This window comes from Psychromicrobium silvestre (assembly GCF_013408295.1).
GTDB classification, from domain to species: Bacteria; Actinomycetota; Actinomycetes; order Actinomycetales; family Micrococcaceae; genus Renibacterium; species Renibacterium silvestre.
Genome location: NZ_JACBYQ010000001.1, coordinates 1 through 57,671, shown reverse-complemented (window position 1 = coordinate 57,671; position 57,671 = coordinate 1). Strand labels below are relative to the sequence as shown.

The window sequence follows — 57,671 nt, the reverse complement described above, 5'->3', positions numbered from 1 at the left end:
CACCGGGGCGTAAAGCAAGTACGCCAGGGCGAAGCCCGGAACCACCAGCAAGACCTGCAGTTGCTTGGTTAGGAAGCCAAATCCCACCAGTAGCCCCACCATGATCGTCCACCGCCAGGCACCCGATTGCACGGCTCTGAGGGTGGCGTAGGCCGCCAATGTCATGAGCAGCACCAAAAGCGCATCCGGGTTGTTGTAGCGGAACATCAAAGCCGCTACCGGGGTCAGGGCTAGCGCTAAACCAGCCAGTAACCCGGCCTTCGTAGCACCGGTGGATCCGGCCGGGAAGGCTCGTTTCACCGCGAGGTAGAGCACCCCAACACTGGCCACACCCATCAGTACCTCCGGCACCAGGATGCTCCAAGAGCTCAAACCGAAGAGCTTGACGGCGAGCGCCATGAACCAGAGCGAGGCCGGTGGTTTGTCCACCGTGATGGCATTGGCAGCATCCGAGGAACCGTAGAGGAAGGCCTCCCAGTTCGCGGAGCCAGCCTGGGCAGCGGCGGAGTAAAAGGCATTTGCCCAGCCGGAGGCGCTGAGGTTCCACAGGTACAGACCCGCGGTGCCGATCAGCAAAACCCAAATACCGAGGCGGTCTAATAGAGATCTTCGTAATGTCGAAGCCATGTTTTTCCCTCTCCAGGTTTTCCGGGCCTAGCCCACGAGCTTGTAGACGGTGCTATTGCCCACCGTGGTTGCCGTGAAGTTCTGCTCCACCCAGGAGGTGATGACCGAACTCGTTCCCGTGCCGCCGCCAGCGCCGCCGCCTTGTCCGCCGGAGATGTAATAGCTGATCTCCCCTGCGGCCACCATGGCTTTGAACTGATCGAGGGTGGGGTAAGGATCTCCGCCGTTCCAACCGCCCAAGGCAATCACCGAGGTGCCGGAGGACAGCTCTAGGTCTGCGGCCGAAGAAGCACCGCTGGTAATCGCGGACCATTTGGTTGTGGTTTTGCTCAGCAGTTCGGAGAGTGCGCTGGAGCTACTACCCTCAGCTCCGCCGGCTCCGCCCATTCCGCCGCCCATGGCCGACGCCGTCGGACCGGAAGTGGGGATCGAACCGGTATGGGCTTGACTAACCGTGGCCAGGGTCCACGCCGTGCTGCCAAGACCCACGGAGAGTACGGAGGCCAGGATGAGCGCCGCGGCACCAGCCTTCAGACCGGATACTCGCCAACGATCGACGCCGAGCACCATTCCGATCGCGGAAAGCACCCCGAGCGCCAGGATGAGGTACTTCAGCCAGGGCAACCAGCTGGCGTCGCGGCTGAGCAGCACCGCAGACCATACCGCCGAGCCGCCGATCATCAGTGCCAACACGATGCGCACCGAAAGCTGCGCCCGTCCGCGCCACAATTCAACCGAGCCGATGCCTAATAAGGCTGCTACCGCGGGAGCCAGTGCCACCACGTAGTAAGGGTGAATGGTGCCGCTCATAAAGCTGAAAGTAAGTGCGGTAACCAGTAGCCAGCCGCCCCAGAGCACGAGTGAAGCGCGCACCGCGTCCGTCCGCTTTGCCCTCCGGGTAAACCATAGACCAGCTACTAGGGCAAGCAGAGCAGCAGGGAGGAACCAGGAGACTTCTCCACCAAATGACGCTCCGAACATCCGGAGTAGCCCGGTCGCACCGCCGAAGCCGGTGTTCTGTCCACCGGTCATACCGCCGCCTCCGCCGCCGTTACCACTGCCGCCGAAGATCCGGCCCAGGCCGTTGTAACCCAGGGTGAGTTCCCAGAAGCTGTTGTCCTCGGAACCTGCCATATAGGGCCGAATAGAGGTCGGGGTGAGCTGGAAAATAAGTAGGTACGTTCCAGTCACCGCAATAATGCCGCCGATGGCTGCGAAGAGGTGCGCTATCCGCCGTCCCAAACCAGTATTTGCCGCCCAAAGATAGGCCAGCCCCAAGGCCGGTACGGTGAGGAAACCTTGCAGCATCTTGGTCAGAAAGGCCAATCCGATTAAGGCTCCGGCAAAGGCCATCCACTGCCAGCGCGGTTTCCCGATGGAACGCACCACAGCATAAGCGGCCGCTACCAGGCACAGCGTGAGCATGGCATCCGGGTTGTTGAACCGGAACATCAGGGCCGCTACCGGAGTGGCCGCGAGCGCGCCACCGGCAATCAGCCCGGCCGCCGGTCCGGACACCCGTTTCACTGCGGCGTAGAGCAGGGCGACGGCGGCCACCCCCATCAGCGCTTGCGGCAGCAAGACGGTGAAGGACGAGAATCCGAAGACCCGGCCCAGCAGTGCAGGCAGCCAGAGCGAGGCGGGTGGTTTGTCCACGGTAATGGCGTTACCTGCGTCGAGCGAGCCGAAAAGCAGAGCGGTCCAGCTCTTCGTTCCCGCTTGCACGGCGGCAGCATAGAAACTATTGCCGTAACCCGAAATGGTCAGGTTCCAGAGGTATAAAACAGCGGTGGCCAGTAGCAGGGCGATGGCCGAAGGCCGGACCCAACGGGCTTGTTTGATTTTCTTCTCGCTTCGCAGCCGGTCCTTACGCATCGGGCTGCTCGGCAGCTCGGATTCTTCGGGGCGTTCGGTTCTTTGGACGATCTCGGTAAGTGCGGTGGTAGACATATTAGGCTTCTTCCTGGATGTGCTTGATGCCTTTTTTGAGCAATTTCTCGGTGCCAATTGACGTGGTTTCTTGATCGGGAGCCGCCCTGAAAACCCACAGTCTGAAGAGCAGGAACTTCACTAAGGTGGCAATCAGATTGGCGAGCACCACCGCGATGATCTCGACCATCCGGCTGGGGCTACCCAACTGGTGTACGCCCCAGAGGGCACCAGCGCTGAGCGCCCAGCCCAACCCAAAGACCAGCAGGCCGTGGAACTGGTGCCGGACCGCGCCGGTAGTGCCCCGGTGGCCGAAGGTGAAGGTGCGGTTGACCGCGGTGTTGGCGATCGCGGAAAGCAGCAGCGCGGCTGCATTGGCTAATTGCGCGTCCGCCACCCAGCGGAACATGACGAAGAGCAGTAGGTAGAGCACGGTGGAGGCAACGCCGACCACGCCGAAGCGGATCAGCTGCCCGAGCAGCCCTTGCTTAGCGGTGGAACCTGGCTCTTCGGCTTCGGAAACGAGCGACGGCCTAGCCAGCGCGGAACGCAGTTGCTGAACCGGGATCCGGCCGTTCACCAGTTCCTTGCTGACTCGAGCCATGCCGCGCAGATCGGCCACCGCGGTAGCCACCACATCCACCTTGGAGTTCGGGTCGTCGGTCCAGTCCACCGGGACCTCGTGAACTCGCAAGCCACAACGTTCGGCCAGCACCAGCAACTCGGTGTCGAAAAACCAGGCCGGATCCGAGGTGTGTGGCAGCAGCAGTTGAGCAACATCGGATCGAATCGCTTTGAAGCCACACTGCGCGTCGGAGAAGTTCGCTTGCAGCAGGCCGCGGAGCAGCAGGTTGTAACAACGCGAGATGATTTCCCGCTTCGGGCCACGAACCACCTGGGAGCCGCGCGAGAGCCGGGTACCGATGGCCAGGTCCGAGTGGCCGGAGACCAGCGGGGCCACCAACGGCTCCAGGGCTTTCAAATCGGTGGACAGGTCCACATCCATATAGGCCAGAATCGGCGACTTGGAAGCTTCCCAGACGCTGCGCAGGGCATTCCCTCGACCCTTCTCGGCGAGATGCATCACGGAAACCTCTTCGAACTCCCGGCTCAACCCTTCCGCTATCTCCAAGGTGCCATCGGTGCTGGCATTATCCGCGACGGTGATTGCGAAACTGTAGGGAAAATGCTGAGTCAGATGGAGGTGCAGCCTGCGCACGCATTCGGCGAGGTCCAATTCTTCGTTATAGACAGGGATGGTGACGTCGAGGACCGCAATACCCGGTTCGGCGTGGATCGGCTGGTGTAGTGCCGGAGAAGTGGCTGCATGCTCCACTTGCGCTCTCTGGGGTGAAGTTGTGATGGTCATACTTCACTGTCGGACGAACTTGTTAACCCAGCTTAGATCGAGCCTTTGTGGTAGCTGTGGGAGTCAGCCAAGGGCTATTTTTCTGATTTCAGCTCCGGAAGGCGGACCAGGAACTCGGTCCTACCGGGCACCGAAGTCACCCGAACCTTGCCTCCGTGCGCCTCCACAATTGCCTTGACGATCGGCAGACCAAGCCCAGTAGTGCCGTCGACGCCGGAGCGCGCCACATCGGCGCGGGCAAAGCGGGAGAAGATTTCCGGCAGAAAGTCAGGGGCAATGCCCGCTCCGTTATCGGTCACCGTAATCACGGCGCTGCCGTCTGCGGAACGCTGCAAGCCGGCTACTACCTCGGTGCCCGGGTCGGTGTGTTTACGAGCGTTGGACAGCAGATTCATCAGTACTCGGTGAAGTTGACTCTCGTCACCACGAACCAACAGCGGCTCTTCCGGCACCTTAATCTCCCAGCGATGCGGCTGGGGGTTTGCCTCACCGGTTGCCGAGTTGGGCCTGCTCAAGTCTGAGATCCGCATATCGCTGACAGTTTCGATCAGCAGCTGAGTCAGGTCAACCTCGGCTAGCGCCAGTTCGCGAGACTCGTCATAGCGAGCCAGTAGCAGCAGGTCGTCAACCAGACCGGACATCCGGCCGGCTTGGGACCGGACTCGTTCGAGCGATTCCCTGCCTTGCTCGGAGAGCTTTTCGGTCCGGACCACCAGCTCGGAGTACCCCTGAATAGAGGTCAAAGGAGTGCGCAGCTCGTGGCTGGCATCTGCCACGAACTGCCGGACTTTCAGTTCGCTCTGGTGCCTAGCAGCCAGCGCGCCCTCAACATTGTCGAGCATCCGGTTGAGCGCATAGCCCACCCGGCCCACTTCGGTCTCGTTATCGCTCGGATCAACGCGTTCTACCAACGCCACCTGACCGGCGTCGAGTGGCATCCCGGCCACTCTATTGGCCACCTCTGAAACGTGTTCCAGCGGTCGTAGGCTGCGCCTGATCAGCAAGGTTCCAAGCACGCCGCTGAGCAACAGCGCGAGCAAAGCCACCAGGATGAGAGTGTTGCGTAATGAGGAGAGGGTGTTGTTCTTGGCGCTCAGTGGCAGCCCGGTGATCACGGTGCTGCCGTCGGAGGCCACCACTGCCTCAATCCGGTACTCCCCCATTGAGAGCGTGTAATTTTTCGGTCCGCTGCCGGGCTGAATTGCGGTAAGCACCGGGATGTCCGAACTGGCGAAACTATGCTGAGTGCGTTGCGGATCGACATCCACCCAGCCGCCGTCGGCGGTATCTAGTACCCCACCGGTGACGTGCGCGCTCAGGATGCCCTCCCCCTGGCCAGGTGCGTCCAAGGGGTTGGGGCGGGTGGTGGATTTCGTATCGGTACCGGAAGGCGGAGGATTCTTATTCACGAATTGGGCCGCTGCATGCGCCGATCGGTCTAGCTGATCGTCGAGTTGAGCGGTCAGATAGGAATCCATCGAGAAATAACTGGCCACGCCCATTCCGCTACCAAGCAGCGCAAGTAGCACCAACGAGACCAGGATGAGCTTGCTGCGCAGTCTCCATCTGGAGAACGGTTTACGCTTCTTCGAGGTAAAGACGGCACCCGAAAGAGAACTCACGTGGCCACTTTGAGCACGTAGCCCGCGCCCCGCACGGTGTGGATGAGGGGCGGTTGGTCCGCGTCTACTTTCTTCCGCAGATAGGAGATATAAAGCTCGACAATATTTGCATGCCCACCGAAATCTGACTTCCAGACCTGATCCAAGATCTGGTTCTTGCTGACCACCGTCCGGGCGTTCTCCATCAGATAGCGGAGCAGTTCAAATTGAGTGGTGGTGAGCGTGATGTCACGGCCACCACGGTGCACCTCGCGGGTGTCCTCGTTGAGCACCAAGTCTCCCACCACCAGCTCTGCCCCACCGACGTCGGCGATACCGGAGCGCTGGATCAGTCGGTAGAGCCGCAACACCAGTTCTTCCATGCTGAACGGCTTGGTGACATAGTCATCGCCCCCCTCGGCCAGCCCCTCCACCCGGTCGGCAACCGAGTCCTTGGCGGTGAGGAAGACGGCGAGTACCCCAGGTTGGAAGGCTCGGACCCTTTTAAGTACTTCGAGGCCGTCAAAAATAGGCATCATGATGTCCAGCACCATAATGTCCGGACGGAATTCCCTAGCGGCGGCGACCGCACTTGGACCGTCAACTGCGGTGCGCACGGTCCAGCCAGCCATCCTTAGCCCGATATTGATCAGATCGAGCAGATTCGGCTCATCGTCTACCACCAGCGCACGGATCGGAGAACCGTCGGGGTGAGATAAATTGCGGAAACGTTCCAGGAAAGCGTCGTTATCTGTTTCTGATCTCATGCTAAAAGTCTCCCTTGCCCCATTACATCCATCTTAATCCCCAGCTGTGCGCAGGCTGTGCACGCACAGCTTCAAGGGGCGACATTTTCTCAATCACAGAATAGCGAGAAATTCAGCACAGCCTAGGCAAATGAGTTCTGCGGAAGCTAAAGGTACAAGATCATCAACTACCGACCGTCAAGGAGAGAATCATGACGAACACACCTGAAAACACGTACCGGCCAGAGGACGAACCGTTTAACGAGGACCTGCGCAGCGATGCCACCCATCCCACCCAGGTACTACCCTCGGCCGCCAGTAACACCGCAGCTCCGGGCGCCCCGCAGCCGGGTTCACCGGTTCCCGGGACAGACCCAAGCAATATCCAGGCAGCCTGGGGTGCTCCCAGCACGCAGAAGGGTAAGGGCTGGACGGTAAAGCGTGGACTAGTGGCTGCCGGAATCGCAGTGGTCATCGCCGGTGGCGGCGGGGCAGCGGTTTACGCTGCCACGAACTCCTCCTCCAGCAGCACAACGCAGGGGCCCGGCGGAACCCAAGGTGGACAGGGTATGGGTGGGCCGATGAGCGGCACCGGCATGTCCGCTGGTCTGGGAAGCGCTGTGCGCGGTGAGTACGTCGTTGAGGAGAACGGCAGTTACGTCACCAAGCTCATGCAGACAGGCGAAATCACCGCGCTCAGCTCTACCTCGGTCACGATTAAGAGCGCCGACGGCGTTAGCCAGACCTATGTGGTCAGTTCCAGCACCACGGTAAGCACCAGCAGCCAGGCAGCCGGTGCTCCGGGTGGAGCTCCCGGTTCCGGAACTGGTACTGGTACTGGAACCAATTCAGGTACCGGAACTGGAACCAATTCAGGTACCGGAACGAACTCCGGCACCAGCACCGGATCCATTTCGGATCTGGCTACCGGCAAGACCGTGCGGATTGTCGCAAGTAAGAGTTCCTCGGGGAACGCTGCGGAGAGCATCTCTCTAGTCACCAGCTAACCGAAAGTCCTCAGCAATGTGGTGGGTTTGGGTGGTTGTCCAGGCCTGCCACATTGGTTTGGTGGTTTGGTTGTTGGTTTGTTTGTTGTTTGTTAAAGGAAGAGAGCCTCTACGTCTTCGTAGAGGCTCTCTTTACTGGTTGTCCGGCGGTGTCCTACTCTCCCACACCCTTCCGAGTGCAGTACCATGGGCGCTGTGGGTCTTAGCTTCCGGGTTCGGTATGGGTCCGGGCGTTTCTCCCACGCTATGGCCGCCGTAACTCTAACCCCGACCCGTGACCCCCTTTGGTGGGGTGTGGGTGGGAAAATTGTTGGAGTTGTGGTGCTTAGTATCGTGTTATGTAGTTATACGGTTGTTTCCCTTGAACGAACTAACCCTTTGGTGGGTTTGTTGTTTGGGGACCGTAGAGTGGACGCGTGCAAGCAGGTTTTCTTCTCATGCATGGTGTGAATATTCTTTTGAAGGATTATATTCACGCATAAAGAAAGTGTGTTGTAGGTTATCGGCCTATTAGTACCGGTCAGCTTCACGAGTCGTTAGTCCTCGCTTCCACATCCGGCCTATCAACCCAGTGGTCTAGCTGGGGGCCTCTCACACATAAAGTGTATGGAAATCTCATCTCGAAGTGGGCTTCCCGCTTAGATGCTTTCAGCGGTTATCCCTTCCGAACGTAGCTAACCAGCCATGCACCTGGCGGTACAACTGGCATACCAGAGGTTCGTCCGTCCCGGTCCTCTCGTACTAAGGACAGCTCTTCTCAAATTTCCTGCGCGCGCAGCGGATAGGGACCGAACTGTCTCACGACGTTCTAAACCCAGCTCGCGTACCGCTTTAATGGGCGAACAGCCCAACCCTTGGGACCTACTCCAGCCCCAGGATGCGACGAGCCGACATCGAGGTGCCAAACCATGCCGTCGATATGGACTCTTGGGCAAGATCAGCCTGTTATCCCCGAGGTACCTTTTATCCGTTGAGCGACGGCCATTCCACAATGTGCCGCCGGATCACTAGTCCCGACTTTCGTCCCTGCTCGAGATGTCTCTCTCACAGTCAAGCTCCCTTGTGCACTTACACTCGAAACCTGATTGCCAACCAGGCTGAGGGAACCTTTGGGCGCCTCCGTTACTTTTTAGGAGGCAACCGCCCCAGTTAAACTACCCATCAGGCACTGTCCCTGACCCGGATTACGGGCCGAAGTTAGGAATCCCAAGTGATCAGAGTGGTATTTCAACGATGACTCCACCATAACTGGCGTCATGGCTTCAAAGTCTCCCACCTATCCTACACAAACCACTTAGAACACCAATACCAAACTATAGTAAAGGTCTCGGGGTCTTTCCGTCCTGCTGCGCGTAACGAGCATCTTTACTCGTACTGCAATTTCGCCGAGTTTATGGTTGAGACAGCGGGGAAGTCGTTACTCCATTCGTGCAGGTCGGAACTTACCCGACAAGGAATTTCGCTACCTTAGGATGGTTATAGTTACCACCGCCGTTTACTGGGGCTTAAATTCTCAGCTTCGCAATAAATTGCTAACCGGTCCTCTTAACCTTCCAGCACCGGGCAGGAGTCAGTCCGTATACATCGTCTTGCGACTTCGCACGGACCTGTGTTTTTAGTAAACAGTCGCTTCCCCCTGGTCTCTGCGGCCCTTGCCCGCTCCGAGAAGTAAATTCTCATCACAGTCCGGGCCCCCCTTCTCCCGAAGTTACGGGGGCATTTTGCCGAGTTCCTTAACCATAATTCTCTCGATCGCCTTAGTATTCTCTACCTGATCACCTGTGTCGGTTTGGGGTACGGGCGGCTAAAACCTCACGTCGATGCTTTTCTTGGCAGCATAGGATCACCGAATTCCCCCCTACGGGGGTCCCATCACGTCTCAGCCTTCATGTTTCCCGGATTTGCCTAGGAAACGGCCTACCTGCTTAGACCGGGACAACCATCGCCCGGCTCGGCTACCTTCCTGCGTCACACCTGTTAATACGCTAACCGCACCAGATCAAAGAACAACACGCTCCCCCGAAACCAAACACCCCGAAGGGTGTAACAGGCCCGGGCTCGGGCATCGAACATCACTGGATTAGCTTGGGCGGTTTTTCGCCGGTACGGGAATATCAACCCGTTGTCCATCGACTACGCCTGTCGGCCTCGCCTTAGGTCCCGACTTACCCAGGGCAGATTAGCTTGACCCTGGAACCCTTGATCATTCGGCGGACGGGTTTCTCACCCGTCATTCGCTACTCATGCCTGCATTCTCACTCGTGTAGGCTCCACCGCTGGTTTACACCGCGACTTCACTGCCCACACGACGCTCCCCTACCACTCCAGACGACTGAACCACGAAGGCTTGTCACTATCTGAAATCCACAACTTCGGCGGTGTACTTGAGCCCCGCTACATTGTCGGCGCGGAATCACTTGACCAGTGAGCTATTACGCACTCTTTCAAGGGTGGCTGCTTCTAAGCCAACCTCCTGGTTGTCTAAGCAATCCCACATCCTTTCCCACTTAGCACACGCTTAGGGGCCTTAGTTGGTGGTCTGGGCTGTTTCCCTCTCGACTATGAAGCTTATCCCCCACAGTCTCACTGCTACGCTCTCACTTACCGGCATTCGGAGTTTGGCTGACGTCAGTAACCTTGTAGGGCCCATTAGCCATCCAGTAGCTCTACCTCCAGTAAGAAACACGTAACGCTGCACCTAAATGCATTTCGGGGAGAACCAGCTATCACGGAGTTTGATTGGCCTTTCACCCCTACCCACAGCTCATCCCCTCCATTTTCAACTGAAGTGGGTTCGGTCCTCCACGACGTCTTACCGTCGCTTCAACCTGGCCATGGGTAGATCACTCCGCTTCGGGTCTAGACCCAGCGACTCATACGCCCTATTCAGACTCGCTTTCGCTACGGCTGCCCCACACGGGTTAACCTCGCCACTGAGCACTAACTCGCAGGCTCATTCTTCAAAAGGCACGCCATCACTAGAACAAGCTAGCTCTGACGGTTTGTAAGCACATGGTTTCAGGTACTATTTCACTCCCCTCCCGGGGTACTTTTCACCTTTCCCTCACGGTACTAGTCCGCTATCGGTCATTAGGAAGTATTTAGGCTTATCAGGTGGTCCTGACAGATTCACACGGGATTTCTCGGGCCCCGTGTTACTTGGGAAACACATATAGAGCGGCACAAAATATTTCAGTTACGGGGCTCCCACCCTCTATGGCCGGCCATTCAAAACCGTTCACCTATACTCGTGCACTCACCCCCCTAGTCCGGTAGAACCAGGACAATGCGTCCCACAACCCCGTACCTGCAACCCCTACCGGGTATCACACAGACACGGTTTAGCCTGATCCGCGTTCGCTCGCCACTACTGACGGAATCACTATTGTTTTCTCTTCCTGTGGGTACTGAGATGTTTCACTTCCCCACGTTCCCTCCACACAGCCTATGTGTTCAGCTGCGGGTCACTACCCATAACAGGCAGCGGGGTTTCCCCATTCGGACATCCTCGGATCAAAGTTCGGTTATCAACTCCCCGAGGCTTATCGCAGATTCCTACGTCCTTCTTCGGCTCCTAATGCCAAGGCATCCACCATGCGCCCTTAAAAACTTACAACAACAAAAACCAGAAGACACACCCAAACACTCCAACAACCAACCAACCCTCAAAAGGGAAAGCCAGCCATCATCAACGTGCGGCGAAGGGCATGCTTCTATAAGATGCTCGCGTCCACTATACAGTTCTCAAACAACAACCCCACCCCTCACAACACACCAACAACAACCCCCTAAAGAGTCATCACCAGCGATCAGTGAAAGAGAGGAAACCAAAACAACAAACCCCCCAAACCCACACCCCCTCCCCCTAAAGGAAAAGGACACAAATCCGAAGGTCCTGTTGCTTCAGAACCCCAATAGTGTGTTTCATCCAACCCCATCCAGCAACCACCAAGCCCCTTTTCCACACCCACCAAACCCTCACCCGAAAGCAAGAACCCGATCAGTAGTACTAAGAAACCCAGCCATCACCACAACGACAAGATTCACTTCAATTGTTTACACAAAAACGTGTTGTTGATATTCCACCCATGAGCACCCACCAGAACACGAACGGTCCTGCTATGGGCTAACTCCTCACACCCACACCACAAAACATGCGTTCTGCAGCTAGATGTTCGGTGCTCCTTAGAAAGGAGGTGATCCAGCCGCACCTTCCGGTACGGCTACCTTGTTACGACTTAGTCCCAATCGCCAATCCCACCTTCGACAGCTCCCTCCCACAAGGGGTTAGGCCACCGGCTTCGGGTGTTACCAACTTTCGTGACTTGACGGGCGGTGTGTACAAGGCCCGGGAACGTATTCACCGCAGCGTTGCTGATCTGCGATTACTAGCGACTCCAACTTCATGGGGTCGAGTTGCAGACCCCAATCCGAACTGAGACCGGCTTTTTGGGATTAGCTCCACCTCACAGTATCGCAACCCTTTGTACCGGCCATTGTAGCATGCGTGAAGCCCAAGACATAAGGGGCATGATGATTTGACGTCATCCCCACCTTCCTCCGAGTTGACCCCGGCAGTCTCCTATGAGTCCCCACCATTACGTGCTGGCAACATAGAACGAGGGTTGCGCTCGTTGCGGGACTTAACCCAACATCTCACGACACGAGCTGACGACAACCATGCACCACCTGTCAACCAGCCACAAGTGGGGGACCTATCTCTAGGTCTTACTAGTTGATGTCAAGCCTTGGTAAGGTTCTTCGCGTTGCATCGAATTAATCCGCATGCTCCGCCGCTTGTGCGGGCCCCCGTCAATTCCTTTGAGTTTTAGCCTTGCGGCCGTACTCCCCAGGCGGGGCACTTAATGCGTTAGCTACGGCGCGGAGAACGTGGAATGTCCCCCACACCTAGTGCCCAACGTTTACGGCATGGACTACCAGGGTATCTAATCCTGTTCGCTCCCCATGCTTTCGCTCCTCAGCGTCAGTTAATGCCCAGAGACCTGCCTTCGCCATCGGTGTTCCTCCTGATATCTGCGCATTCCACCGCTACACCAGGAATTCCAGTCTCCCCTACATCACTCTAGTCTGCCCGTACCCACCGCAGATCCGGAGTTGAGCCCCGGACTTTCACGACAGACGCGACAAACCGCCTACGAGCTCTTTACGCCCAATAATTCCGGATAACGCTTGCACCCTACGTATTACCGCGGCTGCTGGCACGTAGTTAGCCGGTGCTTCTTCTGCAAGTACCCTCAACCACCCAAAAAGATGGCCTTGTTCCCTACTGAAAGAGGTTTACAACCCGAAGGCCGTCATCCCTCACGCGGCGTCGCTGCATCAGGCTTTCGCCCATTGTGCAATATTCCCCACTGCTGCCTCCCGTAGGAGTCTGGGCCGTGTCTCAGTCCCAGTGTGGCCGGTCACCCTCTCAGGCCGGCTACCCGTCGTCGCCTCGGTAGGCCATTACCCCACCGACTAGCTGATAGGCCGCGAGTCCATCCAAAACCAAAAAATCTTTCCACCACCAGAAGATGCCTTCGATGGTCGTATCCGGTATTAGACCCAGTTTCCCAGGCTTATCCCGAAGTTAAGGGCAGGTTACTCACGTGTTACTCACCCGTTCGCCACTAATCCCCCCAGCAAGCTGGAGATCATCGTTCGACTTGCATGTGTTAAGCACGCCGCCAGCGTTCATCCTGAGCCAGGATCAAACTCTCCGTAAAATTCATTACAAAAAATGATTCCCAGCATCAACCCACCAACACCACACAGGGGCGCAGCATCAGCAGGCAAATACCAAAAACAAAAAACATTGGTATCAACAAAAAACAAAACACACTATTGAGTTCTCAAACAACAGGCGCATCCAAGTAATTCTCTAAATACATTTGAAAGTAATTTAATTACTTTCTTTTCTTTAGTTTTCCTTGCTGCGTTGTTACTAGCTTATTTCATTCATTTCTTTCTTGTCAAATCCGCGTTTTTCGCGAATTCATAAGAAATTCATGAATGATCCCACAGAAAATTGAAGCTTTTCTGCTTTTGGCCGTAATGGCACACACAGAATCGCAACTCTAATTAGTAGGGGTTTGGCCCCCGCTCCGACACTTTACCCGGCCATGTTCCAGACCGTCGTAATCGTGCCCCTCAGCGGGCGACTCAGAAAACATTACACGGCACTTCGCGCTCGTGCAAATCGCCCCGCTTAGCCCTTGATTCCCCCGCAAAAACCAGACCGCGGCCGCCCACAACTCATGGTGGACGGCCGCGGTCTGGGCCTAAACTTCAGGGCAATCAGCCTGTGAGAGCGATCAGCTCGTGGCTACCTCAACCATGGCCATGGTGCGCTTTCCACGGCGCAACAACAGGTAACGCCCATGCAATAGCTCGGTGGCGTCAATCACACTTTCAAGGTCCTGCACTTTTCTGTTGTTCACGTAGGCGCCGCCTTCCGTTACGGTGCGACGCGCAGCGGAGTTGCTTTCCGAAAGACCTGCGGCAACCAAGAGCTCTACAATGCCAAGCGCCGCTACATCCACGGTCGCGTGTGGCAATTCGGCAGTTGCGGCTCCCAGCGTTGCCTCATCGAGTTCGGCTAGTTCCCCGTTCCCAAAAATCGCAGCGGAGGCCGCGATTACTTTCTCGGTTGCTTCTACGCCATGCACCAACGAATTCACTTCCCAAGCCAGCGCCTTCTGGGCCGCCCGCTCATGGGGCCGCTCCGCCGTCGCACGCTCCAGTTCCTCAATTTCCTCCCGGGATCTGAAGGTGAAGATCCTGAGCCGTTCCGCAACATCGGCATCGGCAGTATTGAGCCAGAACTGGTAGAACTCGTAAGGACTGGTCATTGCAGGGTTGAGCCAGATGGCATTCCCCTCGCTCTTGCCAAATTTGGTGCCGTCCGAGTTAGTGATCAGCGGAGTGCCGATGGCGTGCACCGATCCCCCTTCAGCCTTACGAATCAATTCGGTGCCACTGGTGAGATTGCCCCATTGATCGGAGCCGCCGGACTGCAGGGTGCAGCCGTATTGCCGGTAAAGCTCAAGGAAATCCAGGCCCTGCAGAATCTGGTAGCTGAATTCGGCGTAGGAAATACCCTCGTCCGAATTTAACCGAGAAGCCACAATGTCCTTTTTGATCATGGTGCCCACCCGGTAGTGCTTACCAATATCGCGCAGGAAATCGATAGCGCTTAGCGGCGCGGTCCAATCCAGATTATTGACCATCCGTGCAGCGTTCTCTCCCTCAAAGGAAAGGAAGGGCTGCACCTGGGCTTGAATATCCGCCACCCACTCGGCAACTTGTTGCTTGGTCTGCATCGAACGTTCGGTGGTGGGCCGCGGGTCACCGATCAGGCCGGTGGAACCGCCAACCAGGGCCAGCGGCTTATGCCCTGCCAATTGCAGGCGCCGCATTAAGAGCAGCTGCACCAGATGTCCCAAGTGAAGACTTGCCGCAGTGGGATCGAAGCCGCAGTAATAGGTCACCGTCTCGGTGCTCAACGCCTTTTCCAGCTCCGCAGCATCGGTGGAGACCTGGACTAGGCCACGCCAGATCAGCTCTTGCCAGATCGTGGCGAAAGTTTCGTCATTCTTTTGAGTCAAAAAATCCATTGCATCAGGCACAGCACAACGGTAGCAGTTTCAGAGCTCCGAACCGGTCCTCAGCTCAAGCTTCGATACCTTCAGGAAGCTCCGTGCTACTGATCAGCCGCAACCGTTGAGTCGGCCTGGTCATCGAGACATAGAGATCCCCCACTCGGCCCGAACCGAGCAACTCCGTGGGTTCAACGATCACCACGCCATCGAATTCGAGGCCTTTGGCGTCCCTGGGGTCCAGCACCACAATGTCCTGCTCCAGTGAACCCGCGCCATGGCCCACCCGGCGACCATACATCTTGCGCAGCGCACTGCTTAGCTCCCCGAGTCGGTGAGGAGCGGCAATCACAGCCAACAAACCGCCGTCGAGCGCCGCCAATTCCTCGGGTATCGCCTTCACTAAGGCGGTTTGCGGCTGCACTCCCCCGATCCGATCGATAATCGGCGCCCAGCGACCATCGCGGACCGCTTTGGGTGCCGAAACAACCTGACCGGCTGCATTAGCCATCCGTACCGCGGCCTCGGCGATCTGCGCCGGGGTGCGATAGTTCACGGTGAGCTCTTCCAGCTGCCAACGGTCGCCAAAATGTGGAGCGAGTGCTTGCTGCCAGGAACTCGCGCCGGCTGCCGCCGAAGTCTGTGCAATATCACCCACGATGGTGAAGGATTTGAGCGGACAGCGACGCAGTAACAGTCGCCACTGCATGGCCGAGAGCTCCTGCGCCTCATCCACCACGACGTGCCCAAAGGCCCAGCTGCGATCCAGGAGGGCGCGCTCCGCGGTAGTGGCGTAGTCATCCTGCACGGCATTGTGATCGGCCAGGTCATCGGCGCTAAGCACACCATCCACGCCGGAATCCGCGAGCGACTGATGCATGTTTTCCAAAGCCCGCTCGGCATTGGCAAGGTCACGACGGCGGTCAGCTTCTCGGGCTGCCCCGTCCCGCCCCCCGCTAGCATCCAGGTCGCCGAGCAACTCCGCCGCCTCGTCCAGTAAAGGTACATCGGCTTCGGTCCACGGCGACTCCGGGTCACGAGCTAGCAGCGCGCGTTCTGCCTCGCGTAGTCCAGGGGCGGCGGCCTCCAGCAGCGCGGGCTTAGCGAACAGTTCCCGGACGAGCTTCTCCGGGGTCATCGGCATCCAGGCTAGGTTGAGTGCCACCCGAACGTCCCGAGAGGAACGAACGTCCTCGGCCAGGTAGCTGCGATCAGCGGTGTTGCCGAGCGAGCCCGATTCGACCTGTTCGGTGAGCTGTTCGGTCAGTTCGCGGAGCAGGATCTTCACGAAGGTCAAACGCGCCTCGTTATGTGGTTTCCCGGTGGCCCGAGCCTTATCCCGGGCCCGCCGGACCTGCTTCGGGCTCAAGGTCAGCTTCTGGCCCTCAATATCCAGCACCCGATCTTGGGCTGGTACCCGTTGCCGGTTAGCCACGGCCCTGCCGATCACCTCGGCCATTGACAAACGGCCCTTAAGCTCGGCGACCCGGGGATCCTGCTCCGGAATCGCATTGATCCCCGGCATCAAACGGCCCACGCTCGCCATTACGACGCCGGTCTCCCCCAAAGAGGGCAACACGCGTTCAATATAGGTCATAAAGGAGGAAGAGGGACCCACCAGCAAAACCCCGGCCGAACGCAAGCGATCCCGATGGGTGTAGAGCAAATAGGCGGCGCGATGCAGCGCAACGGCGGTTTTCCCGGTGCCTGGCCCGCCCTGCACCACCAAGGCTCCAGCCAGCGGGGAGCGAATAATCCGGTCCTGCTCCGCCTGGATGGTGCCGACGATATCGCTCATCCGCCCGGTGCGCTTCGAGTTCAACGCGGCCAGCAAGGCACCCTCACCTTGAAGAGCCTCGCCTTCGGTGAGCATGCTGGGGTCCAGTACATCGTCCTCGATGGCCTTCACCTCGCGACGCTGCAAAATCAGATGCCGACGGCGTCGCACCCCTTGGCGTTCAAAAGCGGTAGCTTGATAAAAGGTGCCTGCCTCGGGAGCCCGCCAGTCAACCATGAGCTGGCGAAGGTCATCCGTGGATAAGCCGATCCTGCCGATATAGCGCTGCTCGCCGTCGTCCAGATCCAGCCGGCCGAAAGCAAGTCGATCGTCCACGGCATTGAGCTGGGCCAGCCGGTCCTCATAAAGGGTGGCAAAGGCGTCTCGCTCCGAGCGGTTCTGATGGGATCCGGCTGAGGCGGTGCGCCGGACCTCGGCGAGCTGGCGAACCTTGTCCTCGCGCAGTTCATCTAACCGGGCATAAAGTCCGGCGACATATTCGCGCTCGTGCTCGAGCTCTTCGTGGCTTGTTCCTGGGTGGTGATGTGTTGATTCGGCCTCAAGCATTGGGCCATCCTTTCAGCCAGCAGACCGTCCATTCTACCTCTTCAAAGACACGCCACCGTGCGATATGACCCTCATTCAGCCTTTGTTCAGCCTCAGTTCAACCTGAGCAGAGAGCGCACTCGATGTCCGGGCAAGGCAGAACGACCGTGCAATTCACTCAACTCCAAGACGACTCCATAGCCGACGATGTGTACCTGGGCCTGAGCGAATAGCCTAGAGGCCGCAGCCAGCGTGCCGCCGGTGGCCAACACATCATCCAGGACGAGCACCCGGGAACCAGCCTGCAGATCATCCTGGTGAAGTTCGAGCGCAGACTCGCCGTATTCCAACTCGTATTTCTCGGTGAAAACTGGGCGCGGCAATTTACCCGCTTTACGAACTGTGACGACCCCGGTTCCGGTGGCATAAGCCGCAGCGGCCGCGAGCAGGAAGCCTCTGGCCTCGATTCCGGCGACCGCATCGAACTGGCCGGCAAAGGGTTCCACCAGGGCATTCACGATGGCTCTCAGTGCCGGGCCGTCCGCGAAAACAGGAGTTAGATCGCGGAACACAATTCCTGGTTTGGGGTAGTCGGGCACGGTGGCGCACAGCCTGAGGATGAGCTCCTCGATGGATTCGCGATCACTCACCGTTACCCCAGCCAATAGCGCAGATAGCCGTACAAAGCGAAGAGCGCACCGAGTAGGCCGAAGATCGAGATCGTAAAAGCTGCAGAGGCTAGAGCTGAGCCAGATCTCCCGGCTGTCGGGTGAGCGGTCATCGGCCGGATCGCCAGGATTATCGAGGCGGCAAAGAATAAGAACTGAAGCACTGAGAACACGATGCTCAATGCCGACAGTCCCATCACCAAGTGGCGAATCAGCAGATTGCTCAGGATTTGTGCGAGCAACTCCAGCAGTATCCCGAGGGCGCCGAGCACTAAAGCTATGACGGCCGGGCGTTGCAACGATGTGTCCTGAGCGGGTTGTGCGTCTTGAGCGGGTTGAGCGGGTTGCGCGGGAACGGGCTGGTAGAAATTCTGGTTGGGATCCTGCGTCATTAGTTCGCCCCCGCCACAAAGAACAGCTGAATGAGCAGGTTCACCAGATATCCCAGCAGGAGCGCCGTGCCCAGGCCAAGCCCGGCAGCCCCGGCGCGTTTGGCATATCCTCGACGTACCAGAGCGACCGCACCGAGCACGATGGCGATAGCCGCTAGCACCGCCTCGAAGCCCGAGGCGAGGTTAAAGAACAGCGTTACCGAACTGAGGCTAAGATGCCAGCTATACACCAGGCTGGGAAGAAAATAACTGACCAGCCCAACCGCCAGTTTAAGGACTGCGGCAAAAGCGGCAACTACCAGGGACAGCGCCCCCAGTACATTCCTTTGTCCCGCTCTTGGCGGTGCTGGTGGGAGCGGATATGGCATTGCGCTCAATTCTCCGACCTTTCATTAGCGCTTCAACTGGAGCTTCCGCTGAGGCTTTCCAGAACAGCGTAGCAAAACCCCTGTCTGGTCAGATGTCGAACCCTACGCTACGGTAATGACGAGCCGGAATGCACGGTGATCCGGTGCTACATAAGTGGAATTATTAGGGGAATACTCATGAAATCTTTGAAAAAGGCTGCTTCTCTGGGCGCTGGGATAACCTTGCTAGGGTTAGCCATGTTCGCCACCACCCCAGCACAGGCGGCCGTTGTCTGTGGCTCCGAGCCGCTTTCCAGCGGAGTAACTATGAGCGCCGAAGCCACTCCAATGTGTGGGGCTACCAGCCCGATGCCCACCTACTGGGTCTGCCCTCCGCGCGATCCTTCGGTAAAGGTCTGGGTCAGCACCCCCTGGTGCCCCTAACCCCTTGAACCATGTTGTCGGAAGCCGTCTGATCAAATTGTTCAGACGGCTCTGACTACGGGGTTTAGTGCGGTACGTCTGTCCTTTTGCTCCGGGTCGCCTTAGCCCGAGGCACCGCCGCTTTATATCGGGAAACCGTTGGGTCAGCGTCGATCCAAAATCGCCAAGGATAGCTCTCCGTACCGCCTGGGCCGGAGACCCCCACTCGGGGACCACTGGCAATCAATGCCGTGCCCAGGGCTGGAGCCAAGCTCAGCTGAACGGCCCCTCCATTCAATAGGTCCTGCCCATTGGCGCTTCGGTCCCAGCCCAGCACGCTGGCAAGTTTCGCCGGCCCATTAGCTAACTCATGATCCTTAGCAGCCTTGATCGGAGCCACATTTTTTCGTGCCGCCGACCTCCGATTTCGAGCCAGCTCCAGGCCTTCCACAACCTCCCCCGCGCGTAGCAATACTGCGGAAGATGTGCCCTCGGGCGAACACACCACATTGCCGCAGAAGTGCATGCCATAGGTGAAATAAACGTAGAGATGCCCTGGTGGCCCGAACATGACCTCATTGCGTGGTGTCCGGCCGCGGTAAGAATGCGATCCCGGATCGGGAGCAGCCGAGGTTTCCGGTCCCAGATAAGCCTCGACCTCGGTCAGGCGCACGGTGACCCGGCCGCCGTCGTACTCACTGCTCACGGTGGCGCCCAAAAGCAAGGGTGCGATGGTGAGCGCATCCTGACTCAGGAGCTCAAATAGTTCAGCGCTCATTGACCGTCGAACGCTGCAACCGCCTCGCTCACCGGGGTATCGCCGGCGATAAGTTCCAACACGCGTCCGGAGGCAGCTCCGGTTTGCAATAGTTCGGCGACGACGGCGGCAACATCCGCTCGCGGCACGGAACCTCTGCCGGTGGTATCGGCGAGCAGCACTCGGCCACTCGGCGCTTCGTCGGTCAACCGCCCCGGACGCACAATGGTCCAGTCCAGAGCATCCCTGCTGCGCAGATCGTCTTCGGCGGCAAGCTTAGCGATCAAATAGGCATGGAATTCGGTGTCCATTCCCTCCGGATGAGCACCGCCACGTACAGATTCTGCGCCCATCGAGGAAATTTGCACGAACCGCGGAACTCCGGCGGCCACCGCCGCATCCGCGAGCAGAACAGAACCTGCCCGGTCCACTGCGTCCTTGCGGGCGATGCCGCTGTTCGGCCCGGCACCGGCGGCGAAAACCACAGCGTCGGCACCGCTGAGCGCGGTTGCCAGCTCTGCTGAATCGATCCGTTCCAAATCCAACAACACCGGCTCAATACCGCGTTCGTTCAGCTCGGAGCCTTGCTCAGCCTTGCGGATCAGGCCTTGCGGCTGATGACCCGCAGCGGCAAGCTGCTCTCCGAGGAAAAGCGCAATCTGGCCATGCCCTCCGGCAATCACAATCTTCATAGCCACCATCCTGCCACGTCCCAAACCCCACCCCAGCGAACCTCACGCCACCCCTCCCCCACACCCCCTCACCCCGACCAGTTGTCCCACTCGGTGTTACTGCTGTGGCGAAAGTTATCGATTTCATGCAACATCTGTCACTCCCGCCACAGTCGATGGGACAGATGGGTAGAGATTCGGGGGGGGGATTCTGCTGTTGGATTGGTCCGGGGACTGGTGATGTCCGATTTCCGCTAGTGCTAGGTCCAAAATGCTGCCACGATAGTTGCTATGGACTTCGAACAAAGCTATCGGGCGATCGATGCCAAGGACTCCCGCTTCGACGGGCAGTTCTACACTGCGGTCCGCTCTACCGGCATCTACTGCCGACCATCCTGCCCCGCCAGAACCCCGCTCCGGCAGAATGTCAGCTTCTACCCCACCAGCGCAGCCGCCCATGAAGCCGGCTATCGAGCCTGCAAACGATGCCTACCGGAAGCCGCGCCCGGCACCCCGGAGTGGAATCTACGCTCGGACGTCGCCGCCCGAGCCATGCGGTTGATCATCGACGGTGAGCTAAATGCCGATCGCGGCGGAGTCAATCAACTCGCCACCCAGCTGGGTTATTCTTCCCGCCAACTGGGGCGCATCCTGCGCGCGGAACTCGGTGCCGGACCGCTTGCCCTGGCTAGGGCGGCCAGGGCCCAGACAGCCCGGACTTTACTTACCTCCACCGGGATGAAGTTCTCCGAAATCGCGTTCGCCTCCGGCTTCGCTTCGATCCGGCAGTTCAATGAGACGGTGCAGCAAGTCTTTGACTTGAGTCCGAGCCAATTGCGGGCCGCCGCGCTCGATCGACATCCGGATCGGCACTCGGAAAGACACTCGGAAAGACAAGAACACGCCGAGCCAGGCACCGTGGAGGGCACCACCTTGGACCTCCGATTGCCGCTTCGCCCACCCTACGATCCCGGAATTTTCGCTTTCCTGGCAGCCAGGGCGGTGGATGGGGTAGAAATCGGTACCGCGAGCAGCTACGCTCGCAGCCTGGCGTTGCCGCATGGGACAGCCAGCGTACTGGTAACGCTGCCCGAGCTGGCCGAGGGGCTCACGACGGCGGAACGCGCCTGGGCCACCGACCATCTGAGATTGCGGGCAACAGTCCAGAACCTCAAAGATCTGCCAAGCCTGCTCGCCCGAGTCCGCCGAGTCTTCGACCTGGACGCCGATCCGGTGGCCATCGACACCCAGCTGGCCGAGTCCCCTGCACTGCGAGAACGCGTTGAACAACTGCCCGGAATCCGGCTACCTGGCGCCGTCGATGCCGCAGAAATGCTGCTCCGAGCCATGGTTGGACAGCAGATCACCGTGGTTGCCGCTCGGGGCCAATTGCACCGCTTGGCCACCCTGGGTGAGTCCTTTGTCGGCCCCGAGCCGCAATTGAACAGGCTCTTCCCCACACCTCGGCAACTGGCCGAAGGCGGTGCGGAACTGCTGCGTGGCCCTCAGCGGCGCACCGACTCGATCCTGAATGCGATGCGCGAGCTGGACCGAGGGCTACACCTCGGCCTGGATGACGATCCGGACTCGCTACGCGCCAAATTGCTGCCGCTACCCGGCATCGGCCCGTGGACGGTTAACTATCTGGCCATGCGCCTACTTGGTGCCACCGATATCCATCTGGACGGCGATGTCGCAGTCCGCAAGGGCCTCGAAACGGTAGGGCTGAGCGCCCAGGACACCGGGTCGATGAGCCCCTGGCGTTCCTATGCCACCGTGCACTTCTGGCGCAGCGCCGCCGAAACCACCCCTCAGCGCAAGAACTCCCCAGGAAAGAAACAGAGAAAATGAATAATCCGCAGTTAACCGAGGATTCAGTCGGCCGTATTTTCACGCTGAAAACCCCCGACGGCCCCTTCACGGTCATCACCCGGGCATCGGAGCCGGTGGTGCTGGCCTCCGGCTGGACGGATGAGCCCGCCGAGCTAACTCCGCAGATCCATAGCAGCCTAAGACCCGCCGAATTGCGGCAAAGCAGTGCGGAGTCGAATATCAAGGCCGCCGTGGATGCCTTCTACGCCGGAGAGCTGAACGCGATCGACGGCATAGAGGTTGCGCAGAAGTCCGGCCCGTTCCGCACTCATGCTTGGGAGGTGCTGCGTCGAGTTCCGGCCGGCCAGCCGGTCACTTATAGCGAGTACGCCGAGCGCGCCGGTAATCCGCGAGCCATCCGGGCCGCAGCAAGTGCCTGTGCCATGAATGCCGCCGCCCTTTTTGTGCCCTGTCATCGGATTGTCCGGCTCGACGGCGGCCTGGGCGGCTTCCGCTGGGGTCTACAGATCAAGGAGAGCTTACTGCGCCGCGAAGCCGAGAATGCCGGAATGTCACCGGAGCGAATAATTTAATCTAGGCTAAAAACATGAAACTGCTGGGGACCAAGGCTTCTACCGTGCGGCACGCGCTCAACCTCTGGCCGCCCTTCCTAGGGGCTGGAATTCGGGTGGAGGAAATCTCTGCGGATTTCCGCTACGCCAGGGTGTCCATGAAATCGCTGCCCTGGAACCGCAATGTGGTGGGCACCCACTTCGGCGGATCGCTTTTCGCCATGACCGACCCCTTCTGGATGCTCTTGATCATCCGGCATCTGGCCAGTGACCACGTGGTCTGGGACAAAGCGGCCGAAATCGACTTCCGCAGACCCGGCCGAGGCAAGGTGCGCGCTGAATTCCGGCTCAGTCAAGAACAGCTGGTCGAGCTACGCGCTAAGGCAGCGGACGGCGGCAAGGTACTGGAGTGGTTCAGCGCAGATGTAATAGATCAGCAGGGCGAAATCGTGGCCACCATGCGCAAACAGATCTACCTGCGCCGGAAACGGGCTTGAGCCTGCTTCCGGCTATTACTTCTGCGGTACCGGAACTCCGGAGGGCCAAGGTAGGAGTGCAGGAAGTTCGACGGCGTCTGCCGCAGCCCAGGCTTCAAGCTGACCGAGGGGCGCTCGTCCGGCCAGCCAGCTGGCAATATCGGTCAGTTGGCCGGTGATCACATAGCTTTTGCCGGAAGTGTTCCCATTGCTCAGGGTAACCGGCTGCTGGCCGAGAGGTTGCAGGACTAGACGAGTCTTTTCCGGAACCCTGGCTTCCAGGAATTCAAAAAGATGGCGGCAGAAGGCTGGGGACCAGGCTGCACTCGTGAAGCCGATCAGCAGGTCGGTATGGTGAATCACCAACTCACGCCAGAGCGCCTCCAGCGCATCGCTAACATTGCCTTCACGGTAGCTGACCCTGGCACCGAGATCGGCGTCGCTGAGCGCGTCGATGGCTGCGGCCAGGCTCCCGAAGGCTTCCTGCACGGCGGTCAATAATTCAGGTTGCTCAAGCGCGGCGAGTCTGGCGATATCCGCATTTCTACCGTCCATGCCGCCGTCGTAAAGCTCGATCAGTTCTCCCCTGGCCGCGTACTCCAGCTGCCTAGCCATTGCCGCGGAAATGCCGCGCAGGTGAGCGTAAACCTGGGCACGGGTCCATGCAGGCAAGGCCGAAGCTTCGCGGATCTCGTCGTCGCTGTGAGCTTCCAGCCACTGCCGCACTTGGCAGGCGGAGTCGTTCATTTCGCCGATGGCGAGCCGGAGCGGAGCCTCTTCGCTGAGTGTCATCCCCCCAGCCTATCGTCCGAGGGCCCCGAAACGAGCTCGCGAGTTTTGGGAGGACGATAGGCGCTATCCCCACTCCCTCCCACGTCTCGTCCCTCGACGCGGGTCCCTCGGGCGCGTGGCCCCAGTCCGAGGGCCCCGAAACGAGCTCGCGAGTTTTGGGAGGACGATAGGCGCTATCGCGTGGCCCCTTGCGCCTGGGGATAGTCCATTAGCTTCGCGATAGCCCAATGACGCCGCAGTGGGCTATCGCGAAGTCAGAGAGCTATCGCGAAGCGAGGTAGCGAGGAAGGGAGGCTGGCGAAGCGAGGAATTAAACCTAGCGAAGCGTCTAGGAGTGCGGTGTCGAGGACCAGGCAGCATCCGGAGCATCCCGCCGATAAATCAACCGACGATGCTGCCGGTCGTGCCGGGCCTGCCAAAATTCCACTTCAAGGGCTTCCAAGGCGTAGAGCTGCCAATCCGGGTTCTTGGCTCCGTCGGAGCTGGGCCGTTCCTGCCAGTCTTGGGCGCTCGCCTCCGCGCTCAGCAAGCGAACCGGGCCGCAGACTCGCACCTGACGCCCCGGTTCGGCGTGGTAAAAGTTCATCGCGGCCTGCGGATTCTGTGCTAATTCAAGGCCCTTACGCGAGAGCCGTGAGGTGGCGAAGTACCAACGATCCTGCTCTAGATTCTTCAAAATCAGCATCCGTGAAGAGGGTGCGCCGGTTACAGCAGCAGTCGCCAAAGAAAAGGCATGCGGCTGAAGCAAACCTGCCGAAATGGCTTGTTCCAGCCAATCCAGGAAGAGCTCCCCGGGTTGCGCCGGGGAGCTCTTCAAATCCAGTTCTGGCAACTGCTCGGGGAAGACGGGTAGTCCTCGGAGGCGCCGCCGGAGTTCATCGCTCATCCACTCAGACTAAGCCAGTCTTAGGCCGGAGCGACGAAATCCCGGATCGGGGCAAGCTGCGCCTCGAACGCCGCCCGCTGTTCCAATACTGCCGAAGGGGCGGTCCCGCCCTGGGCGTTGCGACTAGCCAGCGATCCCTCGGTGGAGAGCACGCTGCGCACCTCGGGCGTCAAATGTGCCGAGATCGAGGCATATTCCTGATCGCTCAAGTCCCAGAGCTCCACACCTCGCGATTCGGCCAGTTTTACCGCTGCCCCGGAGAGCTCGTGTGCCTCCCGGAAGGGAACCCCCTGCCGCACCAGCCATTCGGCGATATCGGTGGCCAGCGCAAAACCTAGCGGCGCAAGCTCTTGCAGCCGTTCGGTGTTGAAGGTCAGCGTGGCGATCATCCCGGAAACCGCGGGCAAGAGGAGTTCGAGGTTATCGGCGGCATCAAAAACCGGTGCCTTATCCTCCTGAAGATCCCGATTGTAGGCCAGCGGCAAGCCCTTCAAGGTAGCCAACAGCCCGGTCAGATCACCGATCAGTCGGCCAGCCTTACCTCGCGCCAACTCGGCCACATCCGGGTTCTTCTTCTGCGGCATAATCGAGGATCCGGTGGAGTAAGAATCATCGAGGGTGACGAAGGAGAACTCCTTAGTAGCCCAAAGAATGACCTCCTCGCTGATCCGGGAGAGATTCACCCCAATCATGGCCGTAATCCAGGAGAATTCGGCGAAAACATCCCGCGCGGCCGTACCGTCAATCGAGTTCCAGACTGCCGAATTAAAGCCCAGTTCACTCGCGACGGCGTTCGGGTCCAGGCCGAGTGAGGAACCAGCCAATGCACCAGAGCCGTAAGGCGAGACGGCGGCCCGCCGGTCCCAGTCCTGAAGACGTTGCAGATCGCGCAGCAAAGCCCAGGCATGAGCCATCAAATGATGACTCAAAAGCACCGGCTGGGCGTGCTGCAAATGGGTACGACCGGGCATCGCCACGCCATGATGCGCCGTGGCTTGAGCCAATAACGCATCAATGGTGGCTAGCACGCCCTGACCCACCAAACGAGCATGATCGCGCAAGAACATTAGTCCCAGAGTGGCGATCTGATCGTTCCGGGAGCGCCCGGCGCGCAGCTTGCCACCCAGTTCCGCCCCGGCACGTTCAATCAGCCCGCGCTCCAGCGCACCGTGCACATCCTCATCTGATTCGGCGGCCACAAAAGCACCAGAGCTGACGTCCTGATCAAGCCGATCCAGGGCGGCCAGCATGCCGGTCAGCTCGGCTTCGTTCAGCAGCCCGACCCGGCCCAGCACCCGGGCATGAGCCCGGGAACCGGCCAAATCGTAGCGGGCCAAGCGCCAGTCGAAATCGGTGGATTTGCTCAGCGCTGCCAGCGCATCGGCTGGTCCACCAGCGAAGCGCGCGCCCCAGAGGGAGCCCTTGTTAGTGGTCGAGGAAGACGATTCGCTCATGCTCCCGCACCGGATGAAGCAACCCGCTGATCCCGGCTGGAGGCCGTCTTAGCGGACATTCCCCAGAGCTCGATGAAGCCCTTAGCCTGCGACTGGTCGAAGGTATCGCCGGTATCGTAAGTGGCCAGATTGAAGTCATAGAGACCGGTGTTGCTGCGGCGACCATTCACCTGTGCTACCCCACCGTGCAGGGTCAACCGGATATCCCCCGAAACATACTTCTGAGTGTCTTCGATGAACACATCCAGCGAGCGCTTGAGCGGCGAAAACCACTGGCCGTCGTAGACCAGTTCGGACCAGCGCTGGCCCACAGTGGCCTTGAATCGGGCTTGCTCTCGCTCGATGGTGACATCTTCTAGATGCTTATGCGCAGCGATCAGGGTCATTGCACCGGGAGCTTCGTAAATCTCGCGGCTCTTAATACCGACCAGGCGGTCCTCCACCACATCGATCCGGCCCACGCCTTGGGCACCGGCCCGACGATTGAGTTCCTGGATGATTTGCAGCGGGGAAAGCGCAACCCCGTCCACGGCGACCGGCACACCAGCCTGGAAGGAAATCACTACCTCGTCCGGGGTCGGCGGGAACTCGGGCGTTGCGGTGTAATCGTAGATGTCCTTAGTGGGACCGTTCCAGATGTCCTCGAGGTAACCGGTTTCTACGGCACGGCCCCAGACGTTCTGGTCAATGGAGTAGGGGTTCTTCTTGGTGGTCTCGATCGGCAGGTTGTTCCGCTCGGCGTACTCAATCGCCTTATCGCGGGTCAGCGCCAAGTCCCGAACCGGGGCAATGCACTTCAGGTCCGGTCCCAGGGTCTGAATGCCAACTTCGAAGCGAACCTGATCGTTGCCCTTGCCGGTGCAGCCGTGAGCCACCGTGGTGGCACCGAACTCGCGGGCGGCCTTGACCAGATGCTTGACGATCACCGGACGGGAGATGGCAGAAACCAGCGGGTAGTGCCCCTGGTAAAGAGCGTTTGCCTTCAAAGTGGGCATGCAGTACTCATTGGCGAACTCGTCGCGGGCATCGGCCACATAGGCCTCCACGGCACCGCAGCCGAGCGCCCTCTGCCGGACGGTTTCCAGCGATTCGCCGCCCTGGCCGACGTCGACCGCCACCGCGATCACTTCGGCACCAGTGGCCTCGCCAATCCAGCCAATGGCTACCGAGGTGTCTAAGCCACCGGAGTAGGCAAGCACGATCCTGTTATTAGAGCCAGTCATTGAAGGTTCCTTTCGGTTCTGAGTCAGAAATCTATTGAGTGTTTGAGGGATCTTGAGCAAATTGCAGGAAGCGGTCGGCGATTTCCGCGCCGCCCTGCGGGTCCCGGGCGATGATCAGCACGGTATCGTCACCCGCTATGGTGCCCAGAATCTCCGGCAACACCGAGTGATCGATGGCCATCGCCAGGAAGTTCGCGGCTCCCGGCGGGGTACGCAGTACCGCCAGGTTCGCCGAAGCTTCGGCGGTGACCAGCAACTCAGCGCAAAGCCGAGTCAAGCGTGCATCCAGGTACTCCTTGGACACCGCGGCGTGTGGGGTGCGGTCCACCCCAGCCTGCGGCACCGCGTAGACCAATCCGGCTTCGCTACGCACCCGGACCGCACCAAGCTCGACCAGATCACGGGAGAGAGTCGCCTGGGTGACCTGTACGCCGTCGGCGATCAGTAGCTCCGCCAACTCGGCCTGAGAGCGTACCGTGCGGCCGGTGAGCAGAGCGGCGATCCTGGCCTGCCGGGCGGTCTTGGTGGCGGGCATGAGTTGAATCGGAAGGCTGTGAGTGTCTTCCGCTCCGGCTATTCCGGGCTCCTCGGCGGCGAAGCTCACGATCGCTCCATCAACCAAGCCAGCAGAGCCTTCTGCGCATGCAAACGGTTTTCCGCCTCGTCCCAAACCACCGATTGCGGGCCGTCGATCACCTCGGCAGAGATCTCGTAGCCCCGGTAAGCGGGCAGGCAGTGCAACACGATTGCCTCGGGGGCCGCCAGCGCAAGCGCCTCGGCGTCCAGCGAATAAGCCTTGAAGATTTCCGTCCGCTCGGCTTTCTCCTCTTCTTGTCCCATCGATACCCAGGTATCGGTGGCCAGCACATCTGCCCCGGAGACGGCGAGCCGCAGATCGTCGGTGACCAGCACCGAACCACCGGTCTGCTCGGCACGTTCCTGTGCACTGCGCACCACGGCCGCATCCGGCTGATACTCAGCAGGCGCCCCGATCCGCACATGCATGCCCGCAGTCACCCCGGCGAGTAGATAGGAGTTAGCCATATTATTGGCGCCGTCACCCAAGTAGGTCATGGTTAGACCCTTGAGTTCACCCTTATGTTCCTTGACGGTGAGCAGGTCCGCGAGCAGTTGGCAAGGATGGTAGTCATCGGAGAGCGCGTTGATCACCGGCACCCGGGAGTTCGCTGCCATTTCCTCCAGACCGGCTTGGCCGAAGGTACGCCAGACAATGGCCGCGACCATCCGCTCCAGGACCTTGGTGGTGTCCGCAACGGACTCCTTATGCCCCAGTTGGGACTCCCCCGCATTGATCACCAGCGGTGATCCACCCAGATCGGCGATCCCGGTGGCGAAGGAGACCCGGGTTCGGGTGGAGGTTTTATCGAAGATCACCGCAACGGTCTTTCGGCCGGCGCCTTCTGCCGCGAAGGGCTGACGCAGATAAGGGCTGCGCTTGAGCTGCAGCGCTAAGTCAAGCACCTCGCTCTGCTCTTCCGGGCTCAGGTCTGTATCGACAAGGAAGTGACGGGTCATTTCGTTCCTGACTCTCCTGGGGTCTGGGCGGCACCGATGATCTTCGGCAGCGCTGTGATAAAACTATCCGATTGTTCTTGGCTGAGGATCAGCGGCGGGGCCAACCGGATGGTCTGCGGGCCTGGGCTATTAATAATGAATCCGGCGTCCAGGGCGGCTTGCACCATAGCGGCCGCGATCGGCAGATCGAGGTCGAAGCCGATCAGTAGGCCGCTGCCCCGCACTTCGGTGACGTGCTCGACGTCGGCCAGCGCCTTCCGCAGTGCCTCACCGCGGGTGCGGACTTGGCCCAGCAGCCCGGTGGATTCGATCGTGTGCAGAGTAGCCAAGGCGGCAGCCGTGGCCGCCGGATTTCCACCGAAGGTGGTGCCGTGGGAGCCCGGCCCCAGCAGCCCCGAGATATTGGAGCCTACCGCGATTAGCGCGCCAATCGGGAAGCCGCTGCCCAAGCCCTTAGCCAGCGTCACGACGTCGGGCAGTTCCGCGGGGCTGAATCCGGAACCGTAGATCTCCGGGGTCGCCAGCCATTGCCCGGTACGTCCGATTCCGGTCTGCACCTCGTCGACAATCAGCAGTGCCCCGGCCTGCCGGGTGAGTTCCCGGGCCGCCTTAAGGTAACCGGTGGGCAGCGGGCGAACGCCTACTTCGCCCTGGATGGGTTCCACAAAGAGAGCCGCAACATCCTGGGAGGCCAGGGCTTCCCGCAGGGCATTGAGGTCGCCGAAGGGCAGGTGTTCCACCCCGGGCGGCAACGGCTCAAAGGGCTTCCGGTAAGCCTCCTTGGCGGTCAGCGCGAGGGCTCCCATGCTGCGCCCGTGGAAAGCCCCCTCCAGAGCCAGGATGCGGGGTTTAGCGTTCTGATTCCCCCAGACCCGAGCAATCTTGAAAGCCGCCTCATTGGCTTCGGTGCCCGAATTGGTGAAAAACGCCGTGGAACCTTCGGGGGCTTGGGTAATCTGTAGCAGTTTCTCCGCGAGCGCCACCTGGGTGGGGCTGGTGAAGAAATTGGAGACGTGCCCCAGGGTGGCCAGCTGGCTGGTGATCACCGAGGTGACAAAGGGGTGCGCGTGGCCCAGTGCATTGACCGCGACGCCGCCGAGTAGATCCAGATACTCCTTGCCATCGGCGTCCCAGACCAAGGCTCCGGCACCACGCACCAAGACGCGTTGTGGGGTACCGAAAACGCCCATTAGAGAGTGCTGATAGCGAGCCAACCACTGAGCGCTGCTCGATTCGTGGACCAATTCATGGACCGGGGCTGAAACCTCTGGCCGGAGTAGCTCGGCGGAGCTCTCCCCGCCGCTTGCTGGGGTATTCATCGGGGTCATCCTTGCTCCTCGGGCTGTTCCACTTGATCGGAGAAGATCTGGGTTCCATTGCCCGCCGCGGTGAAGATCTCCAGCAGCATGGAGTGCGGGCTGCGTCCGTCCACCACAGAGGCGCTCTGCACCCCGCCGTCAACCGCTTCCAAGCAGGCGGCCATCTTCGGGATCATCCCGGAAGCCAGGCTGGGCAGCAGCTCACGCAGTTCGCTCGCGCTCAGCGCGCTGATCAAGGAGTCCTTATCCGGCCAGTTCCGGTACAGTCCCTCCACATCGGTCAGGATCACCAGCCGGGAGGCTTGCAACGCCACGGCCAGGGCGGCGGCTGCGGTATCGGCATTGACGTTGAGCACGCTGGAAGGGTCACCGATTTCCGGGGCGATGGTGGAAATCACCGGGATCCGGCCGGCGTCGAGCAGGTCCAGGATGGAGCCGGGGTTGACTCCCACCACCTCGCCAACCTGGCCAAGTTCGGGCTGGGTTTTGCGGGCTTGAAGTAGTGCGCCGTCCTCACCGGAGAGTCCGACGGCGTAAGGGCCGTGGGTGTTGATCAGGCCTACCAGCTCGCGGCCAACCTGACCGGTCAGCACCATTCGCACCACGTCCATGGCCTCCGGCGTGGTCACCCGCAGCCCGCCCTTGAACTCTGACTCGATGCCGAGCTTGCTCAGCATGACGTTGATCTGGGGTCCGCCGCCGTGCACCACTACGGGCTTAATGCCGACGTGGTGCAGGAACACCATGTCCTCGGCGAAGGCGCGGCGCAGTTCCTCGCTGATCATCGCGTTCCCGCCGTACTTGACCACCATTACGGTTCCCGCGAAGCGCTGGATCCAGGGCAGTGCCTCGACCAGGATCGCGGCCTTATCCTGAGCTTGCTTCTTCGTCATCTTGCTCCTCAAGCTGTCAGTCCTCCCACCCAATGGGCCTAGGACGAGTACGCGCTGTTCTCGTGAACGTAATCGTGGGTCAGGTCATTGGTCCATACCGTGGCTTCCGCATCGCCTGCGGCTAGGTCAATCTCCACAGTGACCAATCGGGGGTCTAGATCGACCAGGTCCCGCGAGTCTCCGATGCCGCCATTGCGGCAGATCTGCACGCCGTTCATGCTGACGTTGATCCGGTCTGGATCAAAGCTGGCCAGTTCTTCTGGCACGGTGCCAACGGCGGCCAGCACCCTGCCCCAGTTCGGGTCCTTACCAAAGATTGCGGTTTTGAACAGATTGGAGCGAGTCACGGCTTTGCTGACCAGCACGGCCTGTTCCTCGCTCGCCGCATTGAAGGTCCGAACCGCAATATCGTGGCTGGCTCCTTCGGCATCGCCGATGAGCTGACGAGCCAAATCCTGGCAGAGCTCGGTGAGCGCGGCCTGAAATTCGTCTTGCTCCGGAGTGACTCCGCTGGCACCGGAGGCCAGCAGGATCACGGTGTCATTGGTGGACATGCAGCCATCAGAGTCCGTGCGGTCAAAGCTCAGCCTGCAGGCTTCCCGCAGGGCAGCGTCCAACTGCTCCGGGCTGAGCACCGCATCGGTGCTCAGTACCACCAGCATGGTGGCCAGCGCCGGGGCGAGCATGCCCGCTCCCTTGGCCATGCCGCCCAGCTTCCATTCTCGACCGTTGGTTTGTCCGCTGAACTGCGCCTGCTTGGGCACCGTATCGGTGGTCATAATCGCCAGCGCTGCCGCCGGGCCGCCGTCGTGGGCTAACTGCCCAGCCGCAGCTTCGACGCCGGGGAGTAATTTGTCCATCGGCAATTGCTCGCCAATCAGCCCGGTGGAGCAGACCAACACATCGGCCGCCGAAATACCGAGCAGTTCAGCGGTTTTCTCCGCACTGGCATGGGTGTTCTGGAAGCCCTGGGCGCCCGTGCAGGCATTGGCACCACCGGAGTTGAGCAGCACCGCGTCCGCCCGGCCATCACCAATCACCTGACGCGACCAGTGCACCGGGGCGGCGGCCACCCGATTGGAGGTAAAGACGGCGGCCGCGTTCTTCAGTGGCCCGTCATTGACCACCAGTGCGACGTCGGCACGGCCGGAAGCCTTCAAACCTGCGGTCACCCCGGCGGCGCGGAATCCTTGGGCGTGGCTAACACTCATGGTGCAACTCCTTGCTGTCCCAGGCCCAGGGTCTCTTCCAGACCAAGGGCGATATTCATCGACTGCACCGCTCCACCGGCGGTGCCTTTGGTCAGATTGTCAATCACGGCGCAGATCACCAGGCGACCAGCATGCTCATCGAAGGCAAGCTGCAGGGCCACGTGATTGGAGCCGTAAACGCTCTGGGTAGCTGGCCATTGCCCCTCCGGGAGCAGATGAATGAAGGGCTCATCTTGATAGGCTTCGGCCCAGATCTGGCGCAGTTCCTCGGCGACGTTGCCGCCCTTCACCAATTGCGGAGCCACCTTGACGGTCGCCGTGGTCAAAATGCCACGACTCATCGGTGCCAGCGTGGGGGTGAAGGAAATCGTCACGGCCTCCCCCGCCACCTGGCTGAGTCCCTGTTCGATCTCCGGGGTGTGCCGGTGCCCGCCACCCACGCCATAGGGACTCATCGAGCCGATTACCTCGGAGCCGAGCAGGTTTGCTTTGAGCGATTTGCCCGCGCCCGAGGTGCCGGAGGCGGAAACGATCACCACGTCCTCGGGTAGCAGCATACCGGCGGCGAACCCGGGGGCCAGTGCGAGTAAGGATCCGGTCGGATAGCAACCGGGAACGGCGATCCGTTTGCTGCCCCGGAGCTTCTCTCGCTGGCCGGGCAGTTCGGGCAGACCGTAAGGCCAGGAACCTGAATGCTCGCTACCGTAGAACGCTTTCCAGGCGGCCGGGTCTTCCAGACGATGATCGGCACCAGCGTCAATCACGAGCGTTTCAGCGGGTAGCTGCGCGGCCAGTTCCGCCGAGGCGCCGTGCGGCAAGGCCAGGAACACAACGTCGTGCCCGGACAGGTTCGCCGCGGTGGTCTCTTCGAGCAGTCGATCACTCAGACTATGTAAATGCGGCTGCAGTGCGCCTAGTCTTGAGCCAGCGTTACTGTGCGCGGTGATGGCACCAATGCTGACCTGCGGATGGTTACTGAGCAAGCGCAGCAATTCACCACCGGCGTATCCGCTCGCGCCGGAGACCGCAACTGAAATTGTCATAACAAGATCGTAGCTCAGTTTTCTGCAAATATACATTGGTGTAAATATTTATGCATAAATATTCTTTCCGAACCGATTGGCGGCTCCCGGTCGCCCCGGAACGCTGCTGGCAGGAACTGGTGGTGCAGCACAGCTGGCGACTTTGGTGGCCCGCGCTACGCGATACCGATCGGGTGGAAACTCCACTGCTGCCCGGCTCAGAATTACGGTTGACGGTGCGCAGTCCACTTGGCTACCGGCTCAGAGTGAGCCTGATCGTCGTCGAGCTAGCAACTAACCGTTTCTTGAAGGTGACGGGCAGCGGCGATCTCCAGGGCCAGGGCAGAGCTTACTTTCGAGCCGAAGAGCTACCCTCGGGACAGCAGGGAACCCGTTTGCGGATCTTCTGGACGGTGCAGACAACCCGCCATTGGATGAATCTACTGTCACCCGTGGCGGCCCCGATCTTTGGCTGGGCACATGGGGCCGTGATGCGCGACGGCGAGCGCCGGTTCCGCCGCTATCTCACCACAAGCACATAGCATGGTGGTATGAGCCAAGCCATCATCGCCCAGACCCCTGGTGGGCCGGAAGTTCTGCAGATTGCCGACGTCGAGAAGCCCGTTCCCGGGCCGGGACAGTTACTGGTCAAGGTAGCGGCCGCCGGGATCAATTACATCGAAACCTATCAGCGCGAGGGCATTTACCCGGTTGCCCTTCCCTTCACTCCCGGTGCGGAATCCGCCGGTACCGTGGAAGCGCTCGGCGAGGGAGTCAGCGACTTTGCTATCGGTGACCGGGTAGCCACCGCCGAAGGCAGCAAGTCCTACGCCGAATACACCCTGATCGATGCCCAAAAAGCGCTTCCAGTTCCGCAGGCGCTGGACCTAGAGGTTGCCGCAGCCTTGCCGCTACAAGGCATGACCGCGCACTATCTGATCAATTCCTCCTTCAAAGTGGAGGCCGGACACACCATCCTCACCCATGCCGGCGCTGGCGGAGTTGGCTTGCTGCTGAGCCAACTGCTCAAGGCCAAAGGTGCCACGGTCATCACCACTGTCTCCACCGCGGAGAAGGCTGCTTTGGCCAAAGACGCCGGCGCCGATCATGTCTTGCACTATCAAGATCAGCAGGGTCGCGGCTTCGCCGAGCAGGTCCGGGAAATCACCGATGGTCGAGGAGTGGACGCGGTGCTGGACGGCGTGGGCAAGGACACCTTCGACGGCTCGCTGGCCACGCTGGCAATCCGCGGCACCCTGGTGCTCTACGGGGCAGCTTCCGGCCCGGTGCCGCCGCTGGACATTCAGCGACTCAACTCCGGTGGTTCGCTCTTCCTGACCCGTCCCACCCTGGCGCACCACACCTTGACCGCAGAAGAGCGGCGGTGGCGAGCTTCGGAAATCTTCGACGCCGCCGACGACGGTTCGCTTCGAGTGCGGATCGGTGGCCGCTACCCGCTGGCCGAGGCTGCACAGGCGCATCGCGATCTACAAGGGCGCAAGACCACCGGAAAGCTGTTGCTGCTGCCATGAGTCGACGGCGATGAACTCGTATCTGCCCCAGTTGCCCGGCTCCCAAGCCACTCCGCCCGCCCGGACGCTGATCGACATCCTGAATAGTACGGCCGCCGCCTTTCCCGATGCTTCTGCCCTGGACGACGGCCGCCGTTCGCTGAGTTACGCGGAACTTCTTTCCGAGGTCAAGGCCTACGCCAAGGAGTTGCACCTGGCTGGGCTGGGAGCCGGGGACAAGATCGGAGTCCGCATCCCGTCCGGAACGGCGGAACTGTACATCGCCATCCTCGCAGTGCTACTAATTGGCGCCGCCTACGTCCCGGTGGATGCAGACGACCCGGATGAGCGGGCCAAGCTCGTCTTCGCCGAAGCCCAGGTGGCTGGCATTCTGCATGCCGCCAAAAAGGGTGGGAATGCCCGGCCAAATATCATTACCGGCAAGAACCGTACCGCTCCTTTTCCGGCTCCACGGCCGCCCCGGTTGGAGGATGATTCCTGGGTGATCTTTACCTCCGGTTCCACCGGGACACCCAAAGGGGTGGCGGTCAGTCATCGTTCCTCGGCGGCTTTTGTCGACGCAGAGGCCCGGTTGTTCTTGCAATCCGAGGCAGCAGGCGGACCGCTCGGCCCCTCCGACCGGGTTTTAGCCGGGCTTTCGGTGGCCTTCGATGCCTCCTGCGAGGAGATGTGGCTGGCCTGGCGGCACGGTGCCTGCCTGGTGCCCGCACCCCGTTCGCTAGTCCGCACCGGAATGGACCTCGGTCCCTGGCTGATCTCCCAGGGCATCACGGTGGTTTCCACGGTGCCTACCCTGGCGGCGCTCTGGCCGGTAGAAGCGCTGGAGAACGTTCGATTGCTGATCTTCGGCGGCGAGGCTTGCCCGCCGGAGTTGGCGGAACGGCTCGCCGTGCCGGACCGCGAGGTCTGGAACACTTACGGCCCCACCGAGGCCACCGTGGTGGCCTGCGCTGCCCCGCTCACCGGGCAGCTCCCGGTCCGGATCGGTCTGCCCTTGGACGGCTGGGATCTCGCGGTGGTCGATGCCGAGGGCAAGCCGGTGGCGGCGGGCGAGATTGGCGAATTGATCATTGGCGGTGTCGGCTTGGCGCGCTATCTGGACCCAGCGAAGGACGCCGAGAAGTACGCTCCGATGCCCACTCTCGGCTGGGAACGGGCCTACCGCAGCGGTGACTTGGTTCGCTACGAAACCGCAGGGCTAGTTTTTATGGGCCGGGCCGATGAGCAGATCAAACTCGGTGGTCGCCGGATCGAGTTGGGTGAGATCGATGCGGCGCTACAGGCCCTGCCCGGGGTGGCCGGAGCGGCAGCAGCGGTCAAAACGACGGCGGCTGGGAACCAGATCCTGGTGGGTTACCTGGTACTGGCATCCCCGAGCTCCGAAGCCGGGGTGAGCAACGGTGAAGCCCTCCCCGATCTGGCCAGCTATCGGGCAGCGCTGGGCAAGGCTCTACCCGCCCCGCTCATTCCGCTGCTGACAGTAACCGAGACCTTGCCGAGCAAAACCAGTGGCAAGGTCGACCGCGCCGCCCTGCCTTGGCCACTGCCAGGAAGCGATTCCGCCGACGACGCCAAGGAACTTAATCTGGCACCGGACGCGCAATGGATCATGGACCAGTGGAACGCCATACTGGGTGGTTCGGCTAGCAGCTTGGACGCAGATTTCTTCGCACAAGGCGGCGGCTCGTTGGCGGCGGCTCAACTGGTCTCCGCCTTGCGCGCACACTATCCCACCATTACGGTGGCCGATATCTACGCCCACCCAAGGCTCGGCGCCCTGGTGGACTTGGCCCGCCAAACCGTACCGGAGTACGAAGCTGGGGAACCCGCCGTCGTCCGCGAAGTCAGCAGAACCACGCGTAAATCTCAGGTCTTCCAGACCCTGATGGGAATCCCGCTACACATCCTGGTGGGCATGCGCTGGCTGACCTATTTAATGATTCTGAACAATCTGCTCGGTTGGTACGCCCCCGCCGTCAACTTCCCGACCATTAGCTGGTGGTGGGTGCTGGTCAGTTGGGCAGTTTTTGTCAGCCCTTGGGGCCGGATGAGTATTTCGGTACTCGCCGCCCGATTCCTACTGCGCGGGGTTGGTCCCGGCATTTATCCGCGCAGCGGCAGGGTGCATCTGAAGCTTTGGCTGGCCGAGCAGATAGCCGATTTGGCTCAGGCTGTCTCGCTGGCCAGCGCCCCGTGGGTAACGCACTATGCCCGGGCACTCGGAGCCAAGGTGGGCAAGGACGTCAGCCTGCACTCGGTACCTCCGGTGACTGGACTACTCAGCCTGGGCGAAGGCAGTTCCATTGAGCCGGAGGTCGATCTTTCCGGTTGGTGGATCGACGGCGATAACGTGCATATCGGGGCCATTTCGGTGGGCGCACATGCCACGGTCGGCGCGCGCAGCACGCTGATGCCCGGCACCCGGGTGGGTCGGGGCGCCCAGGTGGCCGCCGGCTCCGCGGTGCTAGGCAAGGTACGGTCCGGGCAGCAATATTCCGGTGCCCCCGCCGAGCGAGTGGGCAAGGCACGTCCGGATTGGCCGGTGGCACCGGAACGCAGCAACCGGCTCTGGCTGGGCATCTATGCCCTCGCTTCCACCGGCCTCGCGATGATTCCGTTCCTGGCCGCGGCAGCAGCAGCTTGGCTGGCTCTGTTACTAGCTGGTCCCGCTGCGCTTCAGGAAAACTATTTCCGGCTGCTCCTGGCCGCACCGCTGGCCACCCTACTCTGGTTCTTGGTGCTGATGTTGCTGGTGCTGGGAACGGTTCGGCTGCTCAGCCTGGGTCTGCGCGAGGGGTTCCATCCGATCCGCAGCCGGATCGGATGGCAGGTTTGGGCCACCGAACGAGTGCTGGACTTAGCCCGAGACCTGCTCTTCCCGATCTATGCCTCGCTTTTCACCCCGGTCTGGTTAAGGCTGCTAGGTGCCAAGATCGGCAAGAACGTAGAGGCTTCCACGGTACTTCTGTTGCCTTCGATGACAACGGTGGGCGACGGCGCATTCCTGGCGGATGACACGATGGTCGCCTCCTACGAGCTCGGCGGCGGCTTCGTGCATATCGCCCCGGCCAAGATCGGCAAACGAGCCTTCCTGGGCAATTCCGGAATGACGGCTGCTGGCCGCTCGGTGCCGAAGAACTCGCTCGTTGCGGTGCTCTCCGCAACTCCGGCGAAGGCCAAGGCCGGTTCCTCCTGGCTGGGCTCTCCCCCGGTGCGATTGCGCCGGGTGGCACAGGATTCGGATTCCTCGCGGACCTTCGACCCATCCCAGAAACTTAAGCTGGCCCGCACGCTCTGGGAAATCTGCCGCTTTGTACCCACCGTGCTGACCGTAATGATCGCAATCAGCGTGCTGAGTCTGTTCTCCTGGCTAGCCGAGCACTGGGGTTACCTGAGCGCGGCGGTGCTTGGCGGCGTCGTGATCATGCTGGCCGGTGCGGTGGCCGCGGGTAGTGCCGTAGTGGCCAAATGGTTGCTGGTCGGCAGAATCCGGGTGGGTGAGCATCCGCTCTGGAGTTCTTTTATTTGGCGCAACGAGGTGGTGGATACCTTCATCGAGCTGGTGGCCGCACCGTGGTTCGCCCGGGCCGCGAGCGGCACCCCGGCCTTGGTCTGGTGGTTGCGGGCGCTCGGCGCGAAAATCGGCCACGGCTCCTGGTGTGAGTCCTACTGGTTGCCCGAGGCCGATCTGGTGACCCTGGGTGAGAGTTCGACAGTGAATCGCGGCTGCGTGGTGCAGACTCACCTTTTCCACGACCGGATCATGGCGCTCGATACCGTTACTCTGGAGGACGGCGCCACGATGGGCCCGCATGGGGTAATCCTGCCCGCAGCTCGAGTAGCTCGGGGCGGAACCGTCGGGCCGGCGTCGCTGGTGATGCGCGGAGAGACCGTGCCCGCCGGAAGCTACTGGATGGGCAATCCGGTCTCGCCCTGGAGCGGGCCGGTCCGCCCTGGGGAACCACGAAGGAATTAATGAGCTCCGAAGAACCGCTCGACCGCTACACTCCCGGTCATGGCTGCGCCGACTACCGAGTAGAACACTACGATCTGGAGCTGGACTGTCGTTTGGCGAGCAATCGCTTGATCGGCAAATCCGTGATGACAGCAGTTTCCCGGGGCAAGCTCAAAACCATCGTGCTCAGCCTGGCGGGATTGCGGGCTTCAAAAATTTCGGTGAAGAGCGCGGGCAAAAGCGTCAAGGTGGCCAAGTACGCACAGCGCGAGGAGCAATTGCTGATCACCCTGGTCGAACCCATCGGCAAAGACAAAAAATTCAGCACCCAGATCCGTTACGAGGGCAATCCGGTGCCCAGTGTGGGGCTATGGGGCGACGTCGGCTGGGAAGAGTTGGCTGACGGGGTACTGGTGGCGGGCCAACCGACCGGAGCGCCTACTTGGTTCCCCTGTAATGACCATCCGAGCCAGAAGGCAAGCTACCGGATCTCGGTCAGCACCGATGCGAATTACCGACCGGTCTGCAATGGCACCCTGGTAGCGCACAGCGTGAAATCGAGCCGCGAGACCTGGGTCTATGAGCAGCTCGAACCGATGGCTAGCTACCTGGCTACCGTGCAGATTGGTCGCTACGAGCTGGTTCCGCTCTCCGATCAGCCGCGTGGCGCGCATCGAATGGACACCGAGCAAGTCCCCTTGGCCGTCGCCGTTTCTCCTCGCTTGCGGGCCCGAGCCTTGGCCGGGTTGGCCAAACAGCGCGCCATGATGGACACCTTCGAATACTGCTTTGGACCGTACCCTTTCCCCGGATACACCGTGGTGGTCACCGAGGATGAGCTGGACATCCCCTTGGAAGCGCAGACCCTGTCGATTATCGGCCGCAATCACCTGGATCGTAGCTGGGAGGCGCAGCGGCTGGTGGCGCATGAGCTATCGCATCAGTGGTTCGGTAATTCGCTCACGGTTTCTTCCTGGGAAGACATCTGGCTGCACGAGGGCTTCGCCTGCTATGCGGAATGGATCTGGTCCGAGGCTTCCGGAACGATGGAGGTGGCTGAGCGGGCTCGGCTGGCACATCGGATGCTTGCCGGACAGCCCGAAGACCTGGTGATCGGTGCCCCCGGCCCCGAGCTGATGTTCGATGATCGAGTCTATAAACGTGGCGCTTTGGCCGTGCATGCCTTGCGAGAGGCCTTTGGTGAGGAGGCGTTCTTCGGCTTGCTCCGGGAGTGGACTGCGCGCTTTGCGCATCGCAACGTTCAAACATCCGATTTGATTGCTCTTGCCGACGAGCTGATTCCCGGTTGCGGGGCTGCTTCGGTGTTGGAGCCCTGGTTGTATCGGGCGGAGTTACCGAGTCTGGGCGGGCGTGCTTAGCGGTTCGGTTCTTGGCGGTTGTTTGCCGTCGGTTCTTGGCGGTTCGGTTCTCGGCGGTTGTTTGCCGTTCGGTTCTTGGCGGTTGTTTCGAATTTCGCCGTTTCCGCTACCGTTTCCCCTTTCGGCGCCCGTAATTACGGGCGCATCGAAGGGAAACGGGTGCCGATTCCTCATGGACGGGATGGTTTCCGGACGATGATGGTTTCTGAGGGGCGGCGTTGTTCGAGCGGCAGTGTCCGGACGGTGACGTTGTTCGGCCAAATGCTTCCTCGTTTGGTGAACCGCGTCCGTCAATAATTTGCGTTGAACTCAGGCCTCGATCGAGCGAGCTGCATCGTCACCTATTCAGCTACCGTTTCCCTCAAATGCGCCCGTTTCCCGCCCGCAGACATCCCCTCAGTCTGGATCTCGCCGTTTCCGCTACCGTTTCCCCTTTCGGCGCCCGTAATTACGGGCGCATCGAAGGGAAACGGGTGCCGATTCGAGCCGATTTGGGCTGATTTGAGCCGATCGAGCTGATTTGGGCCGATGCTCAGCGCAGAACAGCCAGTGCGACGGCGTATTCCTCCGGCAGCCCGAGCGATCGCGGTTCAAGATCAACAAGCCCGGAATTCGTAGAATCGATGCCAGTAGGCCGAACGCGCAGACCACTCCCCCAGGCCTTCACTAAAGCCTCCTTGCGGGCCCAGCATCGAGCCCGAAAACCGTCGCGCTCGGCCACCGGTAGTGCGTCCAAAGCGAGCCGTTCCGCGGCACTCAGTACGCCGTCGTCGAACCCGGCGAAGGAAACCCTATCGATTCGTTCCAGGTCAACGCCGAGGCGCGTCGAAATTCCCGGATGAGCGGCGAAAACCGCCCACGGCCCGCTGTCGGAGCTACTCAACGCCCAGGGAATCGGCTCGCCAGAACCCAGAACAAACCCCGGCCGACCATGATCGACACCCCGACCATGATCCGGACAAGAATAATCCGGCACCAGTGAATCCGCAGCTAACCCAGCGAGGCTAGCCACAAAACTCCGCAAAGCCGTCCTGCGAGCCAGGAATCGCTGACGCAATTCCTCGGTCGCATAGCGCTCTGCGCGAGCCAACTCGGCGGCAGACAACCACTCCGTCCGAGGCATAACCTCGGCCAGCAGCACCGCCGAGATCACGGCGTCCCCCAGTTTCAACGGAACCACGAAACTCAGCGCAGCACGGCCCCGAACGCCTCTGCCGCAGCACTCACAGCAGCCTGCCGAGCCTCGGTAGCCTCTTCGGCGGTCAACGTCCGGTCATCCGCCCGGAAGCGCAGGCCGAAGGCCAGGGATTTCTTGCCCTCCGGAATGCCCACTCCGCGATAATCGTCAAACAACGAAACATCTTCCAGCAACTCGCCAGCCCCGGCACGAAGCACCTCCAGCAACTCACCGGCAGGCACCTCTGCGGAAACCAGCAAAGCCACATCCTGAGTAGCTACCGGAAAGCTGGAAATCGACTTCGCCACAATCACATCGGCGGCAGCGGCGAACAGCGCATCGGCATCCAGTTCCACCGCGACGGTGCGCTCCGGCAGGTCCGATTCGGCCAGTAACTTGGGATGCAGTTCACCCGCCACCCCGATCACGGTGCCGTCGCGCAAGCTCAGTTGCGCCGTCCGTCCCGGATGGAAAGCAGGGTGGCTGCCCTGAACGCTGAGCAGTTCCACGCCCAAAACCTCGGCGGCCAGGAACGCAACGTCAAGAGCATCGGCATAGTCCCACGCCGCACCGCCCGGATTCTTCCCGGTCAACACCGCGGCGAGGTGCAGCGGCTGGTCCGGAACGCCGTCGTACAGCCCGTCCAGCACCTCATCGCTGGGCCGCGCGCCGAGCGGCGGAATCGAACTGGTGCCCATCGTCTCGCCGGGCAGGAACACTGCACCGGTTTCGAAAAGCTGAAGATCACGGAAGCCACGGGAGAGGTTCCGCTTGACCACCTCCAGCAAGCCGGGTAGCACCGCGGTGCGCAGATAGCCGAACTCTTCGCTCAGCGGATTGGCCAGCTTGACGGCCTTCACACCCTGTCCGAAGAGCTCATTAGCGGCCTTCGAGACGAAGGGGTAAGCAGAGACCTCGATGAGTCCCGAATCGGCAAGTGCCTGGAGCAGTCGACGGCGTTGCTGCTGTACCCGGGTCAGGCCACGGCCGGGCGGGGCCACCGGAAGCACCGAGGGGATCTTGTCGTAGCCGACCAGCCGGGCGATTTCCTCGGCCAGATCGTCCTTGGTCTCCAGATCGGGACGCCAGCTAGGTGCCGTTACCTGATAAGAAGAACCCGAACCGGAAACCGAAGCGCCGAGGTCACGCAGGCTGGTTTCGATCTGCTCCGGGCTGAAGTCCAGGCCAATGCGGGCACTCGGGTAGTCCGCCGGAAGCTCGATAAGCGCCGCCTCTGGTTCCACTCCGACGTCGGTTCCATGCGGGTCCGCCACGCCTCCGGCCAGCTCGACCAACAGGTCAACGGCTCGCTGTGCGGCGATATCGGCAACCCGCCAATCCACCCCGCGCTCGAAGCGCTTGGACGCCTCGGAAGGTAGCTTATGACGGCGGCGGGAGCGACCGATGGAAACCTCTTCGAAGTGCGCGGCCTCAATCAGGATGTCGGTCGTTTCCGCACTCACTTCGGTGCTGGCACCGCCCATCACCCCGGCCACGCCAATCGGACCGGAATCGTCGGTGATCAGCAGATCCTCGACGTCCAAGGTCCTGGTCTTCTCATCCAGGGTGGTGATCGTCTCCCCCGCGGCGGCACGCCGAACCACAATGGCGCCACGCAGCTTATCCGCATCGTAGAAATGCAGCGGCTGACCCAGCTCCCACATCACGTAGTTAGAAATATCCACCGGCAAGGAGATGGACCGGATACCAGCCAGCCGCAAGCGGGAAACCATCCACTGCGGGCTCGGCACGGACTGATCGATACCGCGGACTACGCGGGCTACGAAGCGATCCGCACCGGGCTTGCTGTGGATCGGGGCCGCATCTTCGATCCGTACCGGGTACCCCTGTCCGTCCGACGGCGGCACCACCGGAAGCGAGGCCGGGTCGGTGAACGCGGTGCCGGTGGCGTGCGCGTATTCGCGGGCGATGCCACGGATCGAGAAGCAGTAGCCCCGATCCGGGGTGACATTGATTTCCGCGGCTTGATCGTGCAAACCGAGCAACTCATACACCGAGGTACCCAGTTCGGGGTCCAGACCCAGGGTGGAGAGCACTACGATGCCGTCGTGATCCTGGCCGATGCCGAGTTCGCGGGAGGAGGCGATCATACCGGCCGAAACGTGACCATAGGTCTTTCGCGGCGAGATCTTGAAGTCGCCGGGCAGCACGGCACCGGGCAGGGTGACAATAACCTTGTCTCCCTCCACAAAGTTGTGCGCCCCGCAGACAATGCCTTGCACGCCGTCGGGCGAAATCCCTTCGCCCTCCAGGGTCTGCGTCGAGCCCTCGGGAACCACCCGAACCTGGCACCAGTTGATGGTCTTGCCATTGCTCTGTGGCTCTTTGACCAGCGAGATTACCTGGCCCACCACGATGGGGCCGGAGAGGCTATCGCTGGGCCGGTGCACGGCCTCTTCTTCTAGGCCAACCTTGACCAGTTCGGCCATCACATCTTCTGCGGTCGCTTCCGCAGGAACTGCTGCGAACTCGCGCAGCCAAGTCAGTGGAATACGCATTAGATCTCCATCCCAAAGTGCTCGCTGAACCGTACATCGCCTTCGATCATGTCGCGCATATCGGAGACTTCATTGCGGAACATCAAGGTCCGCTCAATGCCCATGCCAAAGGCAAATCCGGAATATTCCTCCGGATCGATGCCAGCGGCGCGCAGCACATTGGGGTTGACCATGCCGCAACCGCCCCATTCGATCCAGCGCGGGCCACCCTTGGCTCCCGGGTGCCAGATGTCCAGCTCGGCGGAAGGCTCGGTGAAGGGGAAATAGTTCGGCCGCAAGCGGATCTGCGCTTCGTCACCGAACATCTGGCGCGCGAAGTGTTCCAGGGTTCCGCGCAGGTTCGCCATCGAGAGATTCTTATCGATAGCCAAGCCCTCGAACTGGTGGAACACCGGGGTGTGGGTAGCATCGAGCTCGTCGGTACGGAAGGTCTTTCCTGGGCAGAGCACGTAGATCGGCAGCTCACGCTCCAGCATCGAACGCACCTGTACCGGTGAGGTGTGCGTGCGCAGCACCAGGTGCGCTTCCGGTGGCTCCACGAAGAAGGTGTCCTGCAATTCGCGGGCCGGGTGGTCCGGCTTGAAGTTCAGCGCGTCGAAGTTGAACCATTCGGATTCCAGCTCGGGCCCCTCGGCGATTTCCCAGCCCATCCCGACGAAGATATCGGCCACCCGTTCCTGCAGGGTGGACAGCGGGTGCCTGGCACCGGCACGACGGCGGCGCGGAGCGGCCGTGACGTCCACGGTCTCCTCGACCAGAATCCGCTCGGACGCTTCGGCCTCCAGCACTTCGGTGCGAGCCGCGAGCGCCTGGTTGACGGCTCCACGGGAGGCTCCCATCAGTTTGCCCGCCGTTGCTTTCAGCTCATTGGGCAAGCCCTTAATGCCGCGGTTGGCCAGGCTGAGCGGAGATTTCTCCCCGCTGTGCGCCAATCGAGCGGCTTTAAGCTCTTCCAAGTCACTGGCTGCGGCGATGGCCGCGAGCGCGTTCTGCACGGCCGCTTGGAGCGCGGCCTCGTCGGTCGGATCTGGGACCTGTTGGTCCAGCTGTTCGGTCATAGAAAAGTACCTTGCACGATGAGGTTGGTTGAAAAACGTCGAAATCGGTGGAGATGCCTGCTCCAGTCTATGCAATAGCATCGTGCCATGACCGCATTCGCCCGGTGTAGACAGGCCATCAACCTGGTGAATCTCAGTACGCCACTGGGATGTTTGCTCGCAGTAACAAACCACAGGAGACTGCGGAAAGGCCCGTTCGGCCTACTGCTCGCCCCCGGCTACAGTCGGTCCTGGCCCAAAGCCCAGGCGTTTACGGTGGGCAATGTGGTGTTGCTCCGGGATGCTGACCTCGATCCGGTTCTTCTCCAGCATGAATCCCGGCACGCCAGTCAGTATTTGGCCTGTCTGGGCCTGCCCTTTCTTCCGCTCTACTGCGCTGGAGCTGCTTGGTCCTGGTGGCGTTGCGGAGAGGTGGGGGCCAGGAATCCCTTCGAACGCTGGGCAGGACTCGCCGAAGGCGGCTACCGTGAGAGGGAAACCATTCCGCGTTTCGTCCGACTCCAGGAGAGGACTGCCCGATGGAGACGAGCAATACGATCACGGTGACCGGTCACGGCGCCGCTAGCCAGGCACCAGATACCCTCACCCTCAATATCGGTGTGGAGACCGTTCGTGCCAGCCTGACCGAGGCCTATCAGGATGCCGCCTTGTCGATGCGGGCGGTGCAGTCTGCCTTGGACAAGCTTGAATTGGACCGCAAGGACAGCAGCACCAGTGGGCTCTCACTGCGTGCCGAAACCGCCTGGCAGGAGGGTAAGGGCAATGTGACCACCGGCTACAACTGTTCCAGTACTCTGACGGTCCGGCTCTCCCTGCAAGGGGTCGCGGAGCAGGCAATCGCGGCCATCATCGAAGCGGGCGGTGATGATGTGCGGCTCAACGGCTTGCAGCCCAGCATCTCCGATCCAGCCGAGGTGGCCGAACAGGCCCGCACCTTAGCCTGGGCAGATGCGGCCCGGAACGCCGCCCATTTCGCCGAATTAGCCGGTCGGAGCCTGGGCAAGGTGCTGGAGATTGCCGAAAGCCAGGAGCACTCCCCGCATCCGCTCGAGCGGATGGACAAGGTGACTTTTAGTGCCATCAGCATGCCGATTGAGGCGGGCGAAAGCGCCGTAACCGCAAGCGTCCGAGTGACCTGGGAACTGGCTTAGCCCGACTCGAAACCGCCGCACCAAGCATCACCCGCCCAAATTTCCTACCGTTCCCAACCCATCTGTCCCACTTCCCAGCTGTCCCGCCTCCCAGCTGTCCTGCCTCCCAGCTGTCCCACTGAATGTTGCTCATGAGGCAAAAGTTCGCTCGATGTTGTCACACCAGCAACATCTGCAACATCGAGTGGGATAGCTGGGAAGAACCTACAGGGGCTAGACGCTGATTTCTCGTTTCAGAATCTTTCCGGTTGGGCCCTTGGGGAGTGCGTCAACAATGTGCACCTCGCGCGGGTACTTATAGGCGGCGATCCGGTCCTTGACGAAATCTCGGATTTCCGCGCTCAGCTCGGCGGTGCCAGCGAAGCCGGGTTTGAGCGAGACCACGGCGATCACTTCTTCGCCGTGCACCTCGTCCGGACGGCCCTTGACCGCGGCCTCGGCCACCGCCGGATGCTCGTAGAGGACTTCCTCCACTTCGCGTGGATAGACGTTGTAACCGCCGCGCAGAATCATGTCCTTCTTCCGGTCGACGATGAAGAACACACCGTCCTCGTCCTGCTTTGCCAGGTCTCCGGTGTAGAACCAGCCATCTCGAATCGCCGTCTCGGTGGCCTCGGGATTCCGCCAATAACCCTTCATCACGTACGGGCCAGCCACCGCCAACTCGCCGACCTCTCCGCGCGGAACTTCATGACCGGCGTCGTCGGACACTCTGAGCTGGGCACCGCGCACCACGGTACCGATCGAGCCGGCCTTGCGGATGCCGTCGCGCTGATTGAAGGCGACCACCGGTGAGGTTTCGGAGAGCCCATAGCCCTCCAGCATGGTAGCCCCGAAGGTCGATTCGAATTCGTGCAGTACCTCCACCGGCAACGGCGCCCCACCGGAGACCGCCACCTTGAGCGAGGAGAGGTCGTAGTTCTGCTTGTCCGGAGTGCGCAAGGTGGCGATGTGCATGGTGGGCACACCCATGAAGATGGTCACCTTGTCCCGCTGGATAATCTCCAAGGCCTTCACGGGGTCGAATTTAGGTAGCAAAGTCACCATGGCACCTGCGGTAATCGCGGCATTGAGGGCGCAGGTCTGGCCGAAGATGTGGAAGAACGGCAGGCCTCCGAAGAGCACATCCCCCAGGCCCATATCAAAAAGGTCCCGCGAGAGCTCCGCATTGCCGAGCAGATTCGCGTGGGTCAGCTCGGCCCCCTTGGGCCTTCCTGTGGTGCCCGAGGTGTAGAGGATCACCGCGGTGTCATCCGGCTCCACCTCCGCGAGCTCACTGATTGGATCGGTGCCAGCCAGCAACGGCAGCAGTTCCGCGTCAAGAGGTACGACGGCGGTGCCGGCGGCTTCGGCTCCCGGCGTCACCTGATCTAGTACCCCCTCCCAGGCGAAGGCCAAGGACGCCTCGGAGTTACGCAAGTGGTACTCCACTTCACGAGCCTTGAGCAGCGGATTGAGCGGCACCACCACGGCACCATAACGCAAGATTCCGTAGTAGATCACCGGCATCTGCGGTAGATTCGGGCTAATGAGCGCCACCCGCTCCCCGGGCTTCACCCCGCGCTTCGCCAAAAGACCTGCAACCTTGGCGCTGAGCCCGTCAAGGGCCGCGTAGCTCAGCTCTATCTCATCCAGTTTGATCGCCGTCGCTTCCGGCTGCCGGGCGGCACTATTGCTGAGGATGCTTGCCACATTTGGCATGGTGGTCTCCTTTGACGCGGCGAGCAATTGGCTCGGATCGGCAATCAGATATTTTTATCAAAGCAATTTAGATCCTGTTCTTTAATCGTAGCGCCCCTGTCTAGAGATCCGTCCTCAGATATTGAAATATTTTCGAATATATGTTCGAATACTCTCATGCGATGGGAATCCCAGCAGATCTCGACGGCGGAGCCACCTTCCGCCCAGAACGGTGCGGTCCTGCCCGAACAGCAGGTTCTCCAGACCGCGCTGATGCCGCTGAAAGGATTCCTGCGTTCGGTAAACACCCCGGATTTTGCCGGTGTGACTTTTCATGAGGTGCTCTCCAAATCGGTGCTGAACAAGGTTCCGCAAACCTCCTCCATGCCGTTCCAATGGACCATCAACCCCTATCGCGGCTGCTCCCACGCCTGCGTCTACTGCTTCGCCCGGAACACGCACACTTATTTGGATTTCAACCCCGGTCTGGACTTTGATTCCCAGGTGGTGGTGAAGGTGAACACCGTGGAAGTTCTGCACCGCGAAGTCATGAAGGCCAGCTGGCAACGGCAGCAGGTGGCTTTGGGCACTAATACCGATCCCTATCAGCGGGCCGAAGGCCGCTACAAGTTGATGCCCGGCATCATTCGAACCCTGGCTGACTCGGGTACGCCATTCTCCATTTTGACCAAAGGAACTCTGCTATCCCGAGACCTTCCGCTGCTCAAGGAAGCGGTTCGGCAGGTTCCTATCGGGATGGGTATTTCACTGGCCCTCACCGACGAGACAATCGCAAAGGTTCTGGAGCCGGGCACGCCTTCACCGAAGGCTCGTTTGAGCCTGATCTCCCGGTTACGCGAGGCCGGCTTGCCCTGCGGTGTGATGGCGATGCCCATCCTGCCCTGGCTCACGGATAGCGATGAAGCCCTGGACTCTCTCTTTTCCGCGCTCGCGGCCGCAGGAGCCACCGGTGTCACGGCGGGGGCCTTGCACCTTCGCCCCGGAACCCGGGAATGGTTTATGGCTTGGCTAGCCAAGCAGCAGCCGAAACTGGTGGGTAAATACCGACAACTCTACGGTTCGGGCTCTTACGCGCCTAAGGAATATCGGCAGTGGCTCGGCCAGAAGGTCCACGCAGCCAAGGCCAGACACGGCTTTGCGGGTAGCCAGGCCTATATGCACCGCACCGTTTTGGACGCCCGGACCGAGGAGGCACAGTATCCAGAAGGCAGCTTGCCTCTGATTGAGGCCAAGCCTCGGAAGGTCGCCGAACCTACCTTGTTCTAGAGCACTAGGCTCAGCCGCTCTTCCGGCGGAATTCGCGCTTGGTCGACGCAGAGGCATGCTCATGGCCGATCTTCGAACTCTTCGCGCCCTCCACAGTGGCGTGATGCTGAGCATTCTTCCGCTCCAAGGCCTCCCGGAACTTCCGTTTGGTCTCCTCGCTTGTGGATGCGTGCTCCTGGCTATCTTCAGCTTCTGACACAGACTTCTCCTCGCTGGAAAACTTACTAGGTCCCCCAGTCTGGCACAGTCCGGACTCGCGGCGCATGTGCTGGCTATGCCCGCCGCAGCCCGCTAGGCTCGCAGCATGGTCAACGAGGTCAAAACCATCAGCTTCGAACAAATCGCTCCGGTCTTCCCCGTCACCGATCTGGAGCGCTCCATTGCGCACTATTCGGCTCTCGGCTTCGAGGTGACCAAATACGAAGGCGACGAGGACTACGCCTACGCCAAAAGAGATAGGGTTCGGGTCCACCTGTGGCAAGCTCCGGGAATCGATCCGGAGACCAATTTCTCCTCGGCGTTCATTGAGGTCAACGATGCCGATGCACTAGCCGCGGATTGGAAGAAGGTCTCCGACGCTTCCACCTTGAACTGCCCCACCAGTCTCCCGGTGGATACCGAATATGGACTCCGCGAAGGCGCACATGTTGACCTAGACGGCAATCTGCTCCGCTTCGCTCACCGAATCGACTAAGAACTCAGTCCCACCGAGTCAGCCAACTCACTGGGCTGGGGCGTTCCAGCCCAGACAGATCTCCAACTCAGGGGGATCTGGTGTTGGGCTGGCGGCCGGGCTCAGCCCAGGACCCGGAGCAATCAGCCCAGCACCCGGAGCAATTCGGCGACAATCGGGAAATCAGCCGGGATCCAAGGCAGCGCCATGATCAACTCCGGATCACTCAGCGGCATCCAACGCAACTCATCGTGATCTTCCAAAGGTGTGGGCACGCCGTCGGCAATCGCCGCAAGCCAGAGCCGCATCACGGCACCTCCACTGAGTGGCCAGCCCTCCGCTGCAGAACCCAAGGCTGCATCGGCTGCAATAGGCAGTCCCTTGAGGGCGGCCGCTCGCACCGGCAGTTCAGCTCCCAGCACGGCTTCGATTCCCAGTTCTTCGACTAGCTCGCGGAGCAATCCCTGCTCGGCCTCTTCGCCAGGTTCAACCTTGCCACCGGGAAATTCCCAGAGCCCGGCCAGCGCCGCCGGCGCGGTCCGCCGTGCTACCAAGAGCCTTGTTGGCTTGCTCAGATCGTCGAGCAGCGCGGCGCCCACAATTAGCTTCTGCATCACCAGCCCAGTCTATGGGCGATGATGGATGAGTAGAGTCAGTTCACCAGCGGAAGAAACTAGATGCCACAACACGAATACTCCCCCAGACGGGTCGCCGGAGCCATCTTGGCTTTGGCGATTGGCGGCTTTGGCATCGGCACCATTGAATTCGCCATGATGGGGCTGCTGCCTAATGTCGCCGAGGGCATCGGGGTAAGCATTCCGGAAGCCGGGAATCTCATCTCGGCCTACGCCCTAGGAGTGGTGGTCGGCGCACCAATACTCGCGGCAGCGGCAGCGAAGCTGCCCCGCAAGCAGGTAGTCCTGGCTCTCATGGTGTTCTTTACGCTGGCCAATTTCTCCTCCTTTTTTGCCCAGGACTACCCCACTCTGATGCTCACCAGATTCCTCTCCGGATTACCGCACGGCGCATACTTCGGGGTGGCTGCGGTGATTGCGGCTTCCCTGGTAGCCCCGACCAAGCGTGGCCGGGCGATCTCCATGGTGATGTTGGGGCTCTCCATCGCCAATGTGGTGGGTGTTCCCTTAGCCACCTTCATCGGCCAACAGTGGGGTTGGCGACTGCTCTTCATTATGGTGGCCGTGATCGGCGCGATCACGGTATTGAGTATTTGGTGGGTGATCCCACACCAGCCGGCGGCGCACGATGCTTCCTTCCGCGGCGAATTGCGCGCACTCAAGCGTCTGCAGGTCTGGCTTGCCCTGCTGATTGGCATCGTTGGCTTCGGCGGATTCTTCGCCACCTACGCCTATATCGCTCCGACCATGACCGAGGTCACTGGCTTGCCTTCCTCGGTACTGCCCTTCGTCGTCGCCCTCTATGGGGTAGGGATGGTGATCGGCAATGTGGTGGGCGGCCGGCTCGCGGATAAGTCCGTGATGGGCAGCATCTACCTGATGATGGGCGTTATCGCGGTGGTACTGCTGGTATTCAGCCTGGCGGTGCATCAGGCGTGGTCGGCGCTGCCGATGGTCCTACTAATCGGCGCCTCCGGCTCAATGCTGGTCCCCGCGCTACAAACCCGGTTACTTGATGCCTCCCCCGGCGCTCAGTCCCTGGCCTCTTCGATGAATCACTCGGCGCTTAATATTGCCAATGCGCTTGGGGCTTTTCTCGGTGGCCTAGTGATCGCCTGGGGCTGGGGTTATGTGGCTCCTGCCTTGGTGGGAGCCGTGTTAGCCGTGCTTGGCCTTGGCATCGCCCTGCTCAGTGGCTGGGCTGATCGCCGTCAAGCCTCTCAGCAGGCTCAGTAGGCTCAGACTCGGCAGATTCAGGCCGAGCAGGAGAGCTGAAGATGTCAGGTTCCAGATAGATCACCTTGGCAATCGGCACCGCGCTGCGCACCCGCTTTTCAGCCTCGTCAATGGCTCGCGCAATGCTGGCCCCGGTGGCAGCATCGTCCACGGCGATCTTCGCCGCGACTAGTAATTCCTCAGGACCCAAATGCATAGTCTTCAGATGGATGATCCGGCTCACGCCGGGGCCCACCAGGGCGGCCTCAATCGCCGAAACATCCTCTGCGGTAGCGGATTCGCCCAGCAGCAGTGACTTGGTCTCAATGGCCAGCACGATGGCGACCAGCACCAAGAGCAGACCGATCAGGGCGGTGCCCACAGCGTCCCAAACCCCATCCCCGGTAATCAGAGTCATCGAAACACCGAAGAGAGCAAAGAGCAGGCCGATCAGCGCAGCCGAGTCCTCCAGCAGTACCACCGGCAGCTCAGGTGCCTTGGCGGTACGAATGAAGTTGACCCAGCTCCGCTTGCCTCGGGTGTGGTTGGATTCCTTGATCGCGACGTAAAAGGAACGCCCCTCTAGTCCAATGGAGCCGACCAGCACCACGAGCGGAACCCACCACCAGGGACCCTCGAAGCCGTGTGGGTCGTGAAACTTCTCCCAAGCCTCATAGAGGGCGAACAAGCCGCCGACGCTGAACAACACGATGGAGACGATAAAAGCGTAGAGGTAGCGTTCGCGGCCGTAGCCGAAGGGGTGCTGCGGACTAGCTTGCCGTGCCGCGCGCTTGCCACCGACGAGCAGCAACAGTTGGTTTCCAGAGTCCGCCACGGAGTGAATCGACTCGGCGAGCATGGAAGAAGAACGCGTTAGTAGGAACGCCAGAAACTTGAGCACTGCGATCGAGAGATTCGCAATGAGAGCCGCAACAATTGCGCGACTTCCGCCTTCGGTGGACATCTGGTTTTCCTCTTCTACTGATTCATTTGCTCGTAATGAGCGGCTGCAATAACGCTACCGTGCGGTGCCGATCTTCCCAAGCGAGAGCAAAGGAATTTCACCAAGCTAGCGGCTCTTTCGCTGGCAGCGGAGTAAAATAGCTATACCAGTTCAACCAATAGGAGGAATCATGGGTTTCATTGGATGGATCATTCTGGGCTTGGTGGTCGGAGTCATTGTGAAGATGATCATGCCCGGAAAAGTCGGCGGTGGCTGGCTGACAAGTCTAATTCTTGGATTAGTCGGCGGCGTTGTGGGCGGATGGATTGGAAGCTTGCTTTTCAATTCCGGAAAAATGGAATTCTTCAACCTCGGTTCCTGGATTTTGGCTATTGTCGGCGGCTTGGTTGTTGCCGGTATTTGGGGAGCCATTACCGGACGAAAATCGAACGCCTGATTTTCATACTCGCCTGATGTTAAGGCTAGAAGGGCCGGTGCAATTGCACCGGCCCTTCTTTTTAATTCTGTTTTGGAATTTGGCTCTAAGCTCAGCCAAATCCGGTGGCTAACTTGGCCGACGTTGCGCCCTGGCACTGGCATAAAGACACACCGTGCCTGCGGTTCCCAAGTTCAGGCTTTCTGCAGCCCCGTAAACCGGAACCGCCACCCGATGATCGACAAGCTCCAGCTCCGCTGCGGAGAGCCCCTGCGCTTCATTGCCGAAGAGCCAAAGCGTCGGTGACTCTAGCTGATAAGCGGATTCCGGCGTCTGCTGCTCAAAGCTCCTAGCCGCGGATTCATCCTGCAACTGATCGAGATTGAGTGCCCCGTAGCCATCTGCGGCCAACACACCTAGTCCGGCCTTGCGGCATAGCGCGGCAACCGTGCTCGGATCCGCGCCAAGCACTACCGGCAGGTGGAAGAGCGAGCCCGCTGTGGAGCGCACCGCTTTCGGATTGTAAACATCCACACTGGAGTTACTGAAGATCACCGCATCGGCACCCGCAGCATCAGCCGCGCGCAGTAAAGTACCGGCGTTCCCGGGGTCTTGCACTCGACAAAGCAAGGCCAACAGCAGAGGCTTTGCGGCCAACACCTCGCCAAGGGGTACATCAACGAAGCGACAAACCGCAATAATGCCTTGCGGTTTGACGGTGTCCGACATGGCTGCCAGAACTAGTTCGCTGGCAATCCGCATTTGCAGCTGTGATCCGCCGGACTCCTGAGTCGATTCGAAGAACTCGTCGAACTCGGGATAACGGTCCAGACACTCGCGGCTAGCGTAGACCTCATCGACAACGGCGGTGCCACCGGCCACCAAGCAGTCTCGGTGCGCACGTAGTGCCTCCCGGACTGCCTGCGGACCTTCGACTAAGAATTGCCGACGCCGGGTACGCGAAGAGCGCCCGACCAGCTTGGCCACATCCTTAACCCGATCTGCTCGGGGGTTGGTCATGGCATCCGCGAGTGGGCGCCCTTCACGATTCACAGCGTTAGCTGGCTACCGGAGCGGAAGTATCCGAGGGCAGCGCGGCCTTGGCCAGCTTGACCAGGCCTGCAAAAGCAGCGGCGTCGTTGACGGCCAGCTCGGCCAGCATCCGACGATCAACCTCGATCTCAGCAGCCTTGAGGCCCTGGATCAGACGGTTGTAGGTCAGACCATTGGCGCGGGAAGCAGCGTTGATACGCTGAATCCAGAGCCGACGGAAATCGCCCTTACGCTTGCGGCGGTCGCCGTAGCTGTAAACGAACGAATGCAGCAGCTGCTCTTTGGCCTTACGGTACAGGCGCGAACGCTGACCCCGGTAGCCTTTGGCGCGCTCAAGAATAACCCGACGCTTCTTATGGGCGTTGACTGCCCGCTTCACACGTGCCACGTGCGTACTCCTTCATGTCATGCTCTCGGCCTAACGCTGACTACCAGATAGTGCAGTCGCTACCGAGAAGGCTTTAGTAACCGCCGAGGCGGTCGGTTGGTTTTAGACGCCCAGCATCCGCTTGATGGCTTTGGTATCTGCTTTCGCGACGATCTTGTCCGAAGCCAGACGACGGGTCAACGTGCTGGGCTTGTGCTCCAGGTAGTGACGGCGGTTAGCCTGCTGACGCTTCAGCTTGCCACTGCCGGTCAGTTTGAAACGCTTCTTGGCGCCACTGTGGGTCTTCATCTTCGGCATGGGAACCGATCTCCTTTTTCTGTGCTGCGCTATGCCGCCGGGCTCTGCTGAGCCGGGGCGAAGCTCTTGGTACTGATTATTCGGTTGAATCTTTGCTGCTCCGGCTGGCTGCCGGTTTGCTTGCTGCTGGCTTGGCTGCCGAGGGCTTGCTGGCCGCAGGTTTGGCGGCAGCTGGCTTAGCAGTGCTGGCTCGCGGAGCCGCAGGCTTGACCGCGGAAGGCTTAGCCGCCTCAGGCTTGGCTGCTGGCTTCGCCGCAACGGGCTTTACCGCAGCCGCCGGCTTGACGACAGGCTTAGCCTCCGCAGGCTTCACAGCAGCAGGCTTGACCGGTGCCTTCGGCTCCGGGGCTACCTCGGGCTCAGCAGCCTGGGTTTGAACAGCCTCGGGCTGAGCAACCTCGGGCTGGGATTCCTCCACAACCTCAGCGGGTTCCTCAACCGGGGCTTCAACTGCTTCGACGGGTGCTTCGGCTGTAACAGCCTCGGCTTCCGGCTCTACGGCTTCGGACTCTACTACTTCCTCAGCCTTTGGCTTGAGCGCTTCGGGAAGCAAATCTCCCAAGCTCTGCGTCATCGGGCCGGAGCCGTCGACGTCGATCTTGACCTTAGCTTCGTTCGCAGCTTTCGCTTCGGCTCGCTGAGCGGCTCTGCGGGCTTCCGCCTTAGCTTCGGCTTTGTTCTTCAGCGGCCCAATCACCATGACCATGTTCCGGCCGTCGATGCGAGGGGTGGATTCCACCACACCTACTTCGGCGACGTCCTCAGCGAAGCGCTGCAGCAAGCGGATTCCCATTTCGGGGCGCTGCTGCTCACGACCGCGGAACTGGATCATGGCTTTGACCTTGTCTCCGGCACCGAGGAAGCGCAGCGCGTGACCGGTCTTCGTCTCGTAGTCGTGCTTGTCGATCTTGAGTCGGAAGCGAATTTCCTTCAAAACCGTATTGGTCTGGTTCTTCCGGGCTTCACGGGCTTTCACGGCAGCTTCGTACTTGTACTTGCCGAAGTCCATAAGCTTAGCGACCGGCGGCTTGGCCATCGGCGCAACCTCAACGAGATCCAGATCCGACTCGGCGGCCAGGCGCAGGGCGTCTTCGATGCGGACAATGCCGACCTGTTCGCCAGCTGGTCCTACCAACCGCACCTCCGGGACGCGGATTCGATCATTGATTCGTGGCTCGCTAATGTGTGACTCCTGTAGGTCTTAGGTCAGGTCCAGACACCGGACATAAGAGAAGGCCTCCAATTGCCGGTGCAATCGAAGGCCTCAAAGATCAGGCTAACCCGGGCGAAACCGAGTTGCCGACCTGTACCTGGCAACTCCGGCCCGACTCTAAGAGCCAGCGCATTCGGGTCGACAGGTGGGAGAGTTCTCCGCTTGCTAGCCAGGGCCGCTCTGCAAAGCTCAAGGAAACCTGAGCAGACACAGAAAAATAACGACTTCCAGCCGGTCTATGACAAGCTTAGCAGTATGAGCAGCTCCGAAGATAATCTGGCTCCCCGTCCGGAAGATATTGAACAAGCAGCGGTGATTCGCGATATCGCCGAAGTTCCGGCCATTGAGGTGATCAATACGGCAGCTGTACACCTGATGAGCGCGGCCGCGGTCAAGGTTGGCCTGGCCGAAGGTCCCGATGCCGAAGCTCTCACCGATCTCGATGAGGCCCGTAAGTTGATCACCGCCTTGGCCGGCTTCGTCACCGCCGCCGCTCCGGAAATCGGCAGCCAACACGCCGGACCCTTGCGCGACGGTCTCCGGTCCTTGCAGCTGGCCTTCCGCGAAGCATCCCTGCTGCCCGATGCCCCTGGGCAAGGCCCCGGAGAAAAGTTCACCGGCCCCGTCAACTAACTCTCCCAACTATCCCCTCCACCCATCTGTCCCTTCAGCCAACCCAGCTATCCCATTCGGTGTTACCCGTGGGGCAGATGTGCACTCGGACAAGCAACTTCCGCAACACCTGCACCACCCAGTGGGACAGATGGGTGTGCACAGTGGGACAGATGGGTAAAAATCGTTGGCCGGGGGGCTTAGTTATTGGCCAACTTAGCCGCTGGTCGCCGTCGTAACCATTGGACTAGCAGTCCCACCAGCGCGAGTGCGGCGGAGAAAACTCCGACGGCGGCAAAGCCACCCCAGGGTCCCACCAGGTCGATGGCCGCCCCGGCCAGCGGTGCGCCAATGGCACTGCCCAAGGTGATAGCGGAGCCGTACCAGCCCATTGCCTCCCCTCGGCGTTCCTCCGGGACCAGGTTTGCCACCCATTCCGAGCTGGCAGAAAGTACCGGGGCACAGAGCAAACCCGCCGGAATGCTGAGCAGGGCAAGCGCCCAGGTCTCGGTGGCGAAGCCCATCGGCACCGTGAGCAGAGCCATCACTGCGAGCAGCCAGAGTGGATTGATCTTCCGATGCAGAGAACCGTAAATCAGTCCGCCGACAATGGATGCCGCGCACCAGAACACAAAGACAATGCCGATCTGCGACTGCTGCTCGTGCTCGCGGAGCACCGCTACGATGCCCACATCCGTTCCGGTCAGGGTCATCCCGACACCCACGGAAGCAGCCAGCACCGCCAACACCGCAATCGTCAACCAGCTCAAGTGGCTATCGATCCTCCCGCGCAAGCGGTTTAGCGGCCCGGTGC

General features: G+C 60.6%; 50 protein-coding genes and 3 rRNA genes (1 of these 53 running past the window's edge). 15 read left to right on the top strand and 38 right to left on the bottom strand.

Annotated elements, in window-relative coordinates:
- The 5 genes from FHU41_RS00260 to FHU41_RS00240 all read right to left on the bottom strand — a co-directional run.
- Positions 1-627, bottom strand: partial view of an ArnT family glycosyltransferase gene (locus tag FHU41_RS00260; protein WP_179387688.1) — the beginning only. The gene continues 1,323 nt to the left of window position 1, outside the view; the window shows 627 of its 1,950 coding nt (coding positions 1-627); it begins with the start codon at positions 625-627; its stop codon lies off the left edge, out of view.
- Between the two features lie 27 nt (positions 628-654).
- Complete coding sequence (locus tag FHU41_RS00255) at positions 655-2,577, bottom strand: ArnT family glycosyltransferase (protein WP_179387687.1); 1,923 nt, start codon at positions 2,575-2,577, stop codon at positions 655-657.
- A gap of 1 nt (position 2,578) precedes the next feature.
- Positions 2,579-3,892, bottom strand: a complete 1,314-nt coding sequence (locus tag FHU41_RS00250; protein ID WP_343046205.1) for a bifunctional glycosyltransferase family 2/GtrA family protein — start codon at positions 3,890-3,892, stop codon at positions 2,579-2,581.
- Positions 3,893-3,999: 107 nt separating this feature from the next.
- On the bottom strand, positions 4,000-5,547 hold the full coding sequence (locus FHU41_RS00245) for a sensor histidine kinase (protein ID WP_343046204.1): 1,548 nt from the start codon (positions 5,545-5,547) through the stop codon (positions 4,000-4,002).
- Entirely contained in the window at positions 5,544-6,293 is a 750-nt protein-coding gene (locus tag FHU41_RS00240; RefSeq protein WP_179387685.1) for a response regulator transcription factor, read from the bottom strand. Before FHU41_RS00240 ends, FHU41_RS00245 begins: the two co-directional genes overlap by 4 nt.
- Before the next feature lie 191 nt (positions 6,294-6,484).
- On the opposite strand from FHU41_RS00240, the gene FHU41_RS00235 reads away from it, so the two are divergent.
- Positions 6,485-7,279: a hypothetical protein gene (locus tag FHU41_RS00235; protein WP_179387684.1), complete on the top strand. Its 795-nt coding sequence runs from the start codon at positions 6,485-6,487 to the stop codon at positions 7,277-7,279.
- Between the two features lie 141 nt (positions 7,280-7,420).
- Here FHU41_RS00235 and rrf read toward each other — a convergent pair.
- The 8 genes from rrf to FHU41_RS00195 form a co-directional block, all read right to left on the bottom strand.
- Positions 7,421-7,537, bottom strand: a 5S ribosomal RNA gene (gene rrf / locus FHU41_RS00230).
- Positions 7,538-7,769: 232 nt separating this feature from the next.
- Positions 7,770-10,895: ribosomal RNA gene (locus FHU41_RS00225) — 23S ribosomal RNA — on the bottom strand.
- Between the two features lie 573 nt (positions 10,896-11,468).
- A 16S ribosomal RNA gene (locus FHU41_RS00220) occupies positions 11,469-13,005 on the bottom strand.
- Together the 16S, 23S and 5S rRNA genes form the textbook arrangement of a ribosomal RNA operon.
- Positions 13,006-13,593: 588 nt before the next feature.
- Positions 13,594-14,895 carry a tyrosine--tRNA ligase gene (tyrS, locus tag FHU41_RS00215; RefSeq protein WP_179387683.1) on the bottom strand — a complete coding sequence of 434 codons (1,302 nt, stop codon included), beginning with the start codon at positions 14,893-14,895 and terminating at the stop codon, positions 13,594-13,596.
- A 55-nt stretch (positions 14,896-14,950) separates the two neighbouring features.
- Positions 14,951-17,221, bottom strand: a complete 2,271-nt coding sequence (locus tag FHU41_RS00210; RefSeq protein ID WP_179387682.1) for a HelD family protein — start codon at positions 17,219-17,221, stop codon at positions 14,951-14,953.
- Between the two features lie 92 nt (positions 17,222-17,313).
- The gene (locus FHU41_RS00205; RefSeq protein ID WP_179387681.1) at positions 17,314-17,850 is read right to left on the bottom strand and encodes an adenine phosphoribosyltransferase; all 537 of its coding nucleotides are present in this window, start codon (positions 17,848-17,850) and stop codon (positions 17,314-17,316) included.
- Between the two features lie 2 nt (positions 17,851-17,852).
- The gene (locus FHU41_RS00200; protein ID WP_179387680.1) at positions 17,853-18,260 is read right to left on the bottom strand and encodes a hypothetical protein; all 408 of its coding nucleotides are present in this window, start codon (positions 18,258-18,260) and stop codon (positions 17,853-17,855) included.
- Complete coding sequence (locus FHU41_RS00195) at positions 18,260-18,628, bottom strand: hypothetical protein (protein WP_179387679.1); 369 nt, start codon at positions 18,626-18,628, stop codon at positions 18,260-18,262. The genes FHU41_RS00200 and FHU41_RS00195 overlap by 1 nt, the downstream gene beginning before the upstream one ends.
- A gap of 177 nt (positions 18,629-18,805) precedes the next feature.
- Between FHU41_RS00195 and FHU41_RS00190 the strand changes: the two genes are divergently transcribed.
- Positions 18,806-19,051, top strand: coding sequence for a hypothetical protein (locus FHU41_RS00190; protein ID WP_179387678.1), 246 nt, complete (start codon positions 18,806-18,808; stop codon positions 19,049-19,051).
- A 64-nt stretch (positions 19,052-19,115) separates the two neighbouring features.
- Here the strand turns inward: FHU41_RS00190 and FHU41_RS00185 are convergent, their stop codons facing one another.
- Together FHU41_RS00185 and FHU41_RS00180 are read right to left on the bottom strand one after the other, a co-directional pair.
- Positions 19,116-19,808: a DNA-3-methyladenine glycosylase gene (locus tag FHU41_RS00185; RefSeq protein WP_179387677.1), complete on the bottom strand. Its 693-nt coding sequence runs from the start codon at positions 19,806-19,808 to the stop codon at positions 19,116-19,118.
- Complete coding sequence (locus FHU41_RS00180; protein ID WP_179387676.1) at positions 19,805-20,479, bottom strand: SDR family oxidoreductase; 675 nt, start codon at positions 20,477-20,479, stop codon at positions 19,805-19,807. The genes FHU41_RS00185 and FHU41_RS00180 overlap by 4 nt, the downstream gene beginning before the upstream one ends.
- Before the next feature lie 270 nt (positions 20,480-20,749).
- Here FHU41_RS00180 and FHU41_RS00175 point away from each other — a divergent pair, with 270 nt between their 5' ends.
- The 3 genes from FHU41_RS00175 to FHU41_RS00165 are packed head-to-tail and all read left to right on the top strand — an operon-like array spanning position 20,750 to position 23,339.
- Positions 20,750-22,309, top strand: a complete 1,560-nt coding sequence (locus FHU41_RS00175) for an AlkA N-terminal domain-containing protein (RefSeq protein WP_179387675.1) — start codon at positions 20,750-20,752, stop codon at positions 22,307-22,309.
- Positions 22,306-22,863 (top strand): methylated-DNA--[protein]-cysteine S-methyltransferase, encoded by a 558-nt coding sequence (locus tag FHU41_RS00170; RefSeq protein ID WP_179387674.1) that lies wholly within the window; start codon positions 22,306-22,308, stop codon positions 22,861-22,863. Before FHU41_RS00175 ends, FHU41_RS00170 begins: the two co-directional genes overlap by 4 nt.
- A gap of 14 nt (positions 22,864-22,877) precedes the next feature.
- On the top strand, positions 22,878-23,339 hold the full coding sequence (locus tag FHU41_RS00165; RefSeq protein ID WP_179387673.1) for a DUF4442 domain-containing protein: 462 nt from the start codon (positions 22,878-22,880) through the stop codon (positions 23,337-23,339).
- Positions 23,340-23,354: 15 nt separating this feature from the next.
- Here FHU41_RS00165 and FHU41_RS00160 read toward each other — a convergent pair whose 3' ends face one another.
- From FHU41_RS00160 to argC, 10 genes are all read right to left on the bottom strand, one after another.
- Complete coding sequence (locus tag FHU41_RS00160) at positions 23,355-24,110, bottom strand: maleylpyruvate isomerase family mycothiol-dependent enzyme (protein ID WP_246279387.1); 756 nt, start codon at positions 24,108-24,110, stop codon at positions 23,355-23,357.
- Between the two features lie 328 nt (positions 24,111-24,438).
- Positions 24,439-24,996, bottom strand: coding sequence for a pyridoxine/pyridoxamine 5'-phosphate oxidase (locus FHU41_RS00155; RefSeq protein WP_179387672.1), 558 nt, complete (start codon positions 24,994-24,996; stop codon positions 24,439-24,441).
- 20 nt (positions 24,997-25,016) lie between these two features.
- Complete coding sequence (gene argH / locus FHU41_RS00150; RefSeq protein WP_179387671.1) at positions 25,017-26,450, bottom strand: argininosuccinate lyase; 1,434 nt, start codon at positions 26,448-26,450, stop codon at positions 25,017-25,019.
- The gene (locus FHU41_RS00145) at positions 26,447-27,673 is read right to left on the bottom strand and encodes an argininosuccinate synthase (protein ID WP_179387670.1); all 1,227 of its coding nucleotides are present in this window, start codon (positions 27,671-27,673) and stop codon (positions 26,447-26,449) included. The genes argH and FHU41_RS00145 overlap by 4 nt, the downstream gene beginning before the upstream one ends.
- A gap of 31 nt (positions 27,674-27,704) precedes the next feature.
- Positions 27,705-28,208, bottom strand: a complete 504-nt coding sequence (locus tag FHU41_RS00140; RefSeq protein WP_179389034.1) for an arginine repressor — start codon at positions 28,206-28,208, stop codon at positions 27,705-27,707.
- Between the two features lie 65 nt (positions 28,209-28,273).
- Positions 28,274-29,209, bottom strand: coding sequence for an ornithine carbamoyltransferase (gene argF, locus FHU41_RS00135; protein ID WP_179387669.1), 936 nt, complete (start codon positions 29,207-29,209; stop codon positions 28,274-28,276).
- Positions 29,206-30,528, bottom strand: coding sequence for an acetylornithine transaminase (locus tag FHU41_RS00130; protein WP_179387668.1), 1,323 nt, complete (start codon positions 30,526-30,528; stop codon positions 29,206-29,208). Before FHU41_RS00130 ends, argF begins: the two co-directional genes overlap by 4 nt.
- 5 nt (positions 30,529-30,533) lie before the next feature.
- Complete coding sequence (gene argB / locus FHU41_RS00125; RefSeq protein ID WP_179387667.1) at positions 30,534-31,421, bottom strand: acetylglutamate kinase; 888 nt, start codon at positions 31,419-31,421, stop codon at positions 30,534-30,536.
- A 38-nt stretch (positions 31,422-31,459) separates the two neighbouring features.
- Positions 31,460-32,632 carry a bifunctional glutamate N-acetyltransferase/amino-acid acetyltransferase ArgJ gene (gene argJ, locus FHU41_RS00120; RefSeq protein ID WP_179387666.1) on the bottom strand — a complete coding sequence of 391 codons (1,173 nt, stop codon included), beginning with the start codon at positions 32,630-32,632 and terminating at the stop codon, positions 31,460-31,462.
- Positions 32,629-33,675 (bottom strand): N-acetyl-gamma-glutamyl-phosphate reductase, encoded by a 1,047-nt coding sequence (argC, locus tag FHU41_RS00115; RefSeq protein ID WP_179387665.1) that lies wholly within the window; start codon positions 33,673-33,675, stop codon positions 32,629-32,631. The genes argJ and argC overlap by 4 nt, the downstream gene beginning before the upstream one ends.
- A gap of 50 nt (positions 33,676-33,725) precedes the next feature.
- Here argC and FHU41_RS00110 point away from each other — a divergent pair, with 50 nt between their 5' ends.
- The 4 genes from FHU41_RS00110 to FHU41_RS00095 are packed head-to-tail and all read left to right on the top strand — an operon-like array spanning position 33,726 to position 40,520.
- Entirely contained in the window at positions 33,726-34,196 is a 471-nt protein-coding gene (locus FHU41_RS00110) for an SRPBCC family protein (RefSeq protein ID WP_179387664.1), read from the top strand.
- 9 nt (positions 34,197-34,205) lie between these two features.
- Complete coding sequence (locus FHU41_RS00105; RefSeq protein ID WP_179387663.1) at positions 34,206-35,186, top strand: quinone oxidoreductase family protein; 981 nt, start codon at positions 34,206-34,208, stop codon at positions 35,184-35,186.
- A gap of 10 nt (positions 35,187-35,196) precedes the next feature.
- Positions 35,197-39,162: a Pls/PosA family non-ribosomal peptide synthetase gene (locus tag FHU41_RS00100; RefSeq protein ID WP_179387662.1), complete on the top strand. Its 3,966-nt coding sequence runs from the start codon at positions 35,197-35,199 to the stop codon at positions 39,160-39,162.
- Complete coding sequence (locus tag FHU41_RS00095; protein WP_179387661.1) at positions 39,162-40,520, top strand: M1 family metallopeptidase; 1,359 nt, start codon at positions 39,162-39,164, stop codon at positions 40,518-40,520. The genes FHU41_RS00100 and FHU41_RS00095 overlap by 1 nt, the downstream gene beginning before the upstream one ends.
- A gap of 532 nt (positions 40,521-41,052) precedes the next feature.
- Here the strand turns inward: FHU41_RS00095 and FHU41_RS00090 are convergent.
- The 4 genes from FHU41_RS00090 to FHU41_RS15215 all read right to left on the bottom strand — a co-directional run bounded on the left by FHU41_RS00090 (position 41,053) and on the right by FHU41_RS15215 (position 45,598).
- On the bottom strand, positions 41,053-41,700 hold the full coding sequence (locus FHU41_RS00090) for a 4'-phosphopantetheinyl transferase superfamily protein (protein ID WP_179387660.1): 648 nt from the start codon (positions 41,698-41,700) through the stop codon (positions 41,053-41,055).
- 5 nt (positions 41,701-41,705) lie between these two features.
- Positions 41,706-44,216, bottom strand: a complete 2,511-nt coding sequence (pheT, locus tag FHU41_RS00085) for a phenylalanine--tRNA ligase subunit beta (RefSeq protein WP_179387659.1) — start codon at positions 44,214-44,216, stop codon at positions 41,706-41,708.
- Positions 44,216-45,274, bottom strand: coding sequence for a phenylalanine--tRNA ligase subunit alpha (gene pheS, locus FHU41_RS00080; protein WP_179387658.1), 1,059 nt, complete (start codon positions 45,272-45,274; stop codon positions 44,216-44,218). Before pheS ends, pheT begins: the two co-directional genes overlap by 1 nt.
- Before the next feature lie 201 nt (positions 45,275-45,475).
- A complete protein-coding gene (locus FHU41_RS15215) occupies positions 45,476-45,598 on the bottom strand; it encodes a hypothetical protein (RefSeq protein WP_281360493.1) in 123 nt (40 codons plus the stop codon).
- Between the two features lie 194 nt (positions 45,599-45,792).
- Here FHU41_RS15215 and FHU41_RS00075 point away from each other — a divergent pair, with 194 nt between their 5' ends.
- Positions 45,793-46,425 carry an SIMPL domain-containing protein gene (locus tag FHU41_RS00075; protein ID WP_179387657.1) on the top strand — a complete coding sequence of 211 codons (633 nt, stop codon included), beginning with the start codon at positions 45,793-45,795 and terminating at the stop codon, positions 46,423-46,425.
- A 213-nt stretch (positions 46,426-46,638) separates the two neighbouring features.
- Here FHU41_RS00075 and FHU41_RS00070 read toward each other — a convergent pair whose 3' ends face one another.
- Positions 46,639-48,126 carry a long-chain-fatty-acid--CoA ligase gene (locus tag FHU41_RS00070; RefSeq protein WP_179387656.1) on the bottom strand — a complete coding sequence of 496 codons (1,488 nt, stop codon included), beginning with the start codon at positions 48,124-48,126 and terminating at the stop codon, positions 46,639-46,641.
- A gap of 156 nt (positions 48,127-48,282) precedes the next feature.
- Here FHU41_RS00070 and FHU41_RS00065 point away from each other — a divergent pair, with 156 nt between their 5' ends.
- Complete coding sequence (locus FHU41_RS00065; RefSeq protein WP_179387655.1) at positions 48,283-49,392, top strand: Rv2578c family radical SAM protein; 1,110 nt, start codon at positions 48,283-48,285, stop codon at positions 49,390-49,392.
- A gap of 10 nt (positions 49,393-49,402) precedes the next feature.
- On the opposite strand, the gene FHU41_RS00060 is transcribed toward FHU41_RS00065, so the two are convergent.
- Positions 49,403-49,591, bottom strand: coding sequence for a DUF5302 domain-containing protein (locus tag FHU41_RS00060; RefSeq protein ID WP_343046203.1), 189 nt, complete (start codon positions 49,589-49,591; stop codon positions 49,403-49,405).
- A gap of 105 nt (positions 49,592-49,696) precedes the next feature.
- Between FHU41_RS00060 and FHU41_RS00055 the strand changes: the two genes are divergently transcribed.
- A complete protein-coding gene (locus FHU41_RS00055; protein ID WP_218846879.1) occupies positions 49,697-50,086 on the top strand; it encodes a bleomycin resistance protein in 390 nt (129 codons plus the stop codon).
- Positions 50,087-50,208: 122 nt separating this feature from the next.
- Here the strand turns inward: FHU41_RS00055 and FHU41_RS00050 are convergent, their stop codons facing one another.
- On the bottom strand, positions 50,209-50,679 hold the full coding sequence (locus FHU41_RS00050) for an NUDIX domain-containing protein (protein WP_179389032.1): 471 nt from the start codon (positions 50,677-50,679) through the stop codon (positions 50,209-50,211).
- A 63-nt stretch (positions 50,680-50,742) separates the two neighbouring features.
- Between FHU41_RS00050 and FHU41_RS00045 the strand changes: the two genes are divergently transcribed.
- On the top strand, positions 50,743-51,936 hold the full coding sequence (locus tag FHU41_RS00045) for an MFS transporter (protein WP_179387653.1): 1,194 nt from the start codon (positions 50,743-50,745) through the stop codon (positions 51,934-51,936).
- On the opposite strand, the gene FHU41_RS00040 is transcribed toward FHU41_RS00045, so the two are convergent.
- Complete coding sequence (locus tag FHU41_RS00040) at positions 51,890-52,879, bottom strand: cation diffusion facilitator family transporter (protein ID WP_179387652.1); 990 nt, start codon at positions 52,877-52,879, stop codon at positions 51,890-51,892. The genes FHU41_RS00045 and FHU41_RS00040 overlap by 47 nt on opposite strands.
- 169 nt (positions 52,880-53,048) lie before the next feature.
- On the opposite strand from FHU41_RS00040, the gene FHU41_RS00035 reads away from it, so the two are divergent.
- Positions 53,049-53,315, top strand: a complete 267-nt coding sequence (locus FHU41_RS00035; RefSeq protein WP_179387651.1) for a GlsB/YeaQ/YmgE family stress response membrane protein — start codon at positions 53,049-53,051, stop codon at positions 53,313-53,315.
- Between the two features lie 108 nt (positions 53,316-53,423).
- On the opposite strand, the gene FHU41_RS00030 is transcribed toward FHU41_RS00035, so the two are convergent.
- The 4 genes from FHU41_RS00030 to infC form a co-directional block, all read right to left on the bottom strand.
- Complete coding sequence (locus FHU41_RS00030; protein WP_425503216.1) at positions 53,424-54,347, bottom strand: TrmH family RNA methyltransferase; 924 nt, start codon at positions 54,345-54,347, stop codon at positions 53,424-53,426.
- 4 nt (positions 54,348-54,351) lie between these two features.
- Positions 54,352-54,735, bottom strand: a complete 384-nt coding sequence (gene rplT / locus FHU41_RS00025; RefSeq protein ID WP_179387649.1) for a 50S ribosomal protein L20 — start codon at positions 54,733-54,735, stop codon at positions 54,352-54,354.
- Between the two features lie 102 nt (positions 54,736-54,837).
- Positions 54,838-55,032 carry a 50S ribosomal protein L35 gene (gene rpmI / locus FHU41_RS00020; protein WP_179387648.1) on the bottom strand — a complete coding sequence of 65 codons (195 nt, stop codon included), beginning with the start codon at positions 55,030-55,032 and terminating at the stop codon, positions 54,838-54,840.
- Between the two features lie 76 nt (positions 55,033-55,108).
- Positions 55,109-56,173: a translation initiation factor IF-3 gene (gene infC / locus FHU41_RS00015; protein WP_425503215.1), complete on the bottom strand. Its 1,065-nt coding sequence runs from the start codon at positions 56,171-56,173 to the stop codon at positions 55,109-55,111.
- Positions 56,174-56,500: 327 nt separating this feature from the next.
- Between infC and FHU41_RS00010 the strand changes: the two genes are divergently transcribed.
- Positions 56,501-56,878, top strand: coding sequence for a DUF1844 domain-containing protein (locus tag FHU41_RS00010; RefSeq protein WP_179387647.1), 378 nt, complete (start codon positions 56,501-56,503; stop codon positions 56,876-56,878).
- A gap of 179 nt (positions 56,879-57,057) precedes the next feature.
- On the opposite strand, the gene FHU41_RS00005 is transcribed toward FHU41_RS00010, so the two are convergent.
- A partial coding sequence (locus FHU41_RS00005; protein WP_179387646.1) for an MFS transporter occupies positions 57,058-57,671 on the bottom strand: 614 nt, incomplete at its 5' end.

Coding starts and splice junctions, on each gene's coding strand:
- FHU41_RS00255 (WP_179387687.1), bottom strand. CDS start 2,577: ATGTCTACCACCGCACTTACCGAGATCGTCCAAAGAACCGAACGCCCC.
- FHU41_RS00240 (WP_179387685.1), bottom strand. CDS start 6,293: ATGAGATCAGAAACAGATAACGACGCTTTCCTGGAACGTTTCCGCAAT.
- FHU41_RS00235 (WP_179387684.1), top strand. CDS start 6,485: ATGACGAACACACCTGAAAACACGTACCGGCCAGAGGACGAACCGTTT.
- tyrS (WP_179387683.1), bottom strand. CDS start 14,895: ATGGATTTTTTGACTCAAAAGAATGACGAAACTTTCGCCACGATCTGG.
- FHU41_RS00210 (WP_179387682.1), bottom strand. CDS start 17,221: ATGCTTGAGGCCGAATCAACACATCACCACCCAGGAACAAGCCACGAA.
- FHU41_RS00200 (WP_179387680.1), bottom strand. CDS start 18,260: ATGACGCAGGATCCCAACCAGAATTTCTACCAGCCCGTTCCCGCGCAA.
- FHU41_RS00195 (WP_179387679.1), bottom strand. CDS start 18,628: ATGCCATATCCGCTCCCACCAGCACCGCCAAGAGCGGGACAAAGGAAT.
- FHU41_RS00190 (WP_179387678.1), top strand. CDS start 18,806: ATGAAATCTTTGAAAAAGGCTGCTTCTCTGGGCGCTGGGATAACCTTG.
- FHU41_RS00185 (WP_179387677.1), bottom strand. CDS start 19,808: ATGAGCGCTGAACTATTTGAGCTCCTGAGTCAGGATGCGCTCACCATC.
- FHU41_RS00180 (WP_179387676.1), bottom strand. CDS start 20,479: ATGAAGATTGTGATTGCCGGAGGGCATGGCCAGATTGCGCTTTTCCTC.
- FHU41_RS00175 (WP_179387675.1), top strand. CDS start 20,750: ATGGACTTCGAACAAAGCTATCGGGCGATCGATGCCAAGGACTCCCGC.
- FHU41_RS00170 (WP_179387674.1), top strand. CDS start 22,306: ATGAATAATCCGCAGTTAACCGAGGATTCAGTCGGCCGTATTTTCACG.
- FHU41_RS00165 (WP_179387673.1), top strand. CDS start 22,878: ATGAAACTGCTGGGGACCAAGGCTTCTACCGTGCGGCACGCGCTCAAC.
- FHU41_RS00160 (WP_246279387.1), bottom strand. CDS start 24,110: ATGACACTCAGCGAAGAGGCTCCGCTCCGGCTCGCCATCGGCGAAATG.
- FHU41_RS00155 (WP_179387672.1), bottom strand. CDS start 24,996: ATGAGCGATGAACTCCGGCGGCGCCTCCGAGGACTACCCGTCTTCCCC.
- argH (WP_179387671.1), bottom strand. CDS start 26,450: ATGAGCGAATCGTCTTCCTCGACCACTAACAAGGGCTCCCTCTGGGGC.
- FHU41_RS00145 (WP_179387670.1), bottom strand. CDS start 27,673: ATGACTGGCTCTAATAACAGGATCGTGCTTGCCTACTCCGGTGGCTTA.
- FHU41_RS00140 (WP_179389034.1), bottom strand. CDS start 28,208: ATGCCCGCCACCAAGACCGCCCGGCAGGCCAGGATCGCCGCTCTGCTC.
- argF (WP_179387669.1), bottom strand. CDS start 29,209: ATGACCCGTCACTTCCTTGTCGATACAGACCTGAGCCCGGAAGAGCAG.
- FHU41_RS00130 (WP_179387668.1), bottom strand. CDS start 30,528: ATGAATACCCCAGCAAGCGGCGGGGAGAGCTCCGCCGAGCTACTCCGG.
- argB (WP_179387667.1), bottom strand. CDS start 31,421: ATGACGAAGAAGCAAGCTCAGGATAAGGCCGCGATCCTGGTCGAGGCA.
- argJ (WP_179387666.1), bottom strand. CDS start 32,632: ATGAGTGTTAGCCACGCCCAAGGATTCCGCGCCGCCGGGGTGACCGCA.
- argC (WP_179387665.1), bottom strand. CDS start 33,675: ATGACAATTTCAGTTGCGGTCTCCGGCGCGAGCGGATACGCCGGTGGT.
- FHU41_RS00110 (WP_179387664.1), top strand. CDS start 33,726: ATGCATAAATATTCTTTCCGAACCGATTGGCGGCTCCCGGTCGCCCCG.
- FHU41_RS00105 (WP_179387663.1), top strand. CDS start 34,206: ATGAGCCAAGCCATCATCGCCCAGACCCCTGGTGGGCCGGAAGTTCTG.
- FHU41_RS00100 (WP_179387662.1), top strand. CDS start 35,197: ATGAACTCGTATCTGCCCCAGTTGCCCGGCTCCCAAGCCACTCCGCCC.
- FHU41_RS00095 (WP_179387661.1), top strand. CDS start 39,162: ATGAGCTCCGAAGAACCGCTCGACCGCTACACTCCCGGTCATGGCTGC.
- pheT (WP_179387659.1), bottom strand. CDS start 44,216: ATGCGTATTCCACTGACTTGGCTGCGCGAGTTCGCAGCAGTTCCTGCG.
- pheS (WP_179387658.1), bottom strand. CDS start 45,274: ATGACCGAACAGCTGGACCAACAGGTCCCAGATCCGACCGACGAGGCC.
- FHU41_RS00075 (WP_179387657.1), top strand. CDS start 45,793: ATGGAGACGAGCAATACGATCACGGTGACCGGTCACGGCGCCGCTAGC.
- FHU41_RS00070 (WP_179387656.1), bottom strand. CDS start 48,126: ATGCCAAATGTGGCAAGCATCCTCAGCAATAGTGCCGCCCGGCAGCCG.
- FHU41_RS00065 (WP_179387655.1), top strand. CDS start 48,283: ATGCGATGGGAATCCCAGCAGATCTCGACGGCGGAGCCACCTTCCGCC.
- FHU41_RS00055 (WP_218846879.1), top strand. CDS start 49,697: ATGGTCAACGAGGTCAAAACCATCAGCTTCGAACAAATCGCTCCGGTC.
- FHU41_RS00050 (WP_179389032.1), bottom strand. CDS start 50,679: ATGCAGAAGCTAATTGTGGGCGCCGCGCTGCTCGACGATCTGAGCAAG.
- FHU41_RS00045 (WP_179387653.1), top strand. CDS start 50,743: ATGCCACAACACGAATACTCCCCCAGACGGGTCGCCGGAGCCATCTTG.
- FHU41_RS00040 (WP_179387652.1), bottom strand. CDS start 52,879: ATGTCCACCGAAGGCGGAAGTCGCGCAATTGTTGCGGCTCTCATTGCG.
- FHU41_RS00035 (WP_179387651.1), top strand. CDS start 53,049: ATGGGTTTCATTGGATGGATCATTCTGGGCTTGGTGGTCGGAGTCATT.
- rpmI (WP_179387648.1), bottom strand. CDS start 55,032: ATGCCGAAGATGAAGACCCACAGTGGCGCCAAGAAGCGTTTCAAACTG.
- FHU41_RS00010 (WP_179387647.1), top strand. CDS start 56,501: ATGAGCAGCTCCGAAGATAATCTGGCTCCCCGTCCGGAAGATATTGAA.